Source organism: Corynebacterium lubricantis DSM 45231 (genome assembly GCF_000379425.1).
Lineage (GTDB): Bacteria > Actinomycetota > Actinomycetes > Mycobacteriales > Mycobacteriaceae > Corynebacterium > Corynebacterium lubricantis.
On record NZ_KB902215.1, the window covers coordinates 1 to 57,671 of the forward strand.

The 57,671-nt window shown below is 58.8% G+C and carries 54 protein-coding genes and 1 pseudogene (1 of these 55 running past the window's edge); 32 read left to right on the plus strand and 23 right to left on the minus strand.

From position 1 onward, the window contains the following. A pseudogene (locus A37O_RS16540) lies at positions 1-169 on the minus strand (IS256 family transposase); the annotation flags it as partial. Positions 170-322: 153 nt separating this feature from the next. Here A37O_RS16540 and A37O_RS15215 point away from each other — a divergent pair. From A37O_RS15215 to A37O_RS0109420, 12 genes are all read left to right on the plus strand, one after another. Then, positions 323-1,630, plus strand: a complete 1,308-nt coding sequence (locus A37O_RS15215) for a sodium/glutamate symporter (protein WP_425386900.1) — start codon at positions 323-325, stop codon at positions 1,628-1,630. 312 nt (positions 1,631-1,942) lie between these two features. Beyond that, the gene (locus A37O_RS0109370; RefSeq protein ID WP_018297246.1) at positions 1,943-3,448 is read left to right on the plus strand and encodes an MDR family MFS transporter; all 1,506 of its coding nucleotides are present in this window, start codon (positions 1,943-1,945) and stop codon (positions 3,446-3,448) included. Between the two features lie 243 nt (positions 3,449-3,691). Next, positions 3,692-5,173 carry a DHA2 family efflux MFS transporter permease subunit gene (locus A37O_RS0109375; protein ID WP_018297247.1) on the plus strand — a complete coding sequence of 494 codons (1,482 nt, stop codon included), beginning with the start codon at positions 3,692-3,694 and terminating at the stop codon, positions 5,171-5,173. Positions 5,174-5,344: 171 nt separating this feature from the next. After that, positions 5,345-7,900: an ATP-dependent chaperone ClpB gene (gene clpB / locus A37O_RS0109380; protein WP_018297248.1), complete on the plus strand. Its 2,556-nt coding sequence runs from the start codon at positions 5,345-5,347 to the stop codon at positions 7,898-7,900. Positions 7,901-8,205: 305 nt separating this feature from the next. After that, positions 8,206-8,631 carry a DUF4265 domain-containing protein gene (locus tag A37O_RS16235; protein WP_083912635.1) on the plus strand — a complete coding sequence of 142 codons (426 nt, stop codon included), beginning with the start codon at positions 8,206-8,208 and terminating at the stop codon, positions 8,629-8,631. A gap of 19 nt (positions 8,632-8,650) precedes the next feature. After that, entirely contained in the window at positions 8,651-9,490 is an 840-nt protein-coding gene (locus A37O_RS0109390) for a sulfurtransferase (RefSeq protein WP_018297250.1), read from the plus strand. A gap of 29 nt (positions 9,491-9,519) precedes the next feature. Then, complete coding sequence (locus tag A37O_RS0109395) at positions 9,520-10,704, plus strand: type III secretion system chaperone family protein (RefSeq protein WP_018297251.1); 1,185 nt, start codon at positions 9,520-9,522, stop codon at positions 10,702-10,704. A 10-nt stretch (positions 10,705-10,714) separates the two neighbouring features. Beyond that, positions 10,715-11,269, plus strand: a complete 555-nt coding sequence (gene pyrE / locus A37O_RS0109400; RefSeq protein WP_018297252.1) for an orotate phosphoribosyltransferase — start codon at positions 10,715-10,717, stop codon at positions 11,267-11,269. Continuing rightward, positions 11,262-11,915, plus strand: coding sequence for a TrmH family RNA methyltransferase (locus tag A37O_RS0109405; protein WP_018297253.1), 654 nt, complete (start codon positions 11,262-11,264; stop codon positions 11,913-11,915). Before pyrE ends, A37O_RS0109405 begins: the two co-directional genes overlap by 8 nt. A 51-nt stretch (positions 11,916-11,966) precedes the next feature. Continuing rightward, on the plus strand, positions 11,967-13,154 hold the full coding sequence (locus A37O_RS0109410) for a glycoside hydrolase family 76 protein (RefSeq protein ID WP_018297254.1): 1,188 nt from the start codon (positions 11,967-11,969) through the stop codon (positions 13,152-13,154). Positions 13,155-13,272: 118 nt separating this feature from the next. Beyond that, positions 13,273-14,307: a class II fructose-bisphosphate aldolase gene (fbaA, locus tag A37O_RS0109415; RefSeq protein WP_018297255.1), complete on the plus strand. Its 1,035-nt coding sequence runs from the start codon at positions 13,273-13,275 to the stop codon at positions 14,305-14,307. A gap of 98 nt (positions 14,308-14,405) precedes the next feature. Continuing rightward, a complete protein-coding gene (locus A37O_RS0109420) occupies positions 14,406-15,593 on the plus strand; it encodes an FUSC family protein (protein WP_026196281.1) in 1,188 nt (395 codons plus the stop codon). A gap of 8 nt (positions 15,594-15,601) precedes the next feature. Here A37O_RS0109420 and A37O_RS15220 read toward each other — a convergent pair whose 3' ends face one another. Then, positions 15,602-15,961: a PRC-barrel domain-containing protein gene (locus A37O_RS15220; protein WP_018297257.1), complete on the minus strand. Its 360-nt coding sequence runs from the start codon at positions 15,959-15,961 to the stop codon at positions 15,602-15,604. Between the two features lie 25 nt (positions 15,962-15,986). Continuing rightward, the gene (locus A37O_RS0109430) at positions 15,987-16,973 is read right to left on the minus strand and encodes a diacylglycerol kinase catalytic domain-containing protein (RefSeq protein WP_018297258.1); all 987 of its coding nucleotides are present in this window, start codon (positions 16,971-16,973) and stop codon (positions 15,987-15,989) included. Between the two features lie 69 nt (positions 16,974-17,042). Between A37O_RS0109430 and A37O_RS0109435 the strand changes: the two genes are divergently transcribed. Both A37O_RS0109435 and purT read left to right on the plus strand, forming a co-directional pair. Continuing rightward, entirely contained in the window at positions 17,043-18,332 is a 1,290-nt protein-coding gene (locus tag A37O_RS0109435; RefSeq protein ID WP_018297259.1) for an adenylosuccinate synthase, read from the plus strand. A 3-nt stretch (positions 18,333-18,335) separates the two neighbouring features. Beyond that, a complete protein-coding gene (purT, locus tag A37O_RS0109440; RefSeq protein WP_018297260.1) occupies positions 18,336-19,538 on the plus strand; it encodes a formate-dependent phosphoribosylglycinamide formyltransferase in 1,203 nt (400 codons plus the stop codon). On the opposite strand, the gene A37O_RS0109445 is transcribed toward purT, so the two are convergent. Continuing rightward, a complete protein-coding gene (locus A37O_RS0109445; RefSeq protein ID WP_018297261.1) occupies positions 19,522-20,004 on the minus strand; it encodes a GNAT family N-acetyltransferase in 483 nt (160 codons plus the stop codon). The genes purT and A37O_RS0109445 overlap by 17 nt on opposite strands. 66 nt (positions 20,005-20,070) lie before the next feature. Then, the gene (locus A37O_RS0109450) at positions 20,071-21,438 is read right to left on the minus strand and encodes an FAD-dependent oxidoreductase (RefSeq protein ID WP_018297262.1); all 1,368 of its coding nucleotides are present in this window, start codon (positions 21,436-21,438) and stop codon (positions 20,071-20,073) included. Between the two features lie 270 nt (positions 21,439-21,708). Between A37O_RS0109450 and pta the strand changes: the two genes are divergently transcribed. After that, positions 21,709-23,085, plus strand: a complete 1,377-nt coding sequence (gene pta / locus A37O_RS0109455) for a phosphate acetyltransferase (protein WP_018297263.1) — start codon at positions 21,709-21,711, stop codon at positions 23,083-23,085. After that, complete coding sequence (locus A37O_RS0109460; RefSeq protein WP_018297264.1) at positions 23,086-24,285, plus strand: acetate kinase; 1,200 nt, start codon at positions 23,086-23,088, stop codon at positions 24,283-24,285. Positions 24,286-24,290: 5 nt separating this feature from the next. Here A37O_RS0109460 and A37O_RS0109465 read toward each other — a convergent pair whose 3' ends face one another. The 4 genes from A37O_RS0109465 to A37O_RS0109480 all read right to left on the minus strand — a co-directional run bounded on the left by A37O_RS0109465 (position 24,291) and on the right by A37O_RS0109480 (position 30,431). Beyond that, positions 24,291-25,220 carry a hypothetical protein gene (locus A37O_RS0109465; RefSeq protein WP_018297265.1) on the minus strand — a complete coding sequence of 310 codons (930 nt, stop codon included), beginning with the start codon at positions 25,218-25,220 and terminating at the stop codon, positions 24,291-24,293. Positions 25,221-25,531: 311 nt separating this feature from the next. Continuing rightward, the gene (locus A37O_RS0109470) at positions 25,532-27,925 is read right to left on the minus strand and encodes a serine/threonine protein kinase (protein ID WP_018297266.1); all 2,394 of its coding nucleotides are present in this window, start codon (positions 27,923-27,925) and stop codon (positions 25,532-25,534) included. After that, a complete protein-coding gene (locus A37O_RS0109475; protein ID WP_018297267.1) occupies positions 27,925-28,932 on the minus strand; it encodes a glutamate ABC transporter substrate-binding protein in 1,008 nt (335 codons plus the stop codon). The genes A37O_RS0109470 and A37O_RS0109475 overlap by 1 nt, the downstream gene beginning before the upstream one ends. Then, a complete protein-coding gene (locus A37O_RS0109480) occupies positions 28,932-30,431 on the minus strand; it encodes a hypothetical protein (RefSeq protein ID WP_018297268.1) in 1,500 nt (499 codons plus the stop codon). Before A37O_RS0109480 ends, A37O_RS0109475 begins: the two co-directional genes overlap by 1 nt. A gap of 89 nt (positions 30,432-30,520) precedes the next feature. Here A37O_RS0109480 and A37O_RS0109485 point away from each other — a divergent pair, with 89 nt between their 5' ends. From A37O_RS0109485 to A37O_RS0109495, 3 genes are read left to right on the plus strand one after another with little or no spacing between them, the layout of a single operon-like run. After that, positions 30,521-30,988: an NUDIX domain-containing protein gene (locus A37O_RS0109485; protein ID WP_018297269.1), complete on the plus strand. Its 468-nt coding sequence runs from the start codon at positions 30,521-30,523 to the stop codon at positions 30,986-30,988. Next, entirely contained in the window at positions 30,981-31,973 is a 993-nt protein-coding gene (locus A37O_RS15225; protein ID WP_018297270.1) for an ABC transporter ATP-binding protein, read from the plus strand. The genes A37O_RS0109485 and A37O_RS15225 overlap by 8 nt, the downstream gene beginning before the upstream one ends. Further along, a complete protein-coding gene (locus A37O_RS0109495) occupies positions 31,973-32,707 on the plus strand; it encodes an ABC transporter permease (RefSeq protein ID WP_018297271.1) in 735 nt (244 codons plus the stop codon). Before A37O_RS15225 ends, A37O_RS0109495 begins: the two co-directional genes overlap by 1 nt. 243 nt (positions 32,708-32,950) lie before the next feature. Here A37O_RS0109495 and A37O_RS0109500 read toward each other — a convergent pair whose 3' ends face one another. Genes A37O_RS0109500 through A37O_RS0109520 form a run of 5 tightly spaced genes read right to left on the minus strand, consistent with a single transcriptional unit; the run spans position 32,951 to position 38,012 of the window. Then, on the minus strand, positions 32,951-34,084 hold the full coding sequence (locus A37O_RS0109500; RefSeq protein WP_018297272.1) for a Na/Pi symporter: 1,134 nt from the start codon (positions 34,082-34,084) through the stop codon (positions 32,951-32,953). Between the two features lie 51 nt (positions 34,085-34,135). Then, on the minus strand, positions 34,136-35,611 hold the full coding sequence (gene cls / locus A37O_RS0109505; RefSeq protein ID WP_018297273.1) for a cardiolipin synthase: 1,476 nt from the start codon (positions 35,609-35,611) through the stop codon (positions 34,136-34,138). A 3-nt stretch (positions 35,612-35,614) separates the two neighbouring features. Next, positions 35,615-36,412, minus strand: coding sequence for an exodeoxyribonuclease III (locus A37O_RS0109510; protein WP_018297274.1), 798 nt, complete (start codon positions 36,410-36,412; stop codon positions 35,615-35,617). Between the two features lie 10 nt (positions 36,413-36,422). Then, the gene (locus A37O_RS0109515) at positions 36,423-37,439 is read right to left on the minus strand and encodes an N-acetylglutamate synthase, CG3035 family (RefSeq protein WP_018297275.1); all 1,017 of its coding nucleotides are present in this window, start codon (positions 37,437-37,439) and stop codon (positions 36,423-36,425) included. Further along, positions 37,440-38,012: a peptide deformylase gene (locus A37O_RS0109520; RefSeq protein WP_026196283.1), complete on the minus strand. Its 573-nt coding sequence runs from the start codon at positions 38,010-38,012 to the stop codon at positions 37,440-37,442. It abuts the gene before it with no gap. 16 nt (positions 38,013-38,028) lie between these two features. Here A37O_RS0109520 and A37O_RS0109525 point away from each other — a divergent pair, with 16 nt between their 5' ends. From A37O_RS0109525 to A37O_RS15910, 4 genes are read left to right on the plus strand one after another with little or no spacing between them, the layout of a single operon-like run. Next, entirely contained in the window at positions 38,029-38,253 is a 225-nt protein-coding gene (locus tag A37O_RS0109525) for a DUF3263 domain-containing protein (protein WP_018297277.1), read from the plus strand. Between the two features lie 10 nt (positions 38,254-38,263). Beyond that, positions 38,264-39,034: a LytR C-terminal domain-containing protein gene (locus tag A37O_RS0109530; protein ID WP_018297278.1), complete on the plus strand. Its 771-nt coding sequence runs from the start codon at positions 38,264-38,266 to the stop codon at positions 39,032-39,034. Then, positions 39,034-40,167 (plus strand): glutamate--cysteine ligase, encoded by a 1,134-nt coding sequence (locus A37O_RS0109535; RefSeq protein ID WP_018297279.1) that lies wholly within the window; start codon positions 39,034-39,036, stop codon positions 40,165-40,167. Before A37O_RS0109530 ends, A37O_RS0109535 begins: the two co-directional genes overlap by 1 nt. Beyond that, the gene (locus tag A37O_RS15910) at positions 40,158-40,721 is read left to right on the plus strand and encodes an alpha/beta fold hydrolase (RefSeq protein WP_018297280.1); all 564 of its coding nucleotides are present in this window, start codon (positions 40,158-40,160) and stop codon (positions 40,719-40,721) included. Before A37O_RS0109535 ends, A37O_RS15910 begins: the two co-directional genes overlap by 10 nt. 4 nt (positions 40,722-40,725) lie before the next feature. Here the strand turns inward: A37O_RS15910 and A37O_RS0109545 are convergent, their stop codons facing one another. The 8 genes from A37O_RS0109545 to A37O_RS0109580 all read right to left on the minus strand — a co-directional run bounded on the left by A37O_RS0109545 (position 40,726) and on the right by A37O_RS0109580 (position 48,699). After that, complete coding sequence (locus A37O_RS0109545; RefSeq protein ID WP_018297281.1) at positions 40,726-41,109, minus strand: monovalent cation/H(+) antiporter subunit G; 384 nt, start codon at positions 41,107-41,109, stop codon at positions 40,726-40,728. A gap of 1 nt (position 41,110) precedes the next feature. After that, complete coding sequence (locus A37O_RS0109550; RefSeq protein WP_018297282.1) at positions 41,111-41,386, minus strand: monovalent cation/H+ antiporter complex subunit F; 276 nt, start codon at positions 41,384-41,386, stop codon at positions 41,111-41,113. A 3-nt stretch (positions 41,387-41,389) separates the two neighbouring features. Next, complete coding sequence (locus A37O_RS0109555) at positions 41,390-41,902, minus strand: Na+/H+ antiporter subunit E (protein WP_018297283.1); 513 nt, start codon at positions 41,900-41,902, stop codon at positions 41,390-41,392. Beyond that, positions 41,902-43,740 (minus strand): Na+/H+ antiporter subunit D, encoded by a 1,839-nt coding sequence (locus A37O_RS0109560; RefSeq protein ID WP_018297284.1) that lies wholly within the window; start codon positions 43,738-43,740, stop codon positions 41,902-41,904. The genes A37O_RS0109555 and A37O_RS0109560 overlap by 1 nt, the downstream gene beginning before the upstream one ends. Further along, a complete protein-coding gene (locus tag A37O_RS0109565; RefSeq protein WP_018297285.1) occupies positions 43,733-44,224 on the minus strand; it encodes a Na(+)/H(+) antiporter subunit C in 492 nt (163 codons plus the stop codon). Before A37O_RS0109565 ends, A37O_RS0109560 begins: the two co-directional genes overlap by 8 nt. After that, positions 44,225-47,203, minus strand: coding sequence for a Na+/H+ antiporter subunit A (locus A37O_RS0109570; protein WP_018297286.1), 2,979 nt, complete (start codon positions 47,201-47,203; stop codon positions 44,225-44,227). Between the two features lie 357 nt (positions 47,204-47,560). Further along, positions 47,561-48,097, minus strand: a complete 537-nt coding sequence (locus A37O_RS0109575; protein ID WP_018297287.1) for a hypothetical protein — start codon at positions 48,095-48,097, stop codon at positions 47,561-47,563. A 296-nt stretch (positions 48,098-48,393) separates the two neighbouring features. Beyond that, a complete protein-coding gene (locus A37O_RS0109580; protein ID WP_018297288.1) occupies positions 48,394-48,699 on the minus strand; it encodes a hypothetical protein in 306 nt (101 codons plus the stop codon). 419 nt (positions 48,700-49,118) lie between these two features. Here A37O_RS0109580 and A37O_RS15915 point away from each other — a divergent pair, with 419 nt between their 5' ends. Beyond that, positions 49,119-49,619: a hypothetical protein gene (locus A37O_RS15915; RefSeq protein ID WP_245533825.1), complete on the plus strand. Its 501-nt coding sequence runs from the start codon at positions 49,119-49,121 to the stop codon at positions 49,617-49,619. 13 nt (positions 49,620-49,632) lie between these two features. On the opposite strand, the gene A37O_RS0109590 is transcribed toward A37O_RS15915, so the two are convergent. After that, positions 49,633-50,961 (minus strand): dipeptidase, encoded by a 1,329-nt coding sequence (locus A37O_RS0109590; protein WP_018297290.1) that lies wholly within the window; start codon positions 50,959-50,961, stop codon positions 49,633-49,635. 194 nt (positions 50,962-51,155) lie between these two features. Here A37O_RS0109590 and groL point away from each other — a divergent pair, with 194 nt between their 5' ends. The 8 genes from groL to A37O_RS0109630 all read left to right on the plus strand — a co-directional run. After that, a complete protein-coding gene (groL, locus tag A37O_RS0109595) occupies positions 51,156-52,793 on the plus strand; it encodes a chaperonin GroEL (RefSeq protein ID WP_018297291.1) in 1,638 nt (545 codons plus the stop codon). 473 nt (positions 52,794-53,266) lie between these two features. Continuing rightward, positions 53,267-53,479, plus strand: a complete 213-nt coding sequence (locus A37O_RS0109600) for a hypothetical protein (protein WP_018297292.1) — start codon at positions 53,267-53,269, stop codon at positions 53,477-53,479. Positions 53,480-53,500: 21 nt separating this feature from the next. After that, entirely contained in the window at positions 53,501-53,797 is a 297-nt protein-coding gene (locus A37O_RS0109605; protein ID WP_018297293.1) for a hypothetical protein, read from the plus strand. Positions 53,798-54,375: 578 nt separating this feature from the next. Beyond that, positions 54,376-54,570, plus strand: coding sequence for a PorH family porin (locus A37O_RS16670; protein ID WP_018297294.1), 195 nt, complete (start codon positions 54,376-54,378; stop codon positions 54,568-54,570). Between the two features lie 95 nt (positions 54,571-54,665). Next, complete coding sequence (locus tag A37O_RS16675) at positions 54,666-54,812, plus strand: hypothetical protein (protein ID WP_018297295.1); 147 nt, start codon at positions 54,666-54,668, stop codon at positions 54,810-54,812. 149 nt (positions 54,813-54,961) lie between these two features. Beyond that, a complete protein-coding gene (gene ppk2, locus A37O_RS0109620) occupies positions 54,962-55,861 on the plus strand; it encodes a polyphosphate kinase 2 (protein WP_026196285.1) in 900 nt (299 codons plus the stop codon). After that, the gene (locus A37O_RS0109625; protein WP_083912637.1) at positions 55,797-56,588 is read left to right on the plus strand and encodes an enoyl-CoA hydratase-related protein; all 792 of its coding nucleotides are present in this window, start codon (positions 55,797-55,799) and stop codon (positions 56,586-56,588) included. Before ppk2 ends, A37O_RS0109625 begins: the two co-directional genes overlap by 65 nt. Positions 56,589-56,673: 85 nt before the next feature. Then, positions 56,674-57,671: the 5' portion of an alpha/beta hydrolase gene (locus A37O_RS0109630; protein WP_026196286.1), read on the plus strand. Its footprint extends 223 nt past the window's final position; 998 of the gene's 1,221 nt are visible here — the first part of the coding sequence; its start codon is at positions 56,674-56,676; the stop codon falls past the right edge of the window.

Sequence of the window (57,671 nt, forward strand, 5' to 3'; positions counted from 1 at the left end):
GGTTGTCACTGGTGGTGCCGTATTCGGCGCCGCAGACCTGGTCGGCTTGGGCGGACAGCAGGAGGTTGATGGTGTCCTGGAGCATCTGGCGCATCAGATCGGGTGAGGCTTGGGCCAGCAGGTCGTCGAGGTATCCGGTGGGGTCGATATGATTGGGCGCGGAGGCCATCGTTGGTGTCCTTTCGAGGATGTGTAGGAGCTGAGTCGAAAGGTACCGCGGTGGTCTCCTTGCTGGTCGGCAGGGGGGGTTCACCAGGCGGTAGCTGTACACCACACTATTGGACGCAACCGGATCTCGATCCTGCTGATCGTCGGTAACGTATTGCGTAACCGTTTGCGACTATTCCAGCAGCTCCTCCTGCCAGCACCAATTACGGCGGGCCTGATTGGGTTGCTCCTTGGACCTGAGGTCCTCGGGTGGATCGGGTTCTCCGACCAAATCGGTGCCTACACCACCATTTTGATCGCCGTGATCTTCGCCTCGATGGCGTGGTCGATGGATATCGGTGGCTCGGTGGCCAAGGGTGCACACAATATGTGGAGCTTCTCCACAACCATGTTCATGTTCCAATGGGGCATCTTCATTTTGCTCGGTGTGTACCTGTTTAAGCCGGTTTTCGGTACCGAAGATTGGTTCGGCATGATGTTGCCCGTCGGCTTCGTTGGCGGATTTGGCACCGCTGCGGCCGTTGGTTCGTCTCTTGAGGCAGTCGGTGCCGAAGCGGCGTCGTCGTTAGGCTTTACTTCGGCGACCATCGGCACACTCGTTGCCATTATCGGCGGTGTCGTCGTGGCGAACTGGGGTATTCGCACCGGTAAGGCTACAGAGCTCGAGGGTGAGCTTCCCGACGAGCTGCGCAAGGGCTACATCGAGAAGGAAGAAGATCGACCTTCCATTGGTAAGGCAACGACAAACCCTTCCGCAATTGAACCGCTGGCTCTGCATCTGGGCTTCATTATTTTCACGGTCCTCGTTGCGTACTTCGTTAACCAGCTCATCATTAACCAGTGGGAGAACGTTTCCATCCCGCTGTTCGCTACGTCGTTTGTGATTGGCCTGATTGGCCGTGTAATTATGCGCATGTTCAATCGTCCGAACTACCTGGACAAGCAGACGGTGAGCACAATCTCGGGTGCTGCTACCGACTATATGATCGCCTTTGGTATTGCGTCGATCGTTCCTGCGGCTCTGGCCGATTATTGGGTTGAGCTGGTACTTCTCTTCGTTCTGGGGACCATCTTCTGTCTGTTCTACCTGCTGGTCATGGCACCGATTTTCTTCGGCGACCGGTGGATCGAACGCGGCCTCTTCGGTTGGGGCTGGGCTACGGCCGCGGTGGCCACCGGTATCGCGCTGCTGAAAATGGTGGATCCGAAACTGCGCTCCGGAACGCTGAACGAGTATGGCGTGGCCTATGTAGGCTTCGCCCCATTTGAAATCGGCATGACCATTATCGCGCCGATCGCCGTGATCGCCGGGGTGACTACCGGTTTTGGCTGGATCACCTTCGCCATTGCCGCCGTCGTGCTGATTATGTCCTATGCCCTGAAATGGGTTCCGGTGAAGGGGGATGGGCCTGGCGGGGCTCGCGTGAAGGCTAGCGATAGCAGCGGGGGATCCTCCGGCTAGTCTGCTTATGTAAATGTGTCTGTTTTAGGCCACCTCGCGAACCTGTGGGGTGGCCTTTTGCATGTCCAGTACGCATTAATATGAATCAGATCACATCAAGTTGACATTGGCTTCAAATTCCTCGAGGATCTTGATCTGCTTCGCAAAGAAAAGTACTTCCATGTTGCTTTTCCTTGGTCCCAAGCAACGCCCGTATTCAGTTAAGAGAACTGAGCGGCGGACGGATTAACTACCTTAGATTTTCTTATTCGCAGGTGTGCCCTAGAACGGGTACACCAATTGAGCATTGAACTTTTTGCCTTTGGAGAACATATGAACGCAGCCCGAAAAACACCCGACAGAAACCAAGAAGCGAATTCCGCCAGCAAAAACGATCGGCTTCCAGGAAGCACAATTGCTGTGCTTGCCGTCCTCGTTGTCACGTCCTTTGTGATGATGCTCAACGAGACCTCGCTCTCCGTCGCCCTGCCCGAGATCATGGCGCAGTTTGATATTTCGGCGTCCACCGCACAGTGGGCGCTGACCGGCGTGATGCTGACTATGGCCATCGTGATGCCCACAACGGGCTGGATCATGGACAGGTTCACCACCCGTCAGGTGTACTTTTTCGCGCTGATTGCCTTCCTCATCGGCTCCGTGGTTGCTGCATGGTCGCCGACATTTTCCATGTTGCTGCTCGGCCGCGTCCTGCAAGCGGCAGGTACCGCGATTCTGATTCCATTGCAGTCAATCGTCGTCATGATCATTGTGCCTGCTAAACGACGAGGCACGGTGATGGGTCTGATCTCTATTGTCCAGGCCACGGCTCCTGCACTTGGCCCAACATTCTCTGGCTTGGTCATGACGGTGTCGACCTGGCACATGACCTTCTGGATCATGGCCGTTCTAGTCGCCATCACCGGCCTATTCGCCGTGAAGTACCTCAAGAATGTGGGCACAACCAAGGAATCCCCACTCGATGTGTTCTCCGTATTCCTGGCGGCTCTTGCCTTCGGTGGCCTTGTCTACGGTTTGAGCTCTATCGGCACGATTGTGACCGGTGGCCCAGCCGCAACCGCCGCGCTTGTAATCACCATCGTCGGCCTCGTCGCCCTGGTGTTCTTCGTTTGGCGCCAAATCAAGCTGGCAAAGGAAGACCGAGCGCTGCTGAACCTGGCACCTCTCAAGGTGAAGAACTTCGTCGTTGCAATGCTGTCGATCCTGTTCATCCAGGCCACTATGCTGGGTGTTTCCAACACGCTGCCTTTGTACCTCCAGGGTGCACTGATGACTTCCGTTCTGGTCGCTGGCCTGGTTAACCTTCCTGGTGGCCTGCTGCAGGCAATCCTCTCGCCGTTCTCCGGATCTATGTATGACCGCGTTGGACCTCGTCCACTCGTGATCCCAGGCATGATCATTGCCGCTGCCTCACTCTATGGCCTGGCAACCGTGGATTCGAACACCTCGGTGGGGTTCATCGTGCTCATGTTCGTGGTCTTCTCAGGTGGACTGTCGCTGGTGCTCACACCAATGATGACCACTGCGTTGAGCTCGCTCGATCATGAGGTCTACAGTCACGGTTCTGCAATTTTGAACACCTTGATGCAGCTCGCTGGTGCCGCGGGTACGGCAGTGTTGATTGCTATCTTCGACATCGTGAGCGCAGCTGGTGGGGGCACCCCGGAAGCAATGGGTGACGGTGCAGCACAGGCCTTCCTTGTTGGTGCGGTGCTGCTGACCATTGGCGTGCTTGTCTCGCTGTCCGTTCAGCGGCCTGACCTATCGGGTTCGACAAAAACAGTGGAACCCACTGCGGCGAAGGAATCATCCGAGAACTAACCACAATGAGCTTCCAAATGTGTTTTCATTCACGATGTTTTGACAGGGCAGAGCCTTTCGCCCAAACTGAAAGTGACTTTGGCGTAAGCGGACATTAAATACCGCTTATGTCAAATGAAATCCGCGATCCGGCTACTTCACTTCGAGTGAGAGTGCCGAGGAGAGGATTTCTTTGTTTTTAACCAGTTGTGAGGGCGTGCCAACCGAGGTGCGCCCATCATTGATCAATAAGGAGCTTTTAGAGTGACACCAGTAAACGGATCCCCACCGAATTCCGATTCCGATCAACCATCGGACAAGCTATCAGGCAAGGTCATTGCTGTTATTGCGGTGCTTGTTGCTACCGCCTTCGTAATGATGCTCAACGAGACTGCCCTGTCTGTCGCGTTGCCCGATGTGATGGAAGAATTTGATATTACCGCGTCCGTTGCTCAGTGGGCGCTGACTGGTGTCATGCTGACGATGGCCATTGTGATGCCAATGACGGGCTGGATACTTGATAGGTTTACTACCCGCCAAGTCTACTTCTTCGCGGTGATCTTCTTCCTCATCGGATCTATCGTTGCAGCTCTCTCGCCAACATTTATGGTCATGTTCCTGGGCCGTGTGTTGCAAGCAGTCGGTACAGCCATTGTGATGCCGCTGCAGATGACAGTTGTAATGAATATTGTTCCGCCTCATCGTCGCGGCTCTATCATGGGAATCATCTCAATCGTGATGGCCGTCGGACCTGCACTGGGCCCAACTTTTGCCGGCTTGATCATGTCCTTCTCCACTTGGCACATGACATTTTGGATCATGGCAGTTCTCGTTGCGATCGCAGGCCTTGTGGCCATGCGTTACCTCCAAAATGTTGGAACTACTAAAGAATCGCCGCTCGACTTTGTCTCCGTCGTGCTCTCTGCCTTTGCCTTCGGCGGACTCGTCTACGGCTTGAGCTCCATCGGTATGATTGTTACCGGAGCGCCAGGAGCGACCGCTGCGATCGTGATTTCTATCGTCGGCGTGGTGGGCCTTATTCTCTTCATCTGGCGCCAGCTGGCCACAGCAAAATCTGGTAAGGCACTACTGAATCTGGCGCCTTTGAAGGTGAAAAACTTCGTGGTTGCCGTGATTGTCATCATGGCTTTCCAGATGGCGCTGCTCGGTGTATCGAATACCTTGCCGCTTTATTTGCAGGGTGCGCTTTTGGTCTCCGTACTGGTTGCCGGCATGGTGAACCTGCCTGGTGGCATCGTCGAGACGCTCATTTCTCCGATCTCGGGCGCGCTCTATGACCGCATTGGTCCACGTCCGCTTGTGATCCCGGGAGCCCTGATTGCTGCCGGCTCCTTGTATGCCATGGCGACTACCGACCACACGACGTCTGTATGGTTCATCGTGGTGATGTTCGCGATCCTGTCCATTGGTATTGGTCTTGCTCTGACACCCTTGATGACTACGTCTTTGAGCTCGCTACCCGGTGAGATCTACACGCACGGTTCCGCAATTATGAATACTTTGATGCAGCTGGCTGGTGCCGCGGGCACGGCAGTGATGATTGCTATCTTCGATGTGGTGAGCGCGGCCGGCGGTGGCACCCCTGAAGCGCAAGGCGAAGGAGGCAGCCGCGCATTCTTGGTTGCTGCGATCCTGCTTTCCGTGGCCTTCGTATTCTCCCTCTTCATCCAACGTCCGGACTTGTCTGGCTCGGTGAAGACTGTGGAGCCGGCGGAACCGAAGTAGAAAATCTCAGCGGGAAATTGTAAATTTCCGAACCAATTTCAAAGTTGAGCGAAAGAGGCTAAAGATCTTCTTTAATTTTTAGTCTTTTTTCGTCCTTGAGTGGAACAGACTCAACCATTTGTGCGTTACTACTAGCGACTAACAAAACTTCAAGGCGAAAGGGGCAACTATATGAGCTCGTTCAACCCAACTACGAAAACGCAGGAAGCCCTGCAACAGGCGCTACAAAAGGCCAGCGCAAACGGTAACCCGGATATCCGTCCGGCTCACCTGTTGAATGCAATTTTGACCCAGGAAGAGGGCATCGCCCGTCCTGTCCTTCAGGCTACCGGCGTTGACCCAGACACGGTGGCAAAAGAGGCAGAAGCCATCGTCGATGGCTACCCGAAGGCCGAGGGCCAGAATTTAGCAAACCCGAACTTTAACCGCGATGCACTCAATGCGTTGAATACAGCGCAAGAGCTCGCAGGGGAGCTTGGCGACGAATACGTCTCCACCGAGGTACTGCTCGCTGCAATCGCGCGCGGCAACGATGAAGCAGCCGAGCTATTGAAGAAGCGCGGCGCTACCTATGACGTCATTAAGCAGGCTTTCCCGTCCGTGCGCGGTAGTAAAAAGGTCACTAGCCAGGATCCGGAAGATCAGTTCCAGGCTCTGGAGAAGTACTCCACCGACCTCACTGCTCGTGCGCGCGAGGGCAAGATTGACCCTGTGATTGGCCGTGACCAGGAGATTCGTCGCGTGGTCCAGGTTCTTAGCCGTCGTACCAAGAACAACCCGGTACTCATCGGTGAGCCTGGTGTTGGTAAGACTGCGATCGTTGAGGGCCTTGCTCGCCGCATTGTTGCGGGCGACGTTCCCGAGTCGCTGAAGGGTAAGACCCTGCTGAGCCTCGACCTTGGCTCCATGGTCGCCGGTGCGAAGTATCGCGGTGAATTCGAGGAGCGCCTCAAGGCCGTTCTCGACGAGATTAAGAGCTCTGACGGCCAGATCATTACGTTCATCGACGAGCTGCACACCATCGTCGGAGCCGGCGCTACCGGCGAGGGCTCGATGGATGCTGGCAACATGATTAAGCCTATGCTTGCCCGCGGTGAGCTGCGCCTAGTCGGTGCGACCACGCTCGACGAGTACCGCAAGTATATCGAGAAGGATGCCGCGCTTGAGCGTCGCTTCCAGCAGGTCTATGTGGGTGAGCCTTCTGTGGAGGATACCGTCGGTATTCTGCGTGGCCTGAAGGAGCGCTACGAAGTGCACCACGGCGTGCGCATTCAGGACTCTGCCCTGGTTGCCGCAGCCGAGCTGTCGAATCGCTACATCACCAACCGCTTCCTGCCGGATAAGGCCATTGACCTAGTCGACGAAGCCGGTTCGCGGCTGCGCATGGAGATCGATTCCTCGCCGCAGGAGATCGACGAGCTCGAGCGCGTGGTTCGCCGCCTCGAGATCGAGGAGATCGCCCTAGAGAAGGAGTCGGATGCAGCGTCCAAGGATCGCCTGGAGAAGCTGCGCCAAGAGCTTGCCGACGAGCGCGAGAAACTCGGCGAACTAAAAGCTCGTTGGGCCAACGAGAAGGGTTCCATTGACAAGGTTCAGGCAGCGAAGGAGGAGCTGGAGAAGCTGCGCAACGAGTCCGAGATCGCAGAGCGCGACGGCGACTACGCGAAGGTTTCCGAGCTGCGCTACGGCCGGATCCCAGAGCTGGAAGAAGAGGTTGCACAAGCCGAATCGCAGGCGCATGACTCCGGCAATACGATGCTCTCTGAGGAGGTCACCCCAGATGTGATCGCTGACGTTGTCAGCGCGTGGACTGGTATTCCTGCGGGCAAGATGATGCAGGGCGAAACCGAGAAACTGCTGCACATGGAAGAAGTACTGGGGAAGCGCGTCGTCGGCCAGCACGAAGCTGTGCAGGCAGTCTCCGATGCTGTCCGCCGGTCCCGTGCAGGTATCGCGGATCCGAACCGACCTACCGGTTCCTTCCTCTTCCTCGGTCCTACCGGCGTTGGTAAGACTGAGCTGGCGAAGGCTGTTGCGGAGTTCCTCTTCGACGACGAGCAGGCCATGGTCCGCATCGACATGTCCGAGTACGGCGAGAAGCACTCCGTCTCCCGCCTGGTCGGTGCCCCTCCGGGATACGTCGGCCACGATTCGGGCGGTCAGCTGACCGAAGCCGTGCGCCGTCGCCCTTACACCCTCGTGCTTTTCGACGAGGTGGAGAAGGCCCACCCGGACGTATTCGACGTGTTGCTGCAGGTCCTCGACGACGGACGCCTCACCGACGGCCAGGGCAGGACGGTTGATTTCAGTAATACTGTGATCATCTTGACCTCCAACCTGGGTGCCGGCGGCAGCCGCGAGCAGATCATGGATGCGGTGAAGAAGGCCTTCAAGCCGGAATTCATCAACCGTCTCGACGACGTGGTCATCTTCGATCCGCTGTCTCAGGAACAGCTGGTCGGCATCGTTGACATCCAGCTGCAGAGCCTGGCGGACCGCCTCGCCGGTCGCCGCCTCGAGCTGGAAGTATCCGATGCTGCGAAGTCCTGGTTGGCAGAGCGTGGCTACGATCCTGACTTCGGTGCGCGCCCGCTGCGTCGCCTGATTCAGCAGGCTATCGGCGATAAGCTGGCGAAGGCACTGCTCAGTGGCTACATCGTGGACGGCGATACCGTGTTGGTTGACGTCGCAGATGGTGGCGAATCGCTCACAGTAGACGCGAAGTAATGCGCAGGTAATTTAGGTCGGCGCCCCTTGAGGGGTGCCGGCCTTCTTGCTGTTTAAAGCTGGTATCGCCAGCACAGCCAGCCTGCACTATCGACGGATATGCTGAAAAATTCGATTTGGTCGACGTTCTGGACATATCCGTCGATACCGCGCGGAACCAATATCGGTGAAGATGAATTCCAAGCCCATTTACGTGTGAATAACGGCACATAAAGCAATCGTCACCGAGCCAACCCACCACCACCCCCGGCCACCACAACCTGCGCACTAATTCCTTTTTTGCTATTACCGGCTACGATGAGGGAATGACGTCCTTAACGCCGACTACAACTATTGTTACTAGGGTTCCGTTACCGGGCATCAACAACGAAGAACTTGCAGCTCACGACATTGGAAACGGGCACTTCGTTGTGGCCAGCGTTCCATTCGTTGACACTACTTTGGCTGTCGGTGACATTGTTGAATGCGTCAGAGTTGGTGGGCAATTCCACGTCAACCAAGTTGTCGTCCGCGGTGGTGCTTCGACCATCCGGATTTTGCCCCAAGGCCCAGAAGACATTGCGGGTACGTTGCTTGCATTCGGATGCAGGGTGGAAATCGGCCCGGGCGGAATGCTCGCCGCGTCGATTGGACCTGATTGCCCCTGGGAAGGAATCCAAGAGTGGTTGGAATCCCTCGAGGATGATGGTCAAATTCAAGTAGCGCCTGGATACACGGCGGAGAGTCACTAATCCCCCTAAGATGGCAAGCATGACTGTCTTCATCAGTGCACACGAGCTCGCAGACTATATCCGCCACGGACAAAACCAGACTGTTATCTCTACTATTTGGGCACCGCTAGAAGGCGAAGCCCATGCAATCTATCAGTCGAACCACATCCCGACCTCCCTGTTTTGTGATCCTGCCTATGCACTTGCAGGTATCCCAAGCAGCTTGGATGGGCGCAACCCGATGCCCTCGGTTGGCGCACTGCAGAAGTCAATCAATGCGTGGGGCCTGAAGAAGGGCCGCCCAGTGGTGGTCTTCGACCCAGGCACGGGCGTTTTTGCAGCGCGCGCCTGGTGGATGCTGCGGTGGGCAGGTATTGAAGAGGTGTACATTCTTGACGGTGGCCGCGCCGAGTGGGATCGTCAGGAGCTGCCCACCGTGGGCGGTCCGGGCAATATTTCGGTGGGCTCTGACGTAGTGGTCCAGCCGAATTCGCTGCCGACCATCGATATCCACGATGTTAAGCGCTTTGAGGGCACGCTGCTTGATGCCCGCGGTGAGAGCCGTTTCGAGGGTCGTCGCGAGATCTTGGACCTGAAGGCGGGCCACATTCCGGGCGCGGTGAACTTGCCGGTCTCAGAGCTCTTCGATGAGCACAATCGGATCCTGCCAACGGATCAAGTACTCGCGCGTCTCGCGGAGGAGGGCATTGACCACACCACGAACCCGAGTGATGTTGTGACCTATTCGGGCTCCGGTAACCATTCGGCGATGTTGCTTGCGGCAATGGCGCATGCCGGTCTGCCCATTGTTACCCATTATGTTGGTGGCTGGTCGCAGTGGAGCGCGAATCCCGCTAATCAGGTGGCGCGTCACGTGTAAGGGCGGGTGAGGCGCTAAAGTTCTTGGGTGTGGCTTACTTAGCGCTTTTCCTCGCCGTACTCGCTCTCGTGGGAGCGGGCGTCTTGTGGTACTTCGGTTCCCGCGACCCGCAGCAGCCAACGGATATTGAAGATCCGTTGGACGACTACGCAGAAGAACCTCGCTTAGCGACGACGCTCCCGCCCGCAGAAGAAGAACCACCTGCGGAAGAACCGGAACCCGAGCCAGAACCGGAACCGGAGCCCGAGCCCGAGCCAGTACTTGAGTCCGAACCCGAACCCGAACCGGAACCGGAGCCCGAGCCCGAGCCCGAGCCAGTACTTGAGCCAGAACCGGCTCCAGAACCTGAGCCCGCACCGGCACCGGTACCGCGCCCAGTGCGCAGGTCAGGACTCCAACTGCCAGGTTCCTCACGCCGGGATCGCCGCGCGTGGGCCGAGAGTCACGGCTACGAGTATCAGCGCACCGATAATTACCTCATTGACGAGTGGACTCGCGGAGCTGCGTCTTCCGGCGTCGCCGCGAAAGATATCGTCTCGGGGGTGTCCTACGGACACGAGACATTATTGATGGATCTTGGCGGCACCAACGTTATGGCCATGCGCACTGGCGTGGTCAGCGACGTGGTCGTCGATATGCGACGCGATGGATTTAACGCCCAGTCGTCCGATGATCTACTTGAGGTGTCCAAGGTCAGCGGTTTTACCGTGTACGCCACCGAGGTGGGGCCGGCACAGCGTGCTCTCGACGATCGTGTGCTCATTGCCCTGGAGAACATGCCCGAGGTAGTCAGCGCCGTGTGGTTCGAGTCCGACTGGGTGCTCGCCCAAACCGAACGCGGCAGCACGCCTGAGGATTGGGATGATATGCTCGCGCCACTCGGCCTACTTGCCGACGCCGCACGTGTCCTACCTCCGCAAACCTGGCAGATCCTGGAATTTAATCGCCCCACGCGTGAGATGGGTCAGCCCGTCGTGTTGCCTACGGAAGAAACCCCCGTCGAGGAACCCGACACCGGTGTTCATATCGTGCGCCCGGAAGAGCCCCTCGAACTGCCGACGCGCACGACCGGCACAGTCCACGGAATCATGGAGCACCATGCCATCGGCGGCGACGAGGTGGAAGCCATCGCGGACGGAAAAAATGAGGGCCCCGGAAACGACGGAACGCGGATAACCAGGGAACTGAAACCACCGAGTATCTTCGGCGACTAACATATGGCGCATGACTGATAACCGCGTCGATTCCGCAGCAAAAGAAAAGCTCGCCGCCCTGGTCAAGGAGCTGGCCATTGTCCATGGAAAGGTCACGCTTTCTTCGGGCAAGGAAGCTGACTACTACGTGGATCTGCGTCGTGCCACCTTGCACCACGAAGCATCCCGCCTGATTGGCACGCTCCTGCGCCAGATCACCTCCGACCTGGACTACGTCTCCGTCGGCGGCCTTACCTTGGGCGCCGATCCAGTGGCTACCGCGATCATGCACGCCGAAGGCGACCCGATCGATGCGTTCGTTGTGCGTAAGGAAGCTAAAAAGCACGGCATGCAGCGCCGCATTGAGGGACCTTCGATCGTCGGCAAGCGAGTGCTCGTTGTCGAAGACACGACCACTACCGGTAACTCGCCGCTGACCGCGGTCGAGGCCGTGCGCGCCGAAGGTGCGGAGGTCGTGGCTGTGGCGACGGTCGTGGATCGTGCGACCGGCGCGGAGCAGGTCATCCGCGACGCTGGCGTGGAGTACCGCTACCTGCTCAGCCTCGAGGACCTCGACCTTGCGTAGTACCTCCGGGCCGGGCCCGACCGAGTGGGGTGAAGGTCGCCACGGGGTCGGACCGTGGGAAGGGGAGTGGCCAGAAGATTCGCGTTACGACGAGGCGTTGTTGCGCGAAGGCGATCGTCGCAACGTGGCCGATGCCTACCGGTATTGGACGCGCGAGGCGATCATCGCCGACATTGACACGCGGCGCCATTCCTTTCACGTGGCCATTGAGAACTTTGAAAATGACGCGAATATCGGCACGGTCGTGCGCACCGCGAATGCGTTTGCCGCGGCTGCGGTGCACATTGTGGGCAAGAAGCGTTGGAACCGGCGTGGCGCGATGGTCACCGACCGGTATCAGCACTTGGAGCATCACGCGACTATCGACGACTTAGTGGCCTGGTGTATCGAGCGCGACCTGCCGATTGTGGCGATTGATAATACCCCCGGGGCGGTTCCGCTCGAGACCGCTGAACTACCGGAAAATTGTATGCTTGTTTTCGGACAAGAAGGACCGGGAGTTACCGCTGAAGCGCAGGGAGCTGCGGTAATGACGTGTTCGATCGCACAGTTTGGTTCCACCCGCTCCATCAATGCTGGTGTCGCCGCGGGCATTGCCATGCACGCGTGGGTGCGCCAGCACGCCGACCTGAAACGATCGTGGTAGTTATCACGATATGGTTAATATTAAATAAATTTCCTTCGATTGAGGAGAGTAGTGCCTGAGACATGGGCGCACCGCGCCGACCTTGCTGAATCCGCGATCAATGAGCGTCACGCTTCGCGGCTGTGGGGGCTGCCCCGCACCAACCTCGCGGTGGTAAGTTGGCCACCCACCACCAAGGAGAAGCTCTTTGGGCATTGGCATTATTGGTGGCAGGCGCACTATATCGATTGCCAGGTCGACGCAGCGCTGCGCCGGGAAACCAAGACCCGTCGCCGGCGCATCTCGGACACTATTCGCGGGGTAAAAATCCGCAATTTGGGCCGGTTGACGAAGAATCGCTACTTCGATGACAAGGCGTGGATGGCTTTGGCCATGAATCGGGCAGGTAACCTGAACCGGTTCAAACAACCAAAGCAGCTCGACGAGCTGGAGTTCAACCTCATCGCGGGCATCGATTCCGTCACCGGTGTCCTGCCCTGGCGCGAGGGCGAGACCTTCTTCAACGTGCCCTCCAATGGTCCCGCGGCGATCATGATGGCCAGGACTGGCCGGCTGGATCAGGCGCGCGAGATCGTGGACTGGATCTACGATAATTTGCTCGCCGACAACGGGCTTGTGATGGACGGCGTGCGGATGCGCATGCATGGGCCCGAGGTAGTGGACAAGACCTACACCTATAACCAAGGTGTGCTTCTTGGTGCCTCTCTGGAGATCGTGCTGGCGCTGCGTCAGCGCGCGGGTCTGGGTAAAGATGAGGCCGTGGATTCTTATGACGATGCCTCCAAGGCCGATGAGTCCATCACGTACGTGACGCATATTCGGTCGTTGATGCAGGCGATCGCGCTGCACATGGCATCTCCCCAGGGTGTGATCCTGGGTGGGGGCGACGGCGACGGTGGCCTGTTCAAGGGCATCCTGGCCAGGTACCTCGCCGATATCGCGGTGCGCTTGCCGGAGGATTCCCCGGCGAACACAGCGACGAAGAAGGTGGCGAAGCGCATCGTCCTCGCCTCCGCGGAGTCCGTGTGGAACCATCGCCTCGAGGTCGACGGGCTGCCGATCTTCTCCTCGGACTGGACCCAAGATGCCCGCCTGCCGCACAATTATGGGCTCGGTCCGTCGACGGTGCCCGAAGCCATGGGCATGATTCGCATCGACGAGCGTGACCTCTCCGTTCAGTTGTCCGGGTGGATGTTGCTTGAGGCCGCGGCGCGCGTGAGTGCCAGCGAAGAGGATTAGAACAACGTGGGAAAAGTGTCACGCCCAATTTCGGGTGCACTTCCCAAGCCAAAACTTGTTTTACAAGGCATACTGGAAAAGAATCTCAACTTTTCGACAATGGAGGATTTTTCAGCTCATGCCTATCGCAACTCCCGAGGTCTACAACGCAATGCTGGATCAGGCTAAGGAAGGTGGCTACGCATTCCCAGCCATCAACTGCACCTCTTCCGAGACAATTAACGCTGCCCTGAAGGGTTTCGCCGAGGCTGAGTCCGACGGCATCATCCAGTTTTCCACTGGTGGCGCAGAGTTCGGCTCTGGCCTGGCAGTCAAGAACAAGGTTGCTGGCGCACAGGCGCTGGCTGCATTCGCTCACGAGGCAGCAAAGCACTACGGCATCAACGTCGCGCTGCACACCGACCACTGCCAGAAGGAAGTTCTGGACGAGTACGTTCGCCCACTGATTGCTATCTCCCAGGAGCGCGTTGACCGCGGCGAGCTGCCACTGTTCCAGTCCCACATGTGGGATGGCTCCGCAGTGCCAATCGCTGAGAACCTGGAAATCGCCCAGGAGCTCCTAGAGAAGGCGAAGAACGCCAACATCATCCTCGAGGTTGAGATCGGCGTTGTTGGCGGCGAAGAGGACGGCGTTGAGGCAAAGGCTGGCGCTAACCTCTACACCACCGAAGAGGACTTCGAGAAGACCATCGATGCACTGGGCACCGGCGAGAACGGCCGTTACCTGCTGGCAGCAACCTTCGGCAACGTCCACGGCGTGTACAAGCCAGGCAACGTGAAGCTGCGCCCAGAGATCTTGAAGATGGGCCAGGACGCTGCAATTAAGAAGCTCGGACTGGACGCTTCCGCGCAGCCATTCGATTTCGTCTTCCACGGTGGCTCCGGCTCCGAGAAGGAAAAGATCGAAGAGGCATTGACCTACGGTGTTATCAAGATGAACGTTGACACCGACACTCAGTACGCTTTCACCCGCCCAATCGTGAGCCACATGTTTGAAAACTACAACGGCGTGCTCAAGGTTGACGGGGAAGTGGGCAACAAGAAGGTCTACGACCCACGTTCCTACATGAAGAAGGCTGAACAGGGCATGTCCGAGCGCGTCATCGAGTCCTGCCAGGACTTGAAGTCGGCTGGCAAGTCCGTAACCAAGTAAAACCAGTTCTCTGAAAGCTCTCGCGCGACGGCGCGGCAGCTTTTTGCATCGAGTATCCTGTGGTGAGCAGTGATTAAAGGAAGAATCGGGGTGAGTTCATGGCAAAAGAACGTATGGGCACGCGTGCGCGCTTGCACGCCGTAGACCGCTCGCTGCATTCCCGCATTGCTCGCCTGCGTAAACGCTGGTGGCAAATTCTCCAGACCGCGCTCGCCGCGGGTGTGGCGTATTGGGTGGCCCAAGAACTCATCGGACACACCACCCCGTTCTTCGCCCCGATTGCGGTGGTGATCATCCTGTCGGTCTCCGGTGGAGACAGGGTCAAGCGCGCATTCGAGTTGTCCATGGGCTGCGTCCTCGGCGTGCTCGTGGGCGATCTGCTCATCGCCCCGCTCGGTGCCGGCGGGTGGCAGATTTCGCTCGCCGTCGGAGTGAGCCTTGCGGTGGCGGGATTCTTCTCCCCATCAGTCCTGGTTAATAACCAAGTTGCCATCGGGTCAATCCTGATCGCCACGATCATGCCGCCAGGCTCCGCAAACACCGGCATTGATCGCACCCTCGACGCTGTCGTCGGGTCCGTCATCGCAATCCTGGTGATCGCGTTTTTGCCGTCCTCGCCGCTGTCGTCGGCACGCCATGAAATAGCCAAGGTGTTGGGTATCGCCTCCTCGGTGCTCGATGACGTGGCGAAGGGGTTGCGCGATAAGGACGCCGAGCTTATCGACGATGCACTGGCCGCCATTAGAGGCACTCAAAGCGGCATCGATGCCATGCTCGTTGCCACCAAGACGGGTGCTGAATCGTCGAAAATTTCGCCGTTTCTGTGGGCGACGAGGAGATACGTGCGCTCGCTGGAGCGCATCATCGAGCCCGTGGATAACTCGATTCGAAACGTTCGCGTGCTCGCTAGGCGTGCGCATGTCTTGGTCCAGGACGGGGATACCGTCAGCGACCGGCAGATTGAGATCATCGATGCACTGGCGAAGTATTTCCTGGATTTATCCGATGTCTACGAGGTGAAAACGGAGCTGCGGCAGTCACAGGAGATCCCGATTCTGGTGAATAAACTGCGCCAGCTGGGATCCGAAGCATCGATGGACGTCATCGAGGAAGACGGAGTGCTCAGTGCCTATGTCATCCTGGCGCAGTCGCGCTCGACCATCGTGGATTTGCTGCAGGTCTGTGGAATGTCGCGCGAATCCGCCCTGGCCATGCTGACCCCGACCTCAGAGACCCCGGCGTACCCGCCGGAGACCTGGGATAAAAACGACCATGACTCGTTTTAAGCTGCGGGCTAGTGCTGGGTTGAATAGCCCGACACGTCAGCTAAATTCTCTACCTCGAAATGTTTGAAACACTGGTGCCGGTCGGCAGAGGAGAGATGGCCCTCCACTCCAATTTCCGGGGCTTCGTTGAGTTTGTCCTTGGAGAAAGCGACGTGGATCCCGTCGTCTTTGAGGGAGTGCCCACGGAGCGGAACAATTGAGCTCTTCGCCCCGAACAGGCCGTGCTTGAGGTCGATGAAGTCGGGTTGGCCGGTCTCGTCATTGAGAAAGACGTCCGAGGCGGAGCCGATCTTCTCGCCTTGAGCATCGAAAACCGTGGCTTCTAGCAAGGAATCAACGTTGTGAGAAGCAGGATCGGTAGCAGTCATGATCCCAATCTACTCCTCAGGCTCGCTATTCGGGACGAACCGCCTGCATATCTCTCAGATGCCGGTAGAAGGTCACTCGCTTGAGCGGGCGGGGGTGATCTACCCCGTCGATGGTGACCAAGATGTCCTTGCCACCCGACTGTACGGCGCGGCCGGTTTTCATTCGTGCGCCGTCGACCTGATTGGTGGGCACAGCCTTGCCGCGTGTGCGCCAGCGCAGCAACGCAGTTTCGCTCCAGCGCTGCAATTCACGAGGGTCGTGCTTGGTCAGCGTGCCATGGCTGACCCGCGGGGTGACCAGGGGTACTGCGGCGATGCCGGGGGCGTCGGTCATGGGCACCAGGCGGGCACCGAACTGGCCGTAGAAGCGGGCGTCAGTCTCGGTGCCCTCTGCAGGGTCTTCTTCCGGTTCGGAGCGCAGCACAATCAGGTCGGAATCGACGACGATTTCTCCGATGTACTCGGGGCTGGATTCTTGGGCAGGGGCGTCGTCGTCAAGCGAAAAACGCGTCAGCGTTGCGGAACCGGCGACCACCGTCGACGTGTCAGTGCGGATCGTAGGCACCGGGCGCACCTGGCCGTTGAGCGCAGCGTCGAGGGCGTTGTCGGCGGTCAAACCCCAGTTCACGGCGGCGGCAGAGGTGAAATCTGCCGGCAGGTAGGCGATTTCCATCCACAGGTAGTCGGCGCGCATCATGCGGGTGAGCACGGCAGACAGGGCAGCATCGGAGCCAGCGACGACGACGCGAACGGGGTGGTCGAGGGGCTGCGGGGCAAACCCGGGGGTGCCCAGGTGGGCGACGTCGGGCTGCGCTGCGATCTCGTCGAGTGAGGGGGTCGGGTCGACCGGCAACTCTTCGCGCGCGATCTTATCCAGAAACTTCAGCTCCGCGCGCGTGGGGACCTGTGAGACCTCAACATAATCGGTGACGGGATGACGGGCAGTGCCGGTGGCATCCAGTAGCTCGGGGTAGGGCAACGGGCCGCCACACGAAATGAAGATAAGGCGCATGTCGGTAGATACTATCGTGCCTAGTACACTAGCTTTGCACAAGTACATCGATTGATCGGAAGTGATCATATGGCGGCAATCGTAATCGTCGGCGCACAGTGGGGGGACGAGGGTAAAGGTAAAGCTACCGATATCCTCGGTGGTCTCGTCGACTACGTTGTCAAACCCAATGGTGGTAATAACGCAGGTCACACCGTCGTAGTCGGTGGAGAGAAGTACGAACTCAAGTTGCTCCCGGCCGGCGTTCTCTCGGAGAATTCCGTCCCAATTCTGGGCAACGGCGTGGTAATCAACCTGGAGGCGCTTTTCGAGGAGATCGATGGCCTCGAAGCTCGCGGCGCGGACGCATCGCGCCTGCGTATCTCGGCGAACGCGCACCTGGTTGCTCCGTACCACCAGACGCTCGACCGCGTGCAGGAACGCTTCCTGGGCAAGCGCGCGATCGGCACCACCGGCCGCGGCATCGGCCCCACCTACTCCGACAAGGTCGGTCGTGTGGGCATCCGCGTCCAGGACATTTTCGACGAGTCGATCCTGCGCCAGAAGATCGAATCCGCGCTCGATGTGAAGAACCAGATGCTGGTGAAGATGTACAACCGCAAGGCCATTGAGGTCGACGCGATGGTGGAGTACTTCCTGGGCTATGCCGATCGCCTGCGCCCGATGGTCATCGACTCGGAATACGTGTTGAACAAGGCACTTGACAAGGGCAAGCACGTGCTCATGGAGGGCGGCCAGGCCACCATGTTGGATGTGGACCACGGCACCTACCCGTTCGTTACCTCCTCGAACCCCACCGCGGGTGGCGCCTGTGTGGGCGCGGGCATCGGCCCCACCCGCATCACTGCTTCCCTGGGCATTATTAAGGCCTACACCACGCGCGTCGGCGCGGGCCCATTCCCCACGGAGCTCTTCGACAAGTGGGGCGAGTACCTCCAGACCGTCGGCGGCGAGGTCGGCGTGAACACCGGCCGCAAGCGCCGTTGTGGCTGGTACGACTCGGTGATTGCCCGCTACGCCTCCCGCGTCAACGGTTTCACCGACTACTTCCTGACCAAGCTGGACGTGCTCACCGGCATCGGCGAGATCCCCATCTGCGTGGCCTACGACGTGGACGGTGTGCGCCACGACGAGATGCCGCTGACCCAGTCCGATTTCCACCACGCCGAGCCAATCTTCGAAACCATGCCTGCCTGGGATGAAGACATCACCGAGTGCCGCACCTTTGAGGAGCTGCCTCAGAAGGCCCAGGATTATGTCCTGCGCCTCGAAGAGCTCTCTGGCGCACCGATCAGCTACATCGGCGTGGGTCCGGGCCGTGATCAGACGATTATCCGCCACGACGTGATGGAGCGCTAACACATGGTTGCACAGCCGCTGGGCACCCCGATGACCCCCAACGCCACCAAAGTGCTGCTTCTGGGCAGCGGCGAGATTGGGAAGGAACTCACGTTGTCCTTTCAGCGCCTGGGTCTCGAGGTCCACGCGGTTGATCAATACGCGAATGCGCCCGCACACCAGTCGGCGCACTACGCGTATGTCGCGGACACAATGAACGCCGGGCAGATCGAGCAGCTCATTGAGAAGATCCAGCCGGATTACATCGTCCCCGAGATCGAAACCGTCGCCGCCGAGGTCCTGGCCCGCGCCGAGGAGTCAGGCAAGGCGATGGTCGTGCCTTCGGCCCGCGCGTGCGAGTTGACGGTGTCGCGCGAGGGCATTCGTCGTGTAGCGAGCGAAGAGCTTGGCTTGCCGACGACCGCGTATCGCTTCGCCTCCTCCCCCGAACAGGTGCGCGCAGCCGCGGATGAATTGGGCTACCCCTGCATTGTCAAGCCCGCAATTTCCACCTCGGGGCGCGGACATACCCTCCTGCGCGACGCCGAAGGTGTGCAACAGGCCTGGGACGAGGCGAACCAACCGGACTCGCCGAATAACCACGTCAGCGTCGAGCGCTTTGTGAACTTCGACTTCGAGGTGACCATCCTGGCGGTGCGCTCGATTGATCCGCGCACAGGCGAGCTGGCCACGTGGTTCTGCGAACCCATTGGGCGCAAGCACTCCCACGGCCGGCTGGTGGAATTCTGGCAACCGGCACCGATGTCGGATGGCGCGATGGACAACGCGCGCTCCATGGCCGCTCGCATCACCAACGCCCTCGGCGGGCGCGGTGTCTATGGTATTGAACTCTTCGTGGCGGGCGACGACGTGTACTTCTCTTCCGTCACCCCGCGCCCGCACGACACGGGCAGCCTGACCACGCAGACCCAGCGGTTCTCGCAGTTTGACCTGCATGCGCGGGCAATTTTAGGCCTGCCTATTGACTCGACGCTAGTCTCGCCCGGGGCGGCGCGCTATATCCACGCGCCGGCAGATTCCGACACGATTTCTTATACCGGCGTGGCCGATGCGCTCGCCGTGCCAGAGACCGACGTGCGCTTCTTCGGGAAACCCACGGGTTACCCTGATCGCCGCATGGGCATTGTCACCAGCACGGCCGAGACCATCGAGCAGGCCAAAGAGCGAGCGAAGGCCGCGGCCGAGAAGATTACTGTTCAGGCGTAGAGAGGTAGTACGCCAACTCCGCTGCGGTAAGACGCATGGGCTGATGTGGCACGCCGGTGTCGTCGTAAAGCTCGCCATCAGGCTTAAACCCGCGCTCCGTGTAAAAGTCCTGGAACGTCTCTTGCGCGTCTAAGACAACGTCGCGCTCGGGCCATTCCTTGCGTGCGCGCTCCATAGCGGCGCGGAACACCTCGGGGCCAAGGCCCGTGCCGCGCTCGTCGGGGTGGATCACGAAACGGCCAAAGCCCGTGTCGCTGCCGTGTGGGTAAATGCGGGCATAGCCCACGATTTTATTGTTCTTCTTCGCGATGATGTGCCAAGTGTCCTGCTCGGCATCAGCGTCATCGATTTCTGCGTAGGGCGTCTTCTGCTCATGCACAAAGACATCGACGCGCAACTTGTAGAGTTGATGAACCTCGAGGGCGGAAAGGTCGATGAGTCGGACTGCCGATATTAGGTTAGTCATGACCTCAACCTTATCGCCTTTTCTGCTTCAAGAGCAGGGGTACGCTGGGTGAACTTTCCCTAGCGACTAAATCTCATACTCCGGGTGTGCGTGCTTGATCATATCCTCCCACTCCACGACCTTCTTGCGCTCGCGGCCCTCGGCTTCGCCAAAGGCGCGCTCGGCAGCGTCGAGGTTTGCCCAGCCCTCCCAGGTGGTGATCGGGATCTCGCGCTCCTCCAGGAAATTGAGAATGGCCTGCGCATCGCGCTCGGGTGCCTGGGAGAGCTTTCCTGCGGCGTGGTCTTCTAAGAGCATCGCCGTGGTGTCCTTGGCGTCGGACTTGGTGTTGCCGATCAGGCCGACTGGGCCGCGCTTGATCCAGCCCGTGGTGTAGAGACCAGGGACGATCTCGCCGTCAGCTTCGGTGAGGACGTGGCCGTTGTCGTTCGGCATGACAGACTTCTTGGAATCGAAAGGCACGCCCAGGACTGGCTCGGGGCGGTAACCGACTGCACGGTAGACAGCCTGAACATCCCAAGTGGTGTACTGGCCGGTACCGCGCACGGAACCGTTGCCGTCGAGCTCAGTGCGTTCGGTTTTGAAGCCTGTGACCTTGCCGTCTTCACCAAGGATTTCTACCGGCGACTCGAAGAAGTGGATAAAGATCTTGTGCGGTGCGCCCTTGGGCTCGCGCATGGCGTAGCTCTCAAGCACCTGGCAGACCAGATCCACGGACTTCGAGCTGCGGCGGGCCTGCTCGGAGGCTTCGTCGTAATCAATGTCTTCTGGGTTGACCACGACTTCGATGTTGTCCGAGTGGTCGAGTTCCTTGAGCTCCTGCGGCGTGAACTTCGCCTGAGCAGGGCCGCGACGACCGAAGATGTGCACTTCCTGCGCGGCGTTTTGGGTGAGGTTGTCATAGACATTGTCAGGAATCTCTGTGACATGCAGTTCGTCGCCGGTTTTGGCGAGTATACGGGCGATGTCCAGCGCCACGTTGCCGACGCCGACGACTGCGACCTGTTTCGCCGAGAGGTCCCACTCGCGGGTGAAATCGGGGTTGCCATCGTAGAAGCCGACGAACTGGCCCGCGCCGTAATGACCTTCTAGGTCGTGGCCGGGAATAGGTAGGTCCTTATCTGCGGTGGCGCCGGTGGCGAAAATGATCGCGTCGTAAAAGTTGCGAAGTTCGTCAACGGTGACGTCCTTGCCCACCTCGACATTGCCAATCAAGCGAATCTCGGGTTTATCCAATACATTGTGGAGGCTACGAATAATGCCTTTGATGCGTGGATGGTCGGGGGCAACGCCGTAGCGGATGAGGCCAAAAGGAGCTGGCATTCGTTCGAATAAATCGATTGAGACCTCGACATCGGACTTAACCAACAGGTCAGAGGCGTAGATGCCGGCCGGGCCGGAACCTACGACAGCTACGCGTAGGGGAGTGCTCATGAATTTCCTCACCTTAATATGTTCTAAATGTGTTTTCCTCTCACCAAAGTATAGGCGACGGAGGTTTGAGCCGAAGAACCAAAAATTATTGGTGTTATTACATTCACTTTCGCATAAATGTGTAGTGTGTTTCGGGCTACAATGGTCCACAAGCCTGGGCGTGCATCACACCCTGCTCTCGCAGGGCGAAAGCAGAGCGCGGTCCAGAAAAAGTACGACTTTCTCTACCATCTAGAAACCACCCCCTGCACCCAACGGAAAGGTAACCCCATGGCAGAGCAGCGGTCAGCATTGGTCTCCGCAGTGAACCGGAATTTTGACGGCATTGATCTGAATTCTCTCGCCAGAGATCTCGGTCTACGCGTAGTCAAGCTCGATGATTTTGAGTCCTCCCTCGGAGCGATCTACTCCGCTCACATTCTCGACGAGGGTCCGGCACTCATCATCGGCACTGGTAACAACACCTTTGACGCCGAAGCGGCTGCTGCCCTCGGTGTCCCGTTCATCCTGTTGACTGATGGGGAAGGCCGCCACGCCGAGCTGGGCGAGCGTTCCGCGAAGCGCGTCCACGCGGTCGTTGCAGCCACGGTGACAGCCGAAGAACTCCAGGATTCCGCCAAGATTGCGAACTACCTCAAGGTAGATGCGCAGCCAGTGATGTCGCCTCCAATCTTTGAGGCAGCACTCTTGGAGCGTGCCCGCGCTGTCGGTGCCCACATCGTGTTGCCTGAGGGCCACGATGATCGCATTCTCCTGGCAGCAGGCCAATTGCTCAAGCAGGACATCGCACGGATCACCATCCTGGGTGACCCAGAAGACATGGAAAACCGCGCACACGAGCTCGGTGTCGATCTGGAAGATGCACACCTGTTGGATCACCTCTCTTCTCCTCTGCTGGAGGAATTCGCGCAGGACTTCGTCGAGTTGCGCAAGAAGAAGGGCGTGACCATCGAAGAGGCACGCGAAACCATGAAGGACATCTCCTACTTCGGCACCATGATGGTGCACAAGGGCCTGGCAGATGGCATGGTCTCCGGTGCGGCCAACACCACGGCACACACAATTCGCCCTGCACTGCAGATCATCAAGACCACCCCAGAGGCATCCGTTGTCTCCTCGATCTTCCTCATGGTTATGCGTGGACGCCTCTGGGCGTTCGGTGATTGCGCCGTGAACCCGAACCCAACCGGCGAGCAGCTCGGCGAGATCGCTGTGGTATCCGCACGCACCGCGGCACAGTTCGGCATTGACCCGAAGGTCGCCATCTTGTCCTACTCCACCGGTTCCTCCGGTGCTGGCCCTGACGTGGAACGCGCCTGCGCTGCTGTAGACAAGGCCCGCGAGATCGACCCGAACCTCGCAGTCGACGGCCCTCTGCAGTTCGACGCGGCCTGCGACCCAGGTGTGGCAAAGCGCAAGATGCCGGAATCCCCAGTGGCAGGACATGCCAACGTCTTCGTTTTCCCTGACTTGGAAGCCGGCAACATCGGTTACAAGACTGCTCAGCGTGTCGGTGACGCACTGGCCGTCGGTCCCATCCTGCAGGGCATGAACAAGCCCGTCAACGATCTTTCCCGCGGTGCGACTGTTCCAGACATCGTGAACACCGTTGCAATCACCGCTATTCAAGCCGGAGGCACAAACTAAATGACTTACGCTCTTGTTATCAACTCCGGGTCCTCCTCGGTCAAGTTCCAAATCGTCGATCCGACCGCGGATGCCGCGGCAGAACCATTTGCTTCCGGGCTCGTTGAGCAGATCGGCGAGCCAAGTGGCCGCATCACCATCAAGCACGCAGGCGACAAGCACGTAGTGCAGCAGCCAGTGCCAAACCACACCGTTGGTTTGGAAGCCGCGATGAAGATCCTGGACTCGCTCGGTGCCGGCCCAACTCAGGTCGATGTCTCCGCAGTGGGCCACCGCGTCGTCCACGGCGGGATGGTGTTTTCCCATCCCGAGCTGATCAATGACCAGGTCGTTGAGATGATCCGGGACCTAATCCCATTGGCACCGCTGCACAACCCGGCAAATATCGATGGTATCGAGGTGGCTCGTAAGCTGCTCCCAGATCTGCCTCACGTAGCGGTCTTCGACACCGGCTTCTTCCGCGATCTTCCACCTTCATCGGCGATTTATGCCATCAACGCAGAAGTTGCTACCGAGAACCAGATTCGTCGTTACGGCTTCCACGGCACCTCCCACGAGTTCGTCTCCGGCCAGGTTCCTGCGTTGCTGGACATGCCAGCCGGTTCCGTCAACCAGATCGTGCTGCACCTGGGCAACGGCGCGTCAGCCTCTGCAGTGCGCGGCGGCGACCCGATTGACACCTCGATGGGCATGACCCCACTCGCAGGCCTGGTCATGGGTACCCGCTGTGGCGATATCGACCCGGGTATCATTTTCCACCTCGCCCGCAACGGCGGCATGAGCATCGACGAGATCGATAACCTGCTCAACCGCAAGTCCGGTGTGAAGGGCCTGTCCGGTGTGAATGACTTCCGCGACCTGCACCGCCTCATCGACGAGGACAACGATGATGCAGCCTTAGCCTACGATGTCTATATTCATCAGCTGCGCCGCGTGATCGGTTCGTACATGATTGCGCTGGGTCGCGTGGATGCGATTTCGTTTACCGCCGGTGTTGGCGAAAACGATGTGGCCACTCGTCGTGACGCACTTGCGGGTCTGCAGCACTACGGCATCAAGATCGACCCGGAGCGCAACGAGACCCGCAGCGACGGTGCGCGCCTGATCTCCACCGATGATTCGACGACGCGCGTCTTCGTCGTACCTACCAACGAGGAGCTCGCCATCGCCCAGAAGGCGACCGCATTGGCGAAGCAGTAGCGCAGCTACCAGAGGTGGTAGTGGTCTTCGCGCAGGCCACGGTGCCACTTCCAGGGCTCGGGCCACGCTAATCGACGACCACCGCCCCGGCGCTGCTGGAGGGCTTCCTCCACAGCGTCGAGGCAGCGACCGAGTTCAATGTCGACGCATTTCGCGGTGAACTGCAACACCGTGTAGCCGTTGAGTTGGGCCCAGTTGGCCTTCCATACGTCGCGGATATAGTTCTGCCAGCCGAGGTTTGTGCTGGTCTCGCGGTGAAAATCGTAGGCGCCGATTTCTATGAGGAGCTTGCGTTCAGTGGTGTGCTGGAAGTCCCACATTATGCCCTCGATGAGGACATTATTTTCAAACTTTAGGCCTCGGCCTTCGAGGGCGTGGTGGAACTGGCGCTCCAGCTTGCTGTCCGCCCCGAGCCGGATCGTTTTCAGGAATTCCTTGAAGGAATCGGGCACGCGGGAAAGTTCGCCGAGGTCCTGGGCCAGTTTCTCCTTGCCGATGCGGCCGCCGTAGGAGATGCGGAGGAACTCGGCTACCTCAGGACTGGTCTCGGAGGCCTTGTGGGCATCGAGGGCAGCTACGGCAGGTCGGGCAACGGGCACGGTTTTAATCTGCTTATGCGGAGCTTCCCGTTTCGGGTACGTGCGCAGATACGGAGTCTCGCGTTTGCGCATGGTCTCTGGAACGCGCACGTGAATGGGAAAAGTGAGTTGCTGTTCCTGGTGCAATTCCATGGCGGTTTTCGCAGTGAAAACCGCGGGCGTCTCTGACTCGGCCAGCGCGTGCACTAACGCAGCTGGGGTGGCCGGATTTTTAAGATACATATTGCGGGCGATTTGTGTGAACTGACCAGTTGAAACCCGCAGCTCGAACTGCTTTTTACTGAGTGAGTATTTGTTGCGCAATTGTTCGCGCGTGTACATGGTTTGTGGATCCATGATTCCCCCGGAATTCCTGTCCCCTCGTAGTACTTCCACTTCAGGAGGATAGGGGTTTCGAGCCGGTTGCGCTTGGTTCCGGGTTTCTTGGCTTCGGGGGTTTCGTGGGGTGCGCCCCACGAGGAGCACTTCGCACGACTTCTTTCACAGCGACCTGGGGTTTTAGATTTCGTCGTGCGTTAGGTCCCCAGCGAAGGGACCTAACGCACTGTGAAAAACAAACGCCCAGGTCAAATAATGGTGATATCTTGCGAAGTGCTCCTTTTCGACCACCCGGGAGGCCCCGGGAGGTCGCACGGGCCCCAAGGAACCTAAAACCAGGTCAGCGGCCGTACCTTATTAGCCATATCCACTAGGGCGTAGCGGTGCCGCGGGTACGGGGAGAGCCGAGCCTGCTGGCGCAGGGTAAAGGAAAGCCCGTAGCGCAGACCTGTCTGGGTGAAGTCGTATTCAAAGAGCTGATTGGGTGAGGCGGCGGCGTCGACGTCGGCGTCGCGGAGAAAGTTCAGCCCGGCATTGAGCACGGCGACCTTGATCTGCAAGAAGCGGGGCTCGTTAGTCGGGATTTCCTCGAGACGCCGAGCCGCACGCCGAATCCGAGACTCGGTGAGAGTATCCGAAATCAGGTCCAAAATGGTCGTGAGCTGGGCCATCCTGTGGTGCCGCGAGGACTGCGGGACCTTATCCAACGCAGCCACCGCCAGCTCGACCTGGCGCTCCGCCATGAGTTGGCGCGCCAACCCGAACGCGGAAGACACCGTGGTGGGGTTTGTCAGCCACACCAGGGAGTACAGACGCATTGCGTTAAAGCGCAGGTCCCTGGGATTCGAGGTGATATGAGTCCAGTCGGCCGTGAGATCCTCGAACATCTCCGGGTCGAGGGCACCCAGGTGGGAGGTGATGCCTGAGGTGGCGCGGGCGGTAGCGTCGTCGAGAAGCTCGATCTCGGCATTGCCCTGTTCCTGCAAAAGGAGCTCGTCGACGGCCGCGATCGCTAGCTTCGGCGCGGCCTCGCCAGGCAGGACTTCGAGGACCCTGACGAAGCTGGCCTGGGCGGCGGTGAAATCGTCGAGAAGCAAATCTGTGATCCCTGAATACCACTGGTAGCGCCAGTTACTGGAGAGGCGATCCGACAGCGAGAGGAGCCACTCGCGGGCCTGCGTGGTCAGGCCGAGGTCGAGCATGGAGCGCACGACGGCGAAGGGGATTTCGTCGGAGTGCTCGTACTCGGGGGTCTGCATGGCCTGGCGCAGCGATTCGAGCGTTTCCTGCGGCTCGGCGTAGGACGAACCCGACAGAATCGGCGCGGCTGGGTCCTCGCGGTTGATCAGCGGCGTTGGGATCGCCGAGACGACTTCCTGCGAGGTAATCTCCACGGTCCGGTCGATGCCGTCGAGGAGCTGATCTGTGCGAAACACCAGGTGCTTCGTACCAAACGTGGTACGTTGTGGCGAAAACAGCGAGTGCTGCGCGGGGTGCGTAATGCTGTCGCGCAGCGCGATGACCTCGCGCAGGACGCCATAAAGTTGCGGTTCGAGCTCGCTTATCGACGAGAACCTGCGCTTCGGGTCGGGGTGGCAACACCGTTGCAGCAGGCGATAAAACGACAGGAACCGGCGGAAGGTGGGCTCCTTCGTCGGAGAAGGCAGGCCCTGGCGGTAGACGCCGTTCTGCTTCGGAAGATTGACCGTGAGGGCGGCAAGCGTGCGGCCGATGGTGTAAATATCCGAGGCGATCGACGGGCCTTCCGTGGCGACCTCGGGGGCCTGGAAACCCTTCGTGCCGTAGATAAAACCGTAGGCGCCGATGCCGGAGACAGCGCCGAGATCGATGAGCTTGACGTGGTCTTCGGTGACAATGACGTTGTCCGGTTTAAGGTCGTTGTACACCACTCCGCGCGAGTGCAGGTAGTCCAGCGCGGGGAGAATCTCCAGGATATAGGCGATGGCGAGGTCGATAGGAAAGAGGTTGTCCTCGTATTCTTTCCTCCGCTGGCGCAGAGAGGGACCGCCGACGAACTCCATGACAATGAAGCCCCCGGGCACGCGCGGGTCGTCGATAAAGTTGAAAATCTTCACGATTCCTGGGTGCGTAATGTCCGCGAGAAACTCGCGCTCGGCAACCGCGGCGGCGGTTTCATCGGCGGATTTCTCGGCCTGCATGCCCTTGAGCACGACGAGGCGCTCGGAAACAAAGTGGTCCTCGGCAAGGTAAATCCACCCCATGCCACCATGTGCGATCACGCCCAGGATCTCGTACTGGCCCGCAAGAATGTCTCCAGGGCGCAGCTGCGGGGCGGGGATGCCCTTTTCTTTGACGGACTTCGTGGGATCCTTCAGTGCATCGGCAGGTTTCGTCGGCGGGATCCATGGCAGCTCGACCATTCCGTCGGCCACCATGCGGGACTGGCGCTGCGTGCCATGCAACTCGCGAAACGTACTGATCGCTTCCCTGCGGGAGCGCTCCGAGGTGTCTTCCGGTTGCGCATGGGAATCGCGCAGCTGGTCCAAGTCTTTGAGCAGGCCGCCAAGGTCGCCGAGGGAGTCGTAGTCGCCGGTGCTAGCTTCATCGTCGTCATCGTCGGCGAACGGATCAAAGGCAACAGCCGAGGTACCGGCGTCTTCATCGCCTGCGAAGGGGTTAAACTTGACTGCCTCGGTGCCCCGATCGGGGCCCTGATCTGGGCGTTCGTTGTCTGCGCTCATCAGTTCCCCTCCGCGCTCGGTTCAGTGCTCGGCTCTTCTTCGCGATAGTTCAATGGTGGCGGCCCTGACGTCGCGAGATAGTCAGCGAGCCAATCATTGTAAATGCGCCACCAGGTTCCATCCCTCCGGATTCGCTCCATGGTGGAATTGATTTGGCGCACTAGATTGTCGTTGCCGAGTTTCACCGCGACACCGTACTGCTGGCGGTACAAGGGCAGGGAGACCATCTCTGTCGAGGGATCCTGGGCTGCCATTCCGGAGAGGATGGTGTCGTCGGCAAGCACTGCGTCGGCGTGGAATTGCTGCAGCGCGAGCAGGCAATCCGCCCAACTCTCGGTGAGCAACAGGGTCGAGTCGGGTGCCTCGAGGCGCGCGACATCGACGGCGGTGGATCCGTTAGCCACGCATACCGTGCCGTGGCCCAACGTGTCCATCGAGCGCACATTGGAACCGCGCGGGACCAACATCCGCAGGTTGGACTCCAAATACGGGGTGGAAAAGCTCACGCTATTTTGGCGATCCCGACTGATCGACATCGTACGGATCACCATATCCACACGGCCCTGGTTGAGCGCGTCGGCGCGGTCGTTGGCGTCGACGAAGCGGAAATCAACGTGCGCCGTGCTTCCCAGGACGTCCTGGGCGATCTCACGGGCGAGCTCGATTTCGAAGCCCTCGAGGTTGCCGTTAATAGGGTTGCGGAAGCTCAACAGGTGCTGAGCCTGATCAACACCGACAATGATTCGGCCGCGTTTCACAAGATCTGGGACGAGCTCTTCAGGTGAGTCACCAGTGGGCGCAAGGGAGCCTAATGGCTCGCGCTCAGCAAGAGATTGCGCCTGGTGTGCATCTGCGGGCTCTCGAATAGCACCGTTCGGCAGCGGCGGGCCAGCGCGATACAGCGGAGGCGGCTCGCTGACGGCATAACGATTCGTCGGCGTGCCACACGCGGCCAGACCCATCGCCGCGGCCAACATCAAAGCAATTACTGCCATCAGTTTGCGCATCACATGTACTCCTGGATTCGCGGGCGAATGCCCAACCAGACGGCAAGGACAGAAAGTAACGACAAAATCATGACGGAGGCGGCCACCAAATTTGTCGCCGCGAGGCCCTCGTTGATGTACTCGCGCATACTCTCACGGGATTCCGAGATCAGCTGCGACAAAGTGGCATCGAGTCGATCAAAGGCCATCGCTGCGGTCGCATCGCGTCCGGCGGGAACGGACTGCGCCGTCAGGATGCGTACGGCTTCCTCGTAGTCGCCGTTCTCCATGGCCCCGGTGAGCTGGTAGTGGGCGGTGCTCCAATCCTCCAGGCTCGTCCGGGCAGCGTTGATTAGGTGCTGGTTGTTCTCCGTTGCCGCATTATCGAGGGCGAACGAAACCTGAGCGTAGGTGTTGTCGAAGGACACCGCCGATTCATTCATGGACTGGCGACGCACCAGGGCGAGTGTTTCGTCGGTACGCGATTCCTGCGCCGCAATCCGGCTGGTGGTCAGCTCGTCCCATGGCTGCGCCGCATCCTCGAAGCCGCGGGTGCCGGCGAGCCAGGTGCCGTAGTTCGATGCCGAGACCCACAAGACGGCGGCCGCCATGAATACCGTCGCGGCGAGAAAGCCTTGGTTTAAGCGGCGGTGCGTGGTCGCGGCCAGCCACCACTGTGCCAGCAGTAGGAAGAAGATCGCGGCAAGCAATCCAGACAGTGGCACAAGCTGCGGGAACGTCAGGCGTTGTTGCTCCGTGGCCACCTGCTGACGAGTGATGTCGAACAGCCTGGAAGCCTTGGGTAGCATCCCCTCGCGCATGAGCGATGAGGCATCCGACATGTACGTCGCACCCAGTGGGTTACCCATGCGGTTATTCGCGCGCGCGGTTTCCACCATGCCGGAATAGATCGGAATCTCGCGCTGGATCTCGGTGACCAGCTCCTGGATCTCGGTGGTCTCGGTGATGTCTGAATACGAGGAATTGGTCAGGACCTGGTTCGCGGCCACGATGGCGCGGTCGATCGCGGCAAAATATTCACGACGACTCGCAGGCGACTCCGCCCCGAACTCCACGAAGCTGGCGGTGGCCACGGTATCGGCAGCCGATAACGAGGTATAGAGCACGTGAGAGGAATTACTCATCGGCTCGGTGGCCGTGACCAAGGTGTCCAAGGAGCTCTGCCGTGTTGCCGAGGACTGCGACATGGCATAGCCGGCGGCGAAGATTGCCAAGGTTAGCAGAATAGAAATCGCCACCATCATGCCGGGGGTGGTGCTGATAAATGCCCAGGTTCGGCTGAACCACTGTTTGGGTTGAGCGAAAGAATTGGCGATGCGCTGGCGCCACGTTTCCTTCTCTGGTTTCTCCTGGATGCGATCCAGCCATGCGTCTTCGCCAGCAGGGTCAAGGCCCTCGCTGACCGGTTGCTCCGGAACGTCGGCGGCATCGTCGATAAGCGTGTCACCGTCGGGCAGTGAGGAAAATTCTTCTCCCCCTGCCCCTGTGGTACGCGTCATGAATTTACAATAACGCTAATTGTGTCCTTATTACCACCAGGGGAGACATGTCGGGGGTTGTGTTGGAATTCCTCGCGTAGTCTAGAACCATGATTGGTGACGGTAATGGTTGGGTTTCAGGCCCCGGTGGCGCCCGGCTCTGGGGCCGTTTCGGGGCTGCTGGGTTGTTCCTTGTTGCGGGAAATAGAGTTCTCTTGCAGCACCGCGCACCCTGGACCGCGAGCGGCGGAACCTGGGCGCTACCTGGGGGTGCGCGGGATTCGCACGAATCTGTGCAGGAGACAGCGCTGCGCGAAGCCGTGGAAGAAACCGCGATTGATACTGCGCTCGTTCGCGTCGTCGACGAAGTTGTCACGGCCGGGCCCTTCGAGTCTGGCTGGTCCTACACCACTGTCATTGCTCGCACACGCGACGAGGAACCCATTGAAACGCACGCAAACGAGGAATCCTTAGAGCTTCGTTGGGTCGAACTGGAAAAAGTCGCCGAATTGCCGCTCCTCCCTGCGTTCAAAGAGTCATTAGAGACACTTTTGTGGCACTCTAGAAGTCATGATTGAAATTAGTGGCCTGACAAAGCAATACGGTCAGGTCCGGGCAGTCGATAATCTCACCTTTGATGTAAAACCCGGTGTTGTAACCGGGTTTCTTGGTCCAAACGGTGCGGGTAAATCGACTACGATGCGCATGATTCTCGGCCTGGACCGACCAACCGCGGGCACTGCCACCATTGATGGGCAGTCCTACCGCAATATCCGAAATCCGCTTCATAAGGTGGGTGCTTTGCTGGACGCAAAGGCCACTCACCCGGCGCGCTCCGCGCGTTCGCATCTGTTGTGGATGGCTCAGGCTTCGGGAATTTCAACAAACCGCGTCGACGAGGTGCTCTCCCTCGTCGGCCTGAGCGATGTTGCCAGCAAGAAGTCTGGCGGATTCTCCCTTGGTATGGGGCAGCGACTCGGCATTGCCGGCGCCATGCTCGGTGACCCTGAGGTCCTCATTTTGGACGAACCAGTCAACGGCCTCGACCCAGAAGGTATCCGTTGGGTGCGTAGTCTGTTGAAGTCCTTGGCAGCCGAGGGGCGCACCGTGTTGGTGTCCTCGCACCTGCTCTCTGAGATGGCGCTGACCGCGGACAATCTTGTGGTGATTGGTCGCGGCAAGCTTGTCGCGGACACGTCGGTGCGTGAGTTCATCAAGGACCACTCCACTGTGACCACGGTTGTGCGCACCCAGCACATCGAGGAATTCAAGCAGGCGCTGGCCAGCGAGAAGATCGAGTTTAATCAGGAGCTCGACGAGGATTCTCGTCCGACCCTAGAGATTCCGGATCGCTCCTCCGATGAGATCGGCGCCCTGGCATTTTCTACAGGTGTCATGCTCTCTGAGCTCAGTGAGCGACAGGCCTCCCTGGAAGAGGCATTCATGTCGACCACCGAAGACTCCGTGCAGTACCACGGTGGAATCAGCAACGGCCCTGAGGCTGGCCCTGAGGCTGGTACGCAAAACGAAACACAGAACGAAGCACAGGAGGGGGAGCGCTAATGATAGTTCGCAATATTCTCGCGGAGTGGACCAAGCTGCGCACCACCGCCTCGTTTTGGTGGACATCCGGCCTCATCCTGGCCATTGCCCTCGGCTTTACGGGCCTGACCTTCGGCCTCGGCGATAACTCGGTGCTCTTCGGTGCTTCCGAATTCATCATCTCGTCGTTCTGGACCGGCTCGCTGATCGCGATCATCGTCATGGCCACAATGGTGGTGACCACGGAATACCGCTTCAAAATTTCCGGCACGAACTTCCAGGTCACCCCGGTGCGCTGGGAAGTGGCGGTAGCAAAGTACGTGCTTTACGCGGTCATCGCCGCCATTTTGTCCTTCGTGGCCCTTGTGGCCTCGTACATGCTGGCCGATGCGCTCGTCGATGGCGGCTTCGCCTGGACCGAGCAGGAAACCGCGACCCGCGCGTTGTGGGCCGTGCCGCTGGCAGTGGCCTTGATGGTGATGTTCTGCCAGGGCATTGGCTGGCTCCTGCGCCAGACCGCCGGCGCAATCACCTTGGTCCTGTTCTGGTGGCTCTTCCTGGAGAGCGCCGTCAGCATGATTCCGAAGGTGGGCGACGCAGTGTACAAGTACCTGCCGATGCATAACATCAACGATTTCGTCATGAACGCGCCCGGCGCCGACTGGACTATTTGGGAGGCCTTCGGCATCTTCGGTATCTGGGCCGTGGTGCTGTGGATCGCAGGCATCGTCGTGCTCGAGCGACGCGATGCTTAACGACGATTAAAAGATCCCGCGCAACTTAAACGCCACGTCCCTGAGAAAGGGACGTGGCGTTTTCATTGGGCATACCCCACGAGGTGCACTTCGCATGACTTCTCTCACCGCGACCTGGGCTTTTAGATTTCGCAGTGCGTTAGGTTCGTGCCAGGCGGACCTAATGTCGGGCGAAAAATAAAACCCCAGTTCAGATAATGGTAATATCTGGCAAACTGCACCTAGTATTAGGAACAAAACTACTTAGCTGGCCAGCGTGAAAATGGCGATGACCAGAGCAGGGATCACAAAGTAGAAGAATGACATGTAGGTGAAAGCGGCAAGCGTGGATCGCTCAGCAATGCGGCCTGAGAAATCGGCGAGCTTGTAAATGAGTTTCCGCAGTGGCCGGAGCACGGCCACGGCCAGAGCACCCACCACGTTGAAAGCCACGTGGACAAAGGCGACCTGGGAAGCCAGGATCGGATAATCGCCAGGAGTGGCATAGGCGGTGAGCACGGCGAGGAAAGTGGTGCCCACGTTCGCGCCCAAGATGATCGAGAGGTAGCCGCGGGCGTCGGAAAGCTTGGCGGTAGCAAAAGGCAGGATCGCGCTGATCGTTGCGGCGGAGGCCTGGATCAAGATCGTCAGCAGGAAACCGGCTCCGAAACCTGCCAGGGAAGAGCGGTGGGTGGAGTGCCCGAGGATGATCCAGGCCAGTGGAGTCAGCAGGTGGCGCAGCTGGCTGTCGATAATGCGAATACTAATCAGCAGTGAAACCGCGCCGACGAGGATTGACCACCCACCGTGGAGAGGAATGAACTGGACCAGTTCGGTGAAAGGCTCCAGACGAAGTGCCTCTCCCTGAATCTCTACCGCCGGCAAAAGCCTGCGCACGACGCCGAAGATCGCCTCGATGGGGAAGATAATGGCCACCATGATGGTGTTAAACCACATGTGCATGGCGGCGGTGGAATGCGCGATCCGGAAGGCTTCCTTGTTGTGCGCATAGGAAAATGACACGATCAGGGGAGTCACGGTGGTGCCAATATTGGCGCCCAAAATAATCGGGATCGCCGTTTCCAGCCCAATGACACCGGTGGCAACGGCCGCGACCGTCAGCGCAGTGGTTGTCGAAGAGGACTGCACCACCGCGGTGACTAAAAGTCCCACTGCGAGGCCGACAAGGGGATTCTCGGCAAGGTCGAAGATGGCCTGGGCACTGGATTGTCCGACGTCGTTGACGCCTTGGGCCACAAGATAGACACTGAGAACAAGGAGTAAGACGGCGCCGACGATAGCCGCAATTCTGGCGGCTTTGCCAGCCGCTGAAAGAGCTACTCTGTCAGTGCCATACTTGATGGGAAACACATCGGAAACGGTGCCGGGTCCGGGCACTTCAGTGCTCCCTTCAAGTCTAATTTCATGTCACAGGATCTATTGCAGGATCTATTGCAGCGCAGAGGTCAGCTTCATCACGTTATCGATGTAGCGCCTTGTCCACGGGCGTTCGTTCCACCGGTCGAGGGTAAGTTCGGAACAAACTCTGAGGTAATTATCCGCTAATACATTCAGTTCTGCCAATAGAGAGCCCTCTGCAACAAAGAGACTGTTCTCATAGTTCAGCGAAAACGAGCGCATATCCATGTTCGAGGATCCCATGACTGCCAGCTCTGTCGGTTTCCCAGGATCAGCGATCGCAAACTTGGTATGCAGCACATAGGGTGCAGGGAACTCCCAAATATGCACGCCGGCTTCCAGTAGCTGCTGGTAGTAAGAGGATTGCGCGTGCTGGACCGTGAACTGGTCGGCCTTCTCTCCCACGAGCAGGTCCACGCGCACACCGCGTTGCGCAGCGGTGGTCACTGCGGTCAGCAGTGATTCGTCGGGGATGAAATAGGGCGAGCAGATGATCAGCTGTTCCTTGGCGTGATACATCAGCGAGTTAAATAAGCGCAGGTTGGGCTCGCCGGTGTAGCCGGGACCGGAGGGCACCAACTGGACAACATTGACGTCTGCGATCGCCGGGTCGTCGTCACTGGGCGGCTCGATCGGCAGGGTTTCGCCGGACTCGGTGTACCAGTCAATGGCGAACATGGTCTCCAGCGAGGTGACAATGGGGCCGGTGAGTTCGACCATCACGTCGACCCACTGGCGTCCCGCCTTGACGTGGTTCTTCATCAAGTAGGAGCGGTCAATGAGGTTAAACGACCCCATGAAACCGACCTTCCCGTCAATGACCACGGCCTTGCGGTGGTTGCGCAGATCCGGGCGGCGGAAGCGGCCTTTCCAAGGGATCAGCGGCATCATCATGTGCCAGTCAACGCCAATGGCATCGAGGTGTTTGCGGAATTTATAGCGGCGCGGATACTTCCACGACCCGATGTGGTCGAACATGAGGCGGACCTTCACGCCGCGCTTTACGGCGCGCTCGAGGGCCGAGTAGAAGATCTCGGTGCGGTGGTCGAGGGCTTGGATATAGACCTCAACGTGGACGTATTCCTCGGCCTGATCGATGCATTCGGCGAGCCGGTTCATGATGGCTTCGTAGTCTGACCAGAGCTTTTTCACATGCCCTTGGGTGGCGGGATAGCCCGTGAGCTGGCGGTTGAGGTGAATGATGCCGGCGGAGTCGTCGTCAAGCAATGTGCCCGCTGGGATGTCTGGGACGTCGCGCTGGACGTCCTCGATCATCACCTGGGCTTCTTGTTGGATGCGGTGGCGGCGACGGTTGACGTAGGAGGAGCCGAGGATGAGGTAGAGCGGGAGGCCGACGATAGGTAAAAACAGGATCAGCAGCAGCCAGGCGTTCGCCGTGCCGGGCTTGCGACCTTCAGGAACGATTCCGATGGCGGCCACCTTGATTGTGTATTCGGCGAGTAGGCCGATCCATTGCCACGTGGTGAAGTGCGCGAGTACGTCCATATATCAGCGCACCTCGTCGAGGCTTAGGTCATGGAGGTCGTAGTCCGCGATGACCAGCGTGTGGTCGGATGCCCCCTTACCCTCGCGCTCGGCGGTGTCTACCCACGCATGTGCTTGACGACGAGCCATGGGCGGCGTGACCAGTTGGAAGTCGATGAGCATGCCTTCGTTTTTCTGAAAGCGCATGCCCTTGTAATCCCAGTAGGAGTAGGGCTCCTCGTGGGTGATTTGGGTGAGGCCTGATTCCAGCAGCATCTGGAAGGCGGCACGCTCAGGCTCGGTGACGTGCGTTTTTCCCTCGAAAGCAGAAATGTCCCAGACGTTCTCGTCGCGGGGAGCAATATTGAAATCGCCGGAGAAGACCTGCGGGATCTGCGGGTTGACCGAATTGGTCAGCTCGTAGAGGAACTTCAGCTTGTAGTCATAGTGGCTATCGCCGATCTCGCGTCCGTTGGGCACATAGAGGCTCCAGATCTCCACCCCACCACAGGTGGCGCCCACGGCGCGGGCCTCGAGCGACTGCTCGGCGTCCGGATCTTTGTTGTAGCCGGGCTGGCGGTTGAAGTGGTCCTGGACGTTGTCTAGGCCCACGCGCGAGGCAATGGCCACGCCGTTCCACTGGTTATAGCCCACATGCGCGACTTCGTAGCCCGCGGCCTCGAAAGACGCGTAGGGGAACTTGTCGTCCGAGACTTTCGTTTCTTGCAGGGCGAGCACATCAATATCGTTGCGTTCTAAAGCGCTAATGATGCGCTCGGCACGTGTGCGTACCGAGTTCACGTTCCAGTTGGCTATGCGCATGCCTTTTAGCCTACTTTAGGGAAGCCTCCGGAGCGTACGTTGCGTAGCGATGCCTGTGATGTTCCACAAATCCGAGCTTGGAGTACAGCCCCTGCCCGGCCACATTGGTGGAGATGACCTGCAGGTATGCATGGGTGGCGCCGTGGGCGGCACCCCAGCGCAACATGTGCGTGCCCAACTCGGTGCCTAGACCTTTTCTGCGGTAGGCTTCTGCGACCTCGACCGCGGAGTAGCCGAGCCACACGCGACCGTCGTCGGTTTCGGTCAACGTTCCACGTGTAATGGCCACGGTCTCGCCTTCCGCAGTGAGCAGCCGGCCGAAACCGAGAGTGCCGTCGATGCGGGCGGATAGTTCTTCCAAGGCCGCAGCCGGCAGGGCCTGGCCGCGGAAGTGGTACATGGACAACCAGTCATCGTCTGGGGTGTCGTCGATGCGGAATTCCAAACTCCCCGCTGCCTCCGTCTTCTCCGGTGCCTCAGGCACCTCGTCGAGTTCCCGGGTCATCACCACGATCTCTGGGGAAAGCGTCCACCCGGTTTGGGTTTGCACGAGTTTCTCGGCACCCGCCCCGATGCGCTCTGGGATCAGTAGCTGCACTGGCATGTCACGCGAGCGGTAGAACTCCGTGATCTCCTTGATCGGAACGGGCTCGAAGCCCACCGAATGCCCCAGTGGTGCTGCCGAGTTGGAGCGCTCCGCGATTTCTTCGCCGGCGCGCGCAAGCCAGCCGCCGAACCACCGCGATTCGCGGCCGGGGAAGGATTTTGCCGTGGCCACCTCTACCGCGCGAATATCCGAGTTCCTAATCCTGCGCGGCGAGAGCCGTTTAATAATGTGTAGCTCCTCCGGTGTCACCTCGATTTCCTCATGGAACGAGGGATAGCCGCCTGCTTCCTGCGGGCGCAGGATGAGCGGATCGACGGAGATGACGTGCCCGATGACATCGGAAAAGCCATCGCCAATCTTGCGACGAACCACAACGCGTTCGCCGACGGAGACAGAATCGGAGCGGAAGAAGCGTGCCATTTAGTGCCCGAAGGGGTCCTCGTCTTCGCCGGGCATCCACGTCAGGCCCGGGACGTTCCAGCCGTTTTCTTTCACAGTCTTCTTCGCCTGGCGCTTGTAGCGTCCGGTGAGCACGTCCAGGTAGGTGAAGCCGTCGAGGTGACCGACCTCGTGCTGCAGGCAGCGGGCGAAAAAGCCGTGGCCTTCGACTTCGACGGGCTCGCCGTTCTCGTCGAGCCCGGTGACCTTGGCCCATTCCGCGCGGCCGGTAGGGAAGCCCTCGCCGGGGACAGAGAGGCAGCCTTCGTCGTCGGAGCCGTCGTCGGCGGGCATGGTCTTCGGGATCTCCGAGGTTTCCAGCACGGGATTAATCACGGTGCCGCGGCGCATCACGTCGCCGTCGGGGCAGTGGTAGACGAAGATGCGCTTGGACACGCCGATCTGGTTTGCTGCGAGCCCGACACCGTTGGCTACGTCCATGGTTTCGTGCATGTCCGCGATGAGTTCTTGTAAGTCGGCGAGAGGCTCCGTGACTTCTGCGGTGGGGGTGTGCAGAACGGGGTCGCCGTGGATCACGATGGGTCGAATGGTCATGACATACAGTTTAGGCATGCTGACAAATTCCGACCTCAACCTGCTCGACTTTGAGGCGCGCGCCCCACGTTCCCTCGGCGCGAAGGAGGAGGCGATCCGTCGGGAGCTCGGGCTGACACCGGTGCGGTATTTTCAGCGCCTCAACATGCTTATCGACGACCCCGACGCCCTAGCTGCCCGGCCGCAGCTGGTTCGCAGATTGCAGCGTGTCCGCGACACACCAGATGAAGGAACGTACTAATGTTACGCATGTGACTAACGTGAATCCTGATAATCAAGAGAGCCAGCCAGAAAACCAGGCAACTGAAGGCGCCCACGCCGCTCCAGCCGCCGGCGGGGCCGCTGCCAGCAGCTTCCCGTTCCGTGGCCTGGCCATGGTGCTGATTACCGTGGCCGTGCTCCTGGGCCTGTGGGGTGTGTACGCCCTCACCCAAGGTGATGGGTCCCAAAACGCTGCCTCCCAGCAGACCACCGAATCGCAAGAGGCAAGCCCCGAAGCGGGCTCGGATGCTGGGACTGATACAAGTCAAGAACCAAGCCCCGCACCTGCCCCTTCCGAGTCGGCGAAGCCAGCAGAGTCGGCGCAGCCGTCGCCAGCGGAGGGCCGGGAGGGCGCTAACGCACCTGCCGGCCAAGACCGCGGCGCAGACCGAGCAGACGCGCCGGCTGCAGGAGGGGCCGCAGCCCCAGGCGCACCAGCCGCCCCGGCCGCACCTCGCGCCGAGGTAGTCAACGTGTACAACAACTCCACGGTGCAAGGTCTTGCCTCCAACGTGTCGGAATCACTGCGTGATCGTGGCTATGACGTCGACGTTGACACCGGCAACATCACCGAAGATGAGATGATCCTGCCAGAAACCACGGTCTTCTACGATCCCGCCGTGGACGGTGCGGAAACACGTGCGCGCGAGCTTGCTGACCTAGTCGGTGGTGTCGCACAGAAGAATGTTGATAATCTTCCAAAGGAAGCTACTGAGGGCGGTGCCCTCACCCTTGTTCTAGCAGGAGAGGTCAACCTCTAGTGGATCCATATCGGGATTTTAAGCGCTCACCAGAGCCCACCTTGGGTGTCGAATGGGAGATCGGGGTCGTCGACCCCATCACCCGCGACCTCGTGCCACGCGCAGTCGAGGTGATTGAAGAAGTTGAGCGCCGCTATCCCGATATCCACCTGGAGCGCGAGTTCCTGCAGAACACCATTGAGCTAGTCACCCCGGTGTGCCACACCACGCCGGAAGCAGTGGCCTACCTGACGGAGACCTTGGGGAAGATCCGTGAGGTTGCTACTGACAAGGACCTGCGCCTGTGGGCAGGCGGCGGGCATCCTTTCTCAGATTTTCGCAAGCAACCCGTCTCGCCGAAGATGACGTACGCGGAGATCATCAACCGCACCCAATACTGGGGCCAGCAAATGCTGCTGTGGGGAATTCACGTCCACGTCGGCATTCGTCACGAAGATCGGGTCTGGCCCATCATCAATGCGCTCATGACGAAGTATGCGCACCTGCTTGCCATCTCGGCGTCGTCTCCTGGCTGGGACGGGCTGGACACCGGCTACGCCTCCAACCGCACCATGTTGTACCAACAGCTGCCCACCGCGGGTATGCCGTATCAATTCAAGGACTGGGACGACTGGGTCCAGTTCATGACGGATCAAAACACCTCCGGTGTGATCAGCCACACCGGCTCGATGCACTTTGATATCCGCCCCGCGGCCAAGTGGGGCACCATCGAGGTGCGCATCTCAGATGCCACCTCGAACCTGCGCGAGCTGGCAGGAGTTGTGGCGCTGACCCACTGCCTGGTGGTCTACTTCGATCAGATGATCGACGAGGGCAAAGAACTTCCCACCCTGCAGCCGTGGCACAACGCAGAGAACAAGTGGCGCGGCGCCCGCTACGGGCTGGAGGCACTCGTAATCACGTCGCGGGAGACCGAGGAGCGGTGGATCTCGGAAGAGCTCGCCGAGCTTGTCGACGAGTTACGCCCCACCGCCGAGCGCCTCGGCTGCAGCGACGAGCTAGAAATTGTCATGGAGATCCTCGAGCGCGGCGCGGGCTACCAGCGCCAACGCCGGATTTTCCAGGTCAGTCGCGATTGGAAACAGGTTGTAGACAACTCCTGCGATGAGATGGAGCGCCTGACGTGGCCGTAGTGTTTTTGGGCTCGGCAGGACAACTCGCTGATTCCTGGGCCGGCGTTGTTGGCCATCTCACCGAGAAGCCCTATATCCCGGTCCTGGAAGGAAATAGTTTTCACCAGCGCGCGGATGCGTTGGAGGACTACCTGGACAAACATGAGCTGCGCAGGCCAACTCTGGTGGGCCACGGGATCGGTGCGATGACCGCGCTGCAGGTAGCCGCCCGGCGCCCCGTTGAGCGCCTCGTCTTGTCGAACCCGCAGCTCACGCTGGATAAAAACGCGGTGGACAAGCAGAAGAAAGCCCTGAAGTGGGTGCCGAAGTTCATGTTGAAGTCCGTGGGCGCGGACAAGGAGCAGTTCCGTGCGGCACTCGATGAGGCCGGCCAGATAGACCTTCGTCGCGAAGCGATGCTCGTCGAAGCACCCACCCTGGTGCTCGGCGCGGACGATGCCGCGCGCGAAGTGGCGCAAGTGATCCACGGCGCGGAATACCGCGAGGTAGCGGCCAGCGGCGATTGGTACGTAACAGACCCGGACCGCTTCGTCGCGGAAGCGGGCCTACGCTAAGCGGCTATTTGGTGCGGCGCGGACGGGTGTCGGCGGGGGCGTCGTTGCGCGACATTTCCTTGCGCGAGCCGTAGAGAGCTTCACGACGAGAGACGCGGCCCAGGCGCTGCGCCGTAACCGGGTTAGTCATCAGCGCGAAGAGGACGAGCAGAATCAGCATGCCCACATCGGAGCGCTCGGCGACCGAGAAATCGGGCGAGCCGACCATGTGGATGATCGCGCCCACCACCATCAAGATCAGGCCTGTGGTCTGCGGTTTGGTGATCGCGTGGACGCGGCTCAGCGTGTCGCGGAAACGCAGCACGCCCACCGCCGCGGAGAACACGAGGATGGCGCCGGAGTAGATGAAAATCAGCGAAACGATGTCGGTGAAAAATTCGAGAGTCATGTTAGGAACCATCCCTCTTGCGGAAACGAGCCACGGACAGCGATGAGATGAAGCCCAGCAAGGCGATCACCATCATGACGTTGACCACGGTGCTATCCATGGTCCACACGATGTAGAGGGCCAGGGCGCACTGCAGCATAGCGACGACACCGTCGAGGCCCAAGACTCGGTCGAGGGAGTCGGGGCCGGTGGCGATGCGCCAGGCCATCATCATGAAGCCCGCCGAGAGCAAGATTGCCGGGACGATTAGAAAGTAGTTGTAAATGCTGGGGTCCATGGATTAGTGCCCCTTCTCAAAGATGGTGATCATGCGATGTTCAAGTTCTGCGACGGTATCAATTTCGCGTTGGATGTCCTCGTCGTTTTCAGCGTTGAGGACGTGAATTGTCCACATGCGATTCGCGATATCGATGTCGGTGACCGAACCACCCGGCTGCAGGTTATAGGCCGAGGTGGCGAAGTACAGGACGAGCTCGTTGGACACGCGCATGGGGACATTCAAGATGGCGGTCTTTGGTGGCTTCTGAGGTCGCAGCGCCAACCATGACACCTTCACTGAGGCGACAATGAGATCGCCGAACCACTGGAAAACAAATTTGAATAGTGGACCCCAGCTGATGCTGATATTTGAAATCGGCATCGCGGGAAGCGGGAAGAACAACACAACGCCGAGACCGACGAGCAGGCCGCCGAAGACATTGGCCCAGGACAGCTCGCCCATGAGGACGATCCACATGAACATAATCCATAAGACGAAGGAGATACGCAGGTTACTGCGCAACTTGGTGACCATTAGGGTGTCGCCTCCTCGGTGGACTCGTTTGCGCCTCGGGTTGCAGGAGCAGGGATGGGTTCAGTGACCTCGCCCGACGATGCCGGTGCTGTGATCTGGTGCTGCTGAGTTTCGCCCTCGGATTGCTCCACCCCGGGAGCCGGTTCAGGCAGTTCGTGTTGACGCTGATCCAGGGTATCCGAGCCATCGTCGAGACGATTTTGATTGATCGTGCGGGAGGGATCATCGGCCTTGTCGCCGAGCACTGCCGTGCGGTAGATGGAGACGTCCTGGGCAGATTCGGCGGCGCGGCCGGTGATCGCGGAGATCGGGCCAGCCAATACCGTGATGGACAGGGACGCAGCAACCAGGGTCGCGGTGGAGGCCACCATGCCGAAGGGCAGGCGACCGACGTCCTCGCGCTCTTTGATGCTGACGGTGTCGGTGACATCCATCAGCGGTGCTGGGCGGGCCATGGCCATCTCGCCTTCGGGTGCGTCCTTGCGGTCGCGCCAGAAGCCCTTCGACCAAACGAGCATCATGACGTACAGGGTCAGCAGGGACGTGACTACGGCACCGGCGATCAGGACCCAGGACAACCAGGATCCATCGTTAGCGCCCGCCTCGAGCAAAAGGATCTTGCCCATAAAGCCCGAGAACGGCGGGATGCCGCCCAGGTTAAGGGCCGGGATGAAGTACAAGATGGCAATCACTGGTGCGGTGTAGAGCAAGGAACCGAGACGACGAAGCGAGGAAGTACCGGCTTGGCGTTCGATAAGACCGACGACCAGGAACAGCGAGGTTTGCACCAGAATGTGGTGCACGGCGTAGAAGATCGCCCCCGACAGGCCCTGGGCGGACCCGAGCGCGATGCCGAGAATCATGTAGCCAATGTGACTGACCAGGGTAAATGACAGCAAACGTTTGATGTCATTCTGGGCCAAGGCACCCAAGATCCCGACGATCATGGTGGCTAGAGCCACCCACATCAAGAGCGTATCGAGCGAACCGTCGGTGAACACGGTCGAGCGCATCCGGATAATCGAGTACACACCGACCTTCGTGAGCAGGCCTGCGAACACCGCGGTGACCAGTGAAGGCGCCGTGGGGTAGGAGTCTGGCAGCCACGCGTCCAGCGGGAAGACCGCGGCCTTAATACCAAAGGCGACAAGCAAGGTAGCGAAGATCGCGGTGCGGGTACCGTCCGGAATATCTTCCATGCGGATGCCGATCTGGGCCATATTCATGGTGCCCACCGCGGCGTAGACGCCAGCCAAGGCGAACAAGAAAATCATCGACGACAGCATGGAGACCATGACGTAACTGATTCCCGCTCTGACTCGCTCCGGGGAGGCGCCAAGGGTGAGCAGCACGTACGAGGCGACGAGGAAGACCTCGAAACCGACGTACAGGTTGAACAGGTCACCCGCGAGGAAGGACAGGTTCACACCCATGGTCAGCAGCATGTACACGGGGAGGAACACGGCAACAGGTTCCTCGTCCGTGCCGTCGCGTACACCCTGAGCGATGGCGTACCACATCACGCAGAACAGCACGATGGCAGAGACAAAGAGCATCACCGTGGAGAGGCGATCGGCCACCAGCGTGATACCGATCGGGGCGTCCCATCCGCCCAACTGCACGGTTTGGATGCCCTCTAAGTCGGCAACCAGAATCATCGCACCCGAGAGCACCATGAGAACGATCAGGGTGCTAATAGCAATCAGCCGTTGCAGATTCGGGTGGCGACTAAACAACAAGATGACGGCCGCTGCCGCTGCCGGAAGCAGAATCGGCAAAGGAATCATGTACGGCATGTACGGCAGCACGAAGGCCACAAAGGACTCAAGACTATTCATCGTCGGCCTCCTTAACTGGGTCCTCGAAGGACTTGGGGCCGAAGGAGTCGCCCTCTGCCGTCAGCCGACCTGTTTCTGGGTCATCTGAGGCATCGTGGTCCGGTGCCGCCGCGGCAGTTGCCGGACGTGCCGCGATTGCTGCATCCTCGAGGTCGTCCTCGATGACGTCCGCAGTGCGGTAGCGGTACTGGCGATAAGCCAGCGCCAGGATGAACGAGGTCATCGCCAGCGAAATGACGATCGCCGTCAAGATCATGGCCTGGGCCAGGGGATCTGAGGTCTGATCCGGGTGAATCTCGGAATCACGGAACAGGATCGGTGGTGAACCGGCAGGCCCGCCCGATTGCAAGATCAGCAGGTTTGCTCCGTTGCCAATGAGTAAGATGCCCATGAGCATGCGGGTCATTGCTCGATCCAGCATGAGGTAGGTTCCGGCCGCGATCAACGCGCCTGAGGCGAGGAGGAGGAAAAGGTTCGCTTCCATTTATTTGTCCTCGCTTTCGTCTGTTTGCGCTGTTGATGTGGCAGTAGTGGTAGCAGTTGCGGCTTCTGCCATTTGTTGTTTTTTCAGTTCCTGTTCTCGTCTGCGGAATTCCGCCTTGCGTTTCAGCGAGCGAGCACGATCGCGAGCGCGCTGCTTGCGGACTTCCTCTTCCTGGTCGAGCTGGCCACCCATAGAAGTAAGGATGTGCATGATCAATCCGATCACGATGAGATACACACCGAGATCGAAAAGTAGCGCGGAAGGAATTGCGATCTCGCCGATCAACGGCAAGGTCATGGTGGCGTAGTCGGAGGTCAGCGGTGGACGTCCGAGGAACATCGGCCACACAGCAGCTATCGACGACACAACCAAACCCGTTCCAAGGATTTTCGCCGGTTCGATCGGGAGGGCTGCCTCCAGCTCGGAGCGACCACCTGCGAGGTAGCGCAGCGTCAACGCCAGAGCGGCAACCAGACCACCCGCGAAGCCACCGCCAGGCGCGTTGTGGCCAGCGAAGAAGAAGTAGATGGACAGCACCATCATGGAAGGGAAGAGGACGCGGGTAACCACATCGACCATGATGGAGCGGTTCTGTGCCTTCTCGGAGTCAACCTCGGCTGCCAGCCAACGCCGCGCGTTGAGATTAGGTCGTGGCCGGCGGATCGGCCGGTCAAACCTGCGGGTGCGGTAGATCAGGCTGGCCACACCAGTTGCGGCGATGACCAACACGGAAATCTCGCCGAACGTATCCCAAGCGCGCAGGTCGACGAGAAGCACGTTGACGGTATTAGCTCCGTGTCCGATGTCGTAGGCCAAATCTGGCATGAGATCAGAGATTGGGCGTTCCTGGCGGGCGCTGATGGCGAACATGGCCACGATCGTGACCGAAAGTCCCACCGCGATGGAGAGCCAAGCGCGCAGGCGGTTGTCCTGGTGCTGGCGCGGTTCCACGCTGGTGGGCATCTTACGCAGTACCAGCATGAACACGACCATGATGATGGTTTCGACCAAAACCTGCGTTAGTGCGAGATCCGGAGCACCGTGGAGGGCGAAAATGAACGCCAAGCTGTAGCCCGTCATACCCACCGCAATGATGCCCGAGAGACGGTTTTCCATCTGCGTGGCGGCGAATGCCATGAAAATGATGATGATAGCGGCAATCGCTTGCCAAGGGGTGTCCCACAGGCGCATGCGAATATCAGTGCGCTCCCCGAGCACGAGAGTCGTGAGCGGCAAAATGATAAGCACGCTGAAGATGACACCCAGGTTGTACGTCAGCGAACCGCGCTGCGTGGAGGCGGTCAGACGCAGGGAGAGATTGCCCAACCCGCGCAGGGTGTTGTCATAGACCGAATCGGCATCTCCCAACATCGGAAGTTCGCCGTAGAAGTAGCGCAGCGACCGGCGACGCCAGAACAAGAATGCGCCCACCACAATGATGACCAACGTGAGGATCAACGGGATGGTCACGCCATGCCAGAGAGCTAGGTGGGGGCTTTCTTCGCCAGGGAAACGGGAATCCAGGTGCGTAGCAATCGCACGATCCAGCCAACCAGGGAAGAAGCCGAAACCGATGGTGAACAGTGTGAGCACACCAGGAGCAAACCACAGGGAGAACCCAATGTGGTGCATGTTTTCCACGGCCTCTGACGTCTCCTTGTGATCCTTGGTAGCGAATGCACCCCAGAGGAAATAGAGGGAGTAGGCCATGGTGAGGATCGAACCGACGACGATGCCGACGAGCAGGAGCTGGCGAGGAATGCCCACGAGGAGTTCCTCGCTCAAGACTGCTTGGAGGGCGGTTTCTTTGGCGATGAAGCCCCAGAGGGGAGGAATGCCCGCCATGGAAGCCGCCGAAATGGTAGCCAGCACAGCAATGAACGGCTGCTTTTTGCCCAGGCCGGAGAGCTCGCGGATGTCGCGAGTCCCCGTGCAGTGATCGATCGCGCCGACAATCATGAAGAGGGCTGCCTTAAACAGCGAGTGGCTGACAGTAAGCGCCAAGCCTGCCAGCATCGCTTCGCGGGAACCGATGCCGATGATCGCCATGATGAAGCCAAGCTGCGAGACGGTACCGTAGGCCAGGATCAGCTTCAGATCCTTTTGCTTTAAGGCCATCCAGCCACCCAGCAGCATGGTGAACACGCCGACCGGAATGACAATCAGGTGCCACGCGGGGATCACGTTGAAGTCGGGAGCGAGGCGGGCGACTAGGTAGATGCCCGCCTTGACCATCGCCGCCGAGTGCAGGTACGCGGAAACCGGTGTTGGGGCGGCCATCGCGCCGGGCAGCCAGAAGTGCCATGGTGCATTGGCGGATTTCGTGAGTGCGCCAAGCAGAATCAGCACAATGGCCGCGGTGGCGTACGGAGTGGTCTCCATATCGCTGAAGGTGGCAATTTCGGAGATTCTCCAAATGCCAGTCTGGCGACCGAACAAGATAATGCCCACCAGCATGGCCAACCCACCAAGCGTGGTCACCATCAGTGCTTGGTTCGCGGCACGACGCGAGGAGGCTCGCTCGCCGTAATAGCCAACGAGTAGGAAAGAAAGCACCGAGGTGATTTCCCAGAAGATGTACATCAACAGGAAATTGTCAGAGATGACCAGGCCGTACATCGCTGCGGAGAAGCCAACCAATTGTGCGCCGAACATGGAAAGGCGGCGTGGGTTGGAATCGAAATAGCCCCAACAATAGAACAGAACCAGGGCGCCAACGCCAAGGATGATCAAACTAAAAATGCCCGCTAGAGGGTCTAACCGGAACTCCCAGTTAAGGTGCGCTGCAGGCATCCATTCATAGGCTGCGATAATCTCGCCGCCCTGAGAAAATGCTCCAGAGCTAAAAAGAGTAATAATCCAGATAAATCCGGCAGCGGGAACTAACGCCAAGATTCCAAATGCAGGCCTGCCAAATGCCCTAATGAGCAGTGGCGCGGCAGCTGTGGCGATAGCTAGGGCAATAAGCAGTGAAAGCACGAATCTGCAGCTCCCCTTGGATGCTAGGGCGGACATGGTCAACGCCGTGCCTGAGCTGAACCGCCTATGCGTGCTGCCCCAGCGGCAGATTAATCAGAAATAAAATAAAACACTGAGAAACACCCAATAAAAAGGCGGCAACCAATCGGCGCGGCCAACGCTGCCAACTTTACCGTGAAAGGGACATATTTGCGAAGCGTCTGTATTAATAGGTGCTTGTGCACGCCGGTGCCACGGTTTTGATAATAAAAAGATGGGTGGTTGCAACAGACGTGTGCAATACGCGCTATTTCGGGCAAAAATATGACCTAGCCAGGGGCTAGGTCACTGGGCTGACGTGGTGAAGTATTACGGAATTTAGCCGTAGATGCGCTGTGCGCCGGAGCTGAGTGCGTGGGCGATAGATGCTTCCGAAGTCGCGCCGAATCCAACTGCCCACGCGGTGCGCTTCTCGTTGATCTGGTGGCTGACCTTGATGATGGTGACGGTTGCCTCATACAGCTCGATCTGGTGGAACTTCAGCATCTCGATGTGGCGACCTTCGTCTGCCAGCATGTGGGAGAAAGCACTTGCTGGGCCAGATGCCTTGATCTCGTGGTTGAAGGTGCGAGGTGGCTCGGTCTTCGAGTGTTCCGTGATTTCCGCGAAGTAGAGGCTGGATGCCAGGTTGATGTCCTTGAACCCCGTGTAGCTGATTTGCAAGGTTGCATCTGGTGCGTAGGTTGCTGCGAACAGCTGCCAGTTCATCCCTGCGGATTCTTCTCGCAATTCCTTGGGCAGTGACCGGTCGGTGCCGAAGCGGATCTGCAGTGCGTCGCGAGTATCTGGCGCAGTAGTTGGGGAGGTGAATTGTTGGGTACGGGTGGAGGACTGGGTAGTCAAGGTGGTGTTCACGGAAAGAATCCTTCGAGTTAGGTACTTATCAGTTTTGTGGACCGATTCCCGAATGCTGGTTCGTCTTACCGACTACTGCCCCGCGCGCAGGGAATCAGCCCTGATGTGCGCCGAGGTGCGTAGCCTTCGTCACTCGTAGTACCGCTAGGAGGTTCTTTGTCATGTTGGTCATAGTAACCCATGTCACTGTGACAAGCAACACGCGACACGCAAGGTGAAAGAAAACCCCGCCTGGGCGGGGTTTGCGGCAGTTTAGTTCTGGGCGAAGCACGGGCCGTCACGTGGCTAACGAATTGTTATGGAGTCGCGCTACCGGAGAAGACAAGATGTCCAAGCGATGACCCTAGGCCTGTACCCATTGCCCAGAACAGCGTGAAGATGAAGCCGAATGTCACCCCGCCGATCAGGGCATTGGAAGTAAAAGATTTGTGTGGGCCGGTGAGGGATTTATCTGGATTGCGCCCTTGTCCTGCTGCAAATTTCTCCTGTTTGATGCTGTGCGTCTTGCGCTGTTTCGGAGTTTGGGCCGTCCATGCGACCAGTAGTCCGCCAAAAACGGCTGCAACGATAAAAACAAGGACTAGTCCCATGCGATTTTCCATCCATTTCCTGTTTGTCGCTCCCCGGGGCCACGTGAGAATCGGGCGGCCTACCGAAGCAAAGTATGTACACTGTACAAATAGTGTAGATTCCCTGAAAAGGAACCTCAACTTAAATGCAGAATCGACGCATAAATCCACGCATGGCCCCACGCATAACCGCGCAAACCGTTGCAGGTGGCCGACGTAGCATCCGTGAGAAGCGGCTAATCTTGAATCCCGTAAGGCCTGTTCACAAGTGAGGGGAGCGGAGCAGAGTGATTCCGGAGGAGGTTTTTGTCATGCGGCAACCCGCATCCGAGCGACAGGGGAAACCGGCCAAACGAGGCCCTCGGGGGGATATCAGCAAGGCACTCATTTTAGAGGCGGCCGACACACTTCTTCGGGGAAAGGGCACGCCTCAAGGTATTTCTCTGCGGTCAGTGGCAGCCGAGGTCGGTGTGGCAACGAACGCCCTGTATACGTATTTCCCGTCACTCGCACGGATCTGGCATGACCTTGGCGACCAGCGACTCGCATTGTTGCATCCCGAGGAACTCCTAGAGATGGACTGCCGGAGCTGCGCGCTGCTGTCGCTTGCACAGCGCGGCCAAGAGATGATGGCGGTGCCAGGCACATTGGCACTGTTTCGATACCAGCCAGTCATGGGCGTGCATGCTTTCCGGCTCAGCGAAGTCCTGCTAGAACTTACCGACGAGGCCACAATCGGTGCGCGCGACGCTCACGATCTCTTGCTCGCGTGGTTCTATGGCAGCATCTCGCTCGCGGAGGAGGGATGGACCAGTAGCACCGATGAAATTAGGGCAACGCAAGACCTCTCCGATTTTCCCTTGATCGCGGGAAGGGCAGACCCGGATCCTGGTGCCCAGGCACAAGCCCTCCTGCGCGCAATTGGAATGAATCACACGTGCGGGAGGGCCTGAGGCAAACAGGGGTTTAGAGCGCTGAGTACTTCTGGAGGAAATCGGCCTCTGCCACAGCGATGTTTTCAATCTCTGTTGGGTCCACCGACTCGTTGGGGGAGTGGATCGTGGACTGTGGCTCCTCCACACCGAAGAGAGCAATCTCGGCGTCGGGGAACGCCTCTTGAAGCTCGGAAGTCAATGGAATCGAACCACCGGAGCCGGTCTGGGCCAAGGCGTCGGCGCCATAGGCTTGCGCGAGGCACTGGCCCAGCAATGCCACGGCGGGCTTCGCGGTATCCGTGGCAAAGGCAGCGTTGATATCGCTTGCTTCCACGGCCAGCTTCGCACCCCATGGGGTATGTGCCTCAAGGTGGGCGACCAACTTGTCGGTCACCTCGGCGGCATCCATTCCCGGTGGCACGCGAAGATTGAGCTGCGCCGACGCGGTGGCGGGAACAGCATTGACGGCCTCGGCGACCGGGGTCGAAGTAAAACCAATCACGGTCACGGCAGGACGTGCCCACACCATATCGGCAGGCTCATCGTCGACCGTGCCCATGAGCTGAACTCCCTCGAGGATGCCGGCATCTTGGCGAAAGTCAGCGCGCTCATAAGGCGTGCCTGCCCATTTCTGCGTGGACTCCACGCCGTCGATGGTGGTGCGCCCGTGCTCGTCGCGAAGCGAATCAAGAATGCGCACCAAGGCGGCGACGGCATCCGGTGCTGCGCCGCCGTATTGGCCCGAGTGGACCGCTGCTTCGAGGGTGTCTACCTGGACCTTGATCTGGGCGCCGCCACGCAGCATGGTGGTCAGAGTAGGTACGCCAACGGCCGCGTTGCCGGTATCGGCGATCAAGATGGCGTCGGCTTCGAAGAGTGAGGGGTTGGAGCGGATGAGTTCCGCAAGTCCTTGGCCACCCATTTCCTCCGAGCCTTCAACGACAACGATGATGCCCACGTCGCTGCCGCCGGCTTGCTCAAGCAACTCGAGTGCTTCCAGGTGCATGACCAAGTTGCCCTTGCAGTCCGCCGCGCCACGTCCGTACCAGCGCCCGTCGCGCTCGGTGAGGATGAAAGGATCGCTGACCCACGCCTCGTGGTCGCCGGCGGGCACAACATCGTAGTGGCAGTAGAGCAGCACGGTCTTGGCGTCACCGACGGCGGCCTTGCGCCCGATGATGGTGCGGGTGCCGTCGACGGTGTCGTGGGCGGTCACGGTGAGTCCGGCAGCAGAAAGCTTCTCGACGACCCACTGTCCCGCTGCCTGATGCTCGCTTTCGAGTTCTGGCACTGAATGCACAGAATTGTAGGAGACGATCTCGGAAAGGTTTTTGAAAATGCGTTCGCGGTTTGGAGTCATAGTCTCAATTCTTGCACTCGTTTGCTTTGAGTGCTAGAAAAGTAGTTAGCACTTGAACGATGAGAGTGCTAAAAATGATTACCGAGTGGGATGGGGTTGCATTCACTCAGCAGCCTTGCCGTCGCGGGCGCCTGCTTGGACCCAGACGAAGAGTGTCGTCGCTTTCCGTATATATAAGGAGCAACAAACACACTATGGCAAAAATGATCGCATTCGATGAGGAAGCACGCCGCAGCCTGGAAAATGGCTTGAACACGCTGGCTGATGCAGTCAAGGTTACGCTTGGCCCAAAGGGTCGTAACGTCGTCCTGGAGAAGTCCTGGGGCGCACCGACCATTACTAACGACGGTGTCACTATCGCTCGCGAGATCGACCTCGAAGATCCTTACGAGAAGATCGGCGCAGAGCTGGTTAAGGAAGTAGCAAAGAAGACTGACGATGTTGCTGGTGACGGCACCACCACCGCTACTGTCCTGGCTCAGGCACTCGTTCGTGAAGGCCTGCGCAACGTTGCGGCTGGCTCCAACCCAATGGGCATCAAGCGCGGCATCGAAGCAGCCGTAGCAAAGGTTTCCTCCAACCTGCTCGATGCAGCGAAGGAAGTTGAGACCGAGGAAGAGATCGCTTCCACCGCTGGCATTTCAGCCTCCGATCCTGAGATCGGCAAGAAGATTGCTGAAGCAATGTACGCCGTGGGTAATGGCGAGGTGAACAAGGACTCCGTCATCACCGTGGAAGAGTCCAACACCTTCGGCGTTGACCTCGAGGTCACCGAGGGTATGCGCTTCGACAAGGGTTACATCTCCGCTTACTTCGCTACCGATATGGAGCGCGGCGAGGCTGTCCTGGAGGATCCATACATCCTCCTGGTCTCCTCCAAGATCTCCAACGTCAAGGACCTCCTCCCAGTACTCGAGAAGGTTATGCAGTCCGGCAAGCCACTGCTGATCATTGCTGAGGACGTTGAGGGCGAAGCTCTCTCCACTCTCGTTGTGAACAAGATCCGCGGCACCTTCAAGTCCGTTGCTGTGAAGGCTCCAGGCTTCGGCGATCGTCGTAAGGCAATGCTGCAGGACATCGCAGTGCTCACCGGCGGCCAGGTCATCGCAGAAGAGGTTGGCCTCTCCCTTGAGACCGCAGATCTCCCACTTCTGGGCCAGGCGCGCAAGGTTGTCATCACCAAGGATGACACCACCATCGTCGAGGGCGCTGGCAACAAGGAGCAGATCGAGGGTCGCGTCAAGCAGATCCGTGGCGAGATGGAGAACTCCGACTCCGACTACGACCGTGAGAAGCTGCAGGAGCGCCTGGCTAAGCTTGCTGGTGGCGTCGCAGTGATCAAGGTTGGTGCAGCCACCGAGGTCGAGCTCAAGGAGCGCAAGCTGCGCATCGAGGACGCTGTGCGCAACGCTAAGGCAGCTGTCGAAGAGGGCATCGTTGCCGGCGGTGGCGTCGCACTGCTGCAGGCTTCCGCAGGCCTGGAGAACGACCTCGGCCTTGAGGGTGACGAGGCAACCGGCGTCAAGATCGTCCGTGAGGCTCTTTCTGCTCCTTTGAAGCAGATTGCTCTCAACGCTGGCCTGGAGCCAGGCGTTGTGGCCGACAAGGTAGCTAACCTGCCTGACGGCGAGGGCCTGAACGCTGCAACCGGCGAGTACGTCAACATGATGGACGCTGGCATCAACGACCCAGCGAAGGTCACCCGTTCTGCACTGCAGAACGCTGCATCCATCGCTGCGCTGTTCCTGACCACTGAGGCAGTGGTTGCGGACAAGCCAGAGCCAGCAGGCCAGGCTATGCCTGACGCTGACCAAATGGGCGGCATGATGTAATAAAAGCGTTTCGCTTTTCGACGAGGCCCTGTCTGGTTGGGGAACTGCTCTCTAAGGGTTTGCGACTGAATTCTTAGTCCAAATTGCAGAGTGTATTTACTCCGGCCCTGACTAGGGCCTTTTCCATATTTAGGGCACCCATAGTCGCTCTGTAGGTTGGAAAATCACACATTCGGACATACCTGTCGCTCCTTGCAATCGTGTCGTCTTGGGCAGTCGATCGTCGAGCTAGGCTGGTCGGATATCATTTTCCCCCGTTCGACCGACTAACCAAAAGGGACAGGACAGAAATAAATCTACCCCTGTTCGGGTTATGTATAAAGGGTGAACGACCTGCAGTAAATCACTTAGCTAACTAGCACAATCAGGTATCAGCTCACCGACTTGAACAAAAAGTGAAAGAATAGATTTACAGAATTCCACTGCAAGCCTAAACTCAGGTGGAACTGACTCTTAAAGAAAGGACCGCAGCAATGGCACTATCACTGTCCGAAAACTCGACCACCTGCGGCGGCCACAACCAGTACGTGAAGTTTCAAGACGCAAACGGAGACTTTATCTACGTACTTCGCGAAGAAGTGGACGACGAAAATATGGAAGTTTTCTCCAACCCAGATAGCCTTGCAGTCTTGAATGAAAGCATCGAAGATTTTCTCGACGGGCGCTTCGTCGACTTCGACTTCTAATCGAAATCCAATCTGAACCACATGGCCGAGAGAAAATATACGTTCAAAATAGCGATTTCTGCCCAGGCAGACCTTAAAAAGGCTATTAAAAAGAACCCGGCCAAACGGATAAAACTCAGAAAAGCCCAGCGTCTCTTGGAAGAGCATGGCCCCACTTACCCCAGCTTTAACACGCACATCTTTCAAGGGAAGAAAGCTGGGGACGAAAATATCTATATTTCATATATTGAGAATAATACCCCGGGTGCGTGGAGAATCCATTGGTCGTGGTGGGGAGAATCAACAATTGTAGCCCTGTACATAGGACCGCATACATAGCCTAAGAGACCGCCTCACCGGACTGGGAGGTGGTCCTTTACGCTATGCAGACCTGACTTAAGGCCCGCTGGATTGCTAGCTCCATTCGTGACGTGGATCGAGGATTAAAAAAGAGTGTTGGGGATTCCAATCAAGCAGTCGGGATATGTCCCATCTGGGAGACAGAGCCATTTCGCGCACGCAGGTGCTGGAAAACAAGTTCAATAAACTAAGACAAGTCGAAGGATTTCACCCTATCTGGGGGTACTCCTACACAGTGTCCGATTGTGTGAGGTGCGTAACTTTCCCTCTATCGAAAAGCGCGTGTGCATGTTACACGGATTGAAAAAATTAGTACTAAGTTAAATATTCCCTATTGGATACTTGCAGGTTGATGGTAGGGGCCTGTCAGCAAATGATTAAAGATGAACCACGGGTTAATCACTGTTCGGTTACAGAAGCTAAAACTAATTTGGCTTTTTCCTGTTGACAGGCTTAAGAAGTGTGCAAGAATATTCATCGATGGCGCCCCTGAGGGGTGTCAGCTAACTGTCAAATACTTGCCAGCTCCGCTGGCCCTTCTCAGATGGAGAAACATCATGGATCTTTCCCTTATCGGCGACCTGCTCGGTGACTTCGCAACCTTCGGCAAGAACATCGGCGAGTTCCTGCAGGCTCCTGCAGTCATCCTTCAGTCCCTCAGCTCTTTCGTTGACGGTGGCGCTGAGGCTGGCATCGACGTAACCTCTTCTATCCTCGACGGTTCTTCCCTGTCTTCCGGTTCTTCCGAGTAGTAACTTCGTGACGGCTTAGTCGTCGCATAGCTTCACAATCACAATCACATCGCTGGTGCGTGATATACACGCACCACTTTCTCAAGGAGAAAAACATGTCGAACTCTGAAACCTCTTCCAACCTGCTCCTCGACTGGAACGCACTGTCCTCCACCGGCATCGTCGACGCTCTCGTTGACCTCATCAAGCCAATCGCTACTTGGGCAGAGGCTGCTTCTAAGCTCATCGGCCTGGTTGCATAAGTAACTCCCGCGTCTTTACTAAAGGCGTAATTAAACCCACCGCGAAGGCGGTGGGTTTTTTCATGCCCAAATTCGGGGTAGGCAATCGTCGAGAAACAAAAACTCACGTCGTCGGGCGACATCCGTTCCTGCGCTGTAATATCTAGAACATGGCTGACCACAAGGATGACGAACTACCGATGATCAATCTCGCGGAAACCGCGGGTTATACCGTCGATGATTCCGATGAGGACGATCCCGTTCTTCTCACCGCCGAAGGCACTCCTATTGAGACCTGGCGCGAAAACTATCCCTATGAAGAGCGCATGACGCGTAAGGAATACGAGCACACCAAGCGCGCATTACAGATCGAGCTTTTGAAGTGGCAAAACTGGACGAAAGAAACTGGTCAGCGTCACATTATCCTGTTCGAAGGCCGCGATGCCGCTGGCAAAGGTGGCAGCATCAAGCGCTTCAACGAGCACCTCAACCCTCGTGGTGCGCGCACTGTCGCTCTGGAGAAGCCCTCCCCGAAAGAGAGCACCTCGTGGTACTTCCAGCGTTATATCGCGCACTTCCCGGCAGCCGGCGAGATCGTCTTCTTTGACCGCTCCTGGTACAACCGCTCCGGTGTCGAGCGCGTGATGGGCTTCTGCACCGAATCTCAGCACGCAGAGTTTCTGCGTGAGGTTCCTATGCTGGAGAACATGATCCTGGGCTCCGGCATCTCGCTGACCAAGTTCTGGTTCTCGGTGACCCGTAAGGAGCAGCGCACCCGCTTCGCTATCCGCCAGGTCGACCCTGTGCGTCAGTGGAAGCTGTCCCCAATGGACCTGGCCTCCCTGGACAAGTGGGATGACTACACCCGCGCGAAGGAAGAGCAGTTCCGCTACACGGACACGGATGAGTCGCCATGGGTGACCATCAAGTCCAACGATAAGAAGCGCGCGCGTATCAACGCGATGCGCTACATCCTGAGCAAGTTTGAATACACCAACAAGGACCATGAGCTGGTTGGTCAGCCTGACCCGCTTTTGGTCAAGCGAGGTCGTGATCAGATCGGTGACTAATGCGGTGATAACCCGCGAAGTCGACAGTGCTGTCTGTGTGCTGACGATTAATCGGGATGAGAAGCGAAATGCGCTCAGCGTCGAACTCTGTGCAGAGCTCGTTGCTGCCTTGGAAAAGTGCGTGGCAGACGGTGCTCGAACCATCGTGCTGACCGGAGCTGGGTCGGTGTTTAGTGCGGGCGCGGACCTCGATGAGACGGACTTTCATGGAGAGCTCTATCCCGCTATCGAGCACTTGATCCAGACCATGGCCACATTGCCCATCCCGATCGTTGCTTTTGTAAACGGCCAGGCCATCGGCGCGGGTGCCATGTTGGCTATGGCCTGCGATATTCGTATCGCATCGCCCATAGCTGGGTTCCGCATTCCGGTCTCGGATATGGCCATCGGCGTGGATGCCGCGACGGTGGAGGCGCTTGAGAGCCTGGTGGGCGGATCGCGTGCGCGCGCCATGCTGCTCTACGGCTGGGTTCTGCCTTCTAGTGAGGCCGTTGATTGTGGTTTTGCGTTGCGGCAGGGCACCTTGGACGATGCCATTGAGATGGCTACTGAGATATCTACGAAGGCGCCGCTGACCATCAAGCAGTTAAAGATGGAGTTCGCACGCGATGCGTTTTCCTTCGCCGAGCGCAATGAGGCGCGTGAGGAAGCCTGGAACTCGGATGATCATGTGGAGGTCACCCGAGCGCGCAAAGAAGGCCGGGAACCGAAGTTCACCGGCCGGTAGTGCTACACGCGTGCTGCGGAGGTTAATTACCCCCGCAACTTAAATCACTTCAGTAACACCTGTAACATCATGTAGGGTTTTATGCATGAGAATCACAGGTAAATCGATACTTGCTGCAGTTGTGTCTCTAGTGCTAGCAGGCACGATCGCTGCATATCCAGTGAACGCACAGGAATCGTCGTCAAGCAATGGCTCTTCTATTCCAAGTGCCGGTGACTTGAACGATTCCCAGTTGGAAAATGTCCTCCGCGCGTGGACGCTTGCCTCGAGTGAACGACCTGGATCATCGGGTGCGAGCATCGACGTCTTGCTGAGCTCGCTGGGTCTGATTGGTTCGAGCAATTTCGCGATTCCTGCGGAGTTTCAGGAAGTGCCAGGCAACTACCCGTACCCAGTTGATGAAACGATTACTCAAGTCGAGCTGATCTCCCGGGTGGATTCTCCGGCTGCGGGTCTCGGCGTTGAGCGCTGGACAGTGGCGTCGCCGTCGATGGGGCGCAATATTCTTGTCGACGTCCGACCACAAACCACTGAGGCGGGGCCAATTGTCACGCTTCTCGACGGCATTAACGCGCCCGTTCGCTCTGGTTGGCTCTACGGGCCGGGCCACGAAGACCTGAAACGGGTCTTCGCCGATGAGGCTGCGACCTTGGTATTCCCGCTCGATGCGAACGGCACCTGGTACTCCGATTGGGAGTCCGACGACGAGGTGCTCGGCCGCCAGAAGTGGGAGACCTTCATCGTCGAGGAACTCCTGCCGCTCATCGAGGCACAGTCCGACATTTCCTTTAACGGCAATCATGCAATTGGCGGGCTGTCCATGGGTGCGACCGGCGCCGTGCATTTGGCTAACGCGAACCCGGATGTATTCGACGCAACCTTTGGCATCTCCGGTTGCTACTCGACGATGTCCCCGGTCGGCTCCCAGATCTCGCGGCTTGTTCCCGAAGCGCGCGGGGCGAAGGCCGAAAACATGTGGGGCCCACAAGGCTCGGAGGAATGGGTGCGACACGATGTTCCGGGCGATCCTTCCGGATTGCTGACTATGCCGGTGTACCTGTCCTCGGCGGATGGCAGCGTTGA

Bases quoted from the DNA above. Each gene is read 5' to 3' on its own strand.
- groL (WP_018297291.1), top strand. From the start codon at position 51,156: ATGGCAAAAATGATCGCATTCGATGAGGAAGCACGCCGCAGCCTGGAA.
- clpB (WP_018297248.1), top strand. From the start codon at position 5,345: ATGAGCTCGTTCAACCCAACTACGAAAACGCAGGAAGCCCTGCAACAG.
- A37O_RS0109565 (WP_018297285.1), bottom strand. From the start codon at position 44,224: ATGGAAGCGAACCTTTTCCTCCTCCTCGCCTCAGGCGCGTTGATCGCG.
- A37O_RS0109430 (WP_018297258.1), bottom strand. From the start codon at position 16,973: ATGCGCCTTATCTTCATTTCGTGTGGCGGCCCGTTGCCCTACCCCGAG.
- fbaA (WP_018297255.1), top strand. From the start codon at position 13,273: ATGCCTATCGCAACTCCCGAGGTCTACAACGCAATGCTGGATCAGGCT.
- A37O_RS16675 (WP_018297295.1), top strand. From the start codon at position 54,666: ATGTCGAACTCTGAAACCTCTTCCAACCTGCTCCTCGACTGGAACGCA.
- A37O_RS0109390 (WP_018297250.1), top strand. From the start codon at position 8,651: ATGACTGTCTTCATCAGTGCACACGAGCTCGCAGACTATATCCGCCAC.
- A37O_RS0109590 (WP_018297290.1), bottom strand. From the start codon at position 50,961: ATGACTCCAAACCGCGAACGCATTTTCAAAAACCTTTCCGAGATCGTC.
- A37O_RS0109480 (WP_018297268.1), bottom strand. From the start codon at position 30,431: ATGACGCGTACCACAGGGGCAGGGGGAGAAGAATTTTCCTCACTGCCC.
- A37O_RS0109485 (WP_018297269.1), top strand. From the start codon at position 30,521: ATGATTGGTGACGGTAATGGTTGGGTTTCAGGCCCCGGTGGCGCCCGG.
- pyrE (WP_018297252.1), top strand. From the start codon at position 10,715: ATGACTGATAACCGCGTCGATTCCGCAGCAAAAGAAAAGCTCGCCGCC.
- A37O_RS0109520 (WP_026196283.1), bottom strand. From the start codon at position 38,012: ATGACCATTCGACCCATCGTGATCCACGGCGACCCCGTTCTGCACACC.
- purT (WP_018297260.1), top strand. From the start codon at position 18,336: ATGGTTGCACAGCCGCTGGGCACCCCGATGACCCCCAACGCCACCAAA.
- ppk2 (WP_026196285.1), top strand. From the start codon at position 54,962: ATGGCTGACCACAAGGATGACGAACTACCGATGATCAATCTCGCGGAA.
- A37O_RS0109605 (WP_018297293.1), top strand. From the start codon at position 53,501: ATGGCCGAGAGAAAATATACGTTCAAAATAGCGATTTCTGCCCAGGCA.
- A37O_RS16670 (WP_018297294.1), top strand. From the start codon at position 54,376: ATGGATCTTTCCCTTATCGGCGACCTGCTCGGTGACTTCGCAACCTTC.
- A37O_RS0109555 (WP_018297283.1), bottom strand. From the start codon at position 41,902: ATGGTCACCAAGTTGCGCAGTAACCTGCGTATCTCCTTCGTCTTATGG.
- A37O_RS0109560 (WP_018297284.1), bottom strand. From the start codon at position 43,740: ATGAATAGTCTTGAGTCCTTTGTGGCCTTCGTGCTGCCGTACATGCCG.
- A37O_RS0109475 (WP_018297267.1), bottom strand. From the start codon at position 28,932: ATGCGCAAACTGATGGCAGTAATTGCTTTGATGTTGGCCGCGGCGATG.
- A37O_RS0109545 (WP_018297281.1), bottom strand. From the start codon at position 41,109: ATGACTCTCGAATTTTTCACCGACATCGTTTCGCTGATTTTCATCTAC.
- A37O_RS0109515 (WP_018297275.1), bottom strand. From the start codon at position 37,439: ATGGCACGCTTCTTCCGCTCCGATTCTGTCTCCGTCGGCGAACGCGTT.
- A37O_RS0109495 (WP_018297271.1), top strand. From the start codon at position 31,973: ATGATAGTTCGCAATATTCTCGCGGAGTGGACCAAGCTGCGCACCACC.
- pta (WP_018297263.1), top strand. From the start codon at position 21,709: ATGGCAGAGCAGCGGTCAGCATTGGTCTCCGCAGTGAACCGGAATTTT.
- A37O_RS0109460 (WP_018297264.1), top strand. From the start codon at position 23,086: ATGACTTACGCTCTTGTTATCAACTCCGGGTCCTCCTCGGTCAAGTTC.
- A37O_RS0109580 (WP_018297288.1), bottom strand. From the start codon at position 48,699: ATGGAAAATCGCATGGGACTAGTCCTTGTTTTTATCGTTGCAGCCGTT.
- A37O_RS0109445 (WP_018297261.1), bottom strand. From the start codon at position 20,004: ATGACTAACCTAATATCGGCAGTCCGACTCATCGACCTTTCCGCCCTC.
- A37O_RS0109550 (WP_018297282.1), bottom strand. From the start codon at position 41,386: ATGGACCCCAGCATTTACAACTACTTTCTAATCGTCCCGGCAATCTTG.
- A37O_RS0109420 (WP_026196281.1), top strand. From the start codon at position 14,406: ATGGCAAAAGAACGTATGGGCACGCGTGCGCGCTTGCACGCCGTAGAC.
- A37O_RS0109525 (WP_018297277.1), top strand. From the start codon at position 38,029: ATGCTGACAAATTCCGACCTCAACCTGCTCGACTTTGAGGCGCGCGCC.
- A37O_RS15225 (WP_018297270.1), top strand. From the start codon at position 30,981: ATGATTGAAATTAGTGGCCTGACAAAGCAATACGGTCAGGTCCGGGCA.
- A37O_RS0109465 (WP_018297265.1), bottom strand. From the start codon at position 25,220: ATGGATCCACAAACCATGTACACGCGCGAACAATTGCGCAACAAATAC.
- A37O_RS0109370 (WP_018297246.1), top strand. From the start codon at position 1,943: ATGAACGCAGCCCGAAAAACACCCGACAGAAACCAAGAAGCGAATTCC.
- A37O_RS0109450 (WP_018297262.1), bottom strand. From the start codon at position 21,438: ATGAGCACTCCCCTACGCGTAGCTGTCGTAGGTTCCGGCCCGGCCGGC.
- A37O_RS15220 (WP_018297257.1), bottom strand. From the start codon at position 15,961: ATGACTGCTACCGATCCTGCTTCTCACAACGTTGATTCCTTGCTAGAA.
- A37O_RS0109435 (WP_018297259.1), top strand. From the start codon at position 17,043: ATGGCGGCAATCGTAATCGTCGGCGCACAGTGGGGGGACGAGGGTAAA.
- A37O_RS0109470 (WP_018297266.1), bottom strand. From the start codon at position 27,925: ATGAGCGCAGACAACGAACGCCCAGATCAGGGCCCCGATCGGGGCACC.
- A37O_RS16235 (WP_083912635.1), top strand. From the start codon at position 8,206: ATGACGTCCTTAACGCCGACTACAACTATTGTTACTAGGGTTCCGTTA.
- cls (WP_018297273.1), bottom strand. From the start codon at position 35,611: ATGGACGTACTCGCGCACTTCACCACGTGGCAATGGATCGGCCTACTC.
- A37O_RS0109600 (WP_018297292.1), top strand. From the start codon at position 53,267: ATGGCACTATCACTGTCCGAAAACTCGACCACCTGCGGCGGCCACAAC.
- A37O_RS0109510 (WP_018297274.1), bottom strand. From the start codon at position 36,412: ATGCGCATAGCCAACTGGAACGTGAACTCGGTACGCACACGTGCCGAG.
- A37O_RS0109625 (WP_083912637.1), top strand. From the start codon at position 55,797: ATGAGCTGGTTGGTCAGCCTGACCCGCTTTTGGTCAAGCGAGGTCGTG.